Source organism: Cognatundibacterium griseum, assembly GCF_014284195.1.
GTDB lineage: Bacteria > Pseudomonadota > Gammaproteobacteria > Burkholderiales > Burkholderiaceae_D > Undibacterium > Undibacterium griseum.
In genome coordinates, this window is sequence record NZ_JACOGC010000005.1 from 1 (window position 1) to 57671 (window position 57671).

The 57671-nt window shown below is 50.6% G+C and carries 58 protein-coding genes and 1 tRNA gene (1 of these 59 running past the window's edge); 23 read left to right on the forward strand and 36 right to left on the reverse strand.

The genetic code is table 11. From position 1 onward, the window contains the following. Window positions 1-77 precede the first annotated feature (77 nt). The 5 genes from H8K27_RS12255 to H8K27_RS12275 all read left to right on the forward strand — a co-directional run bounded on the left by H8K27_RS12255 (window position 78) and on the right by H8K27_RS12275 (window position 5425). On the forward strand, window positions 78-986 hold the full coding sequence (locus H8K27_RS12255) for a heavy metal sensor histidine kinase (protein WP_186863481.1): 909 nt from the start codon (window positions 78-80) through the stop codon (window positions 984-986). A 140-nt stretch (window positions 987-1126) separates the two neighbouring features. Further along, on the forward strand, window positions 1127-1843 hold the full coding sequence (locus H8K27_RS12260; protein WP_186863482.1) for an ABC transporter ATP-binding protein: 717 nt from the start codon (window positions 1127-1129) through the stop codon (window positions 1841-1843). Further along, a complete protein-coding gene (locus tag H8K27_RS12265; RefSeq protein ID WP_186863483.1) occupies window positions 1840-2775 on the forward strand; it encodes an efflux RND transporter periplasmic adaptor subunit in 936 nt (311 codons plus the stop codon). The genes H8K27_RS12260 and H8K27_RS12265 overlap by 4 nt, the downstream gene beginning before the upstream one ends. Next, a complete protein-coding gene (locus tag H8K27_RS12270; protein WP_186863484.1) occupies window positions 2772-4253 on the forward strand; it encodes an efflux transporter outer membrane subunit in 1482 nt (493 codons plus the stop codon). Before H8K27_RS12265 ends, H8K27_RS12270 begins: the two co-directional genes overlap by 4 nt. Beyond that, window positions 4235-5425, forward strand: a complete 1191-nt coding sequence (locus tag H8K27_RS12275) for an ABC transporter permease (protein ID WP_186863485.1) — start codon at window positions 4235-4237, stop codon at window positions 5423-5425. Before H8K27_RS12270 ends, H8K27_RS12275 begins: the two co-directional genes overlap by 19 nt. An 84-nt stretch (window positions 5426-5509) precedes the next feature. On the opposite strand, the gene nrtS is transcribed toward H8K27_RS12275, so the two are convergent. The 4 genes from nrtS to ppsA all read right to left on the reverse strand — a co-directional run bounded on the left by nrtS (window position 5510) and on the right by ppsA (window position 9969). Continuing rightward, window positions 5510-5734, reverse strand: a complete 225-nt coding sequence (gene nrtS, locus H8K27_RS12280) for a nitrate/nitrite transporter NrtS (protein WP_186863486.1) — start codon at window positions 5732-5734, stop codon at window positions 5510-5512. Then, window positions 5731-6684, reverse strand: coding sequence for an HD-GYP domain-containing protein (locus tag H8K27_RS12285; RefSeq protein ID WP_186863487.1), 954 nt, complete (start codon window positions 6682-6684; stop codon window positions 5731-5733). Before H8K27_RS12285 ends, nrtS begins: the two co-directional genes overlap by 4 nt. Window positions 6685-6856: 172 nt before the next feature. Further along, window positions 6857-7312 (reverse strand): hypothetical protein, encoded by a 456-nt coding sequence (locus tag H8K27_RS12290; protein WP_186863488.1) that lies wholly within the window; start codon window positions 7310-7312, stop codon window positions 6857-6859. Between the two features lie 242 nt (window positions 7313-7554). Next, window positions 7555-9969 (reverse strand): phosphoenolpyruvate synthase, encoded by a 2415-nt coding sequence (gene ppsA / locus H8K27_RS12295; RefSeq protein ID WP_186863489.1) that lies wholly within the window; start codon window positions 9967-9969, stop codon window positions 7555-7557. Between the two features lie 221 nt (window positions 9970-10190). Here ppsA and ppsR point away from each other — a divergent pair, with 221 nt between their 5' ends. Beyond that, window positions 10191-11033, forward strand: a complete 843-nt coding sequence (ppsR, locus tag H8K27_RS12300; protein ID WP_186863490.1) for a posphoenolpyruvate synthetase regulatory kinase/phosphorylase PpsR — start codon at window positions 10191-10193, stop codon at window positions 11031-11033. A 48-nt stretch (window positions 11034-11081) separates the two neighbouring features. Here the strand turns inward: ppsR and H8K27_RS12305 are convergent, their stop codons facing one another. The 16 genes from H8K27_RS12305 to H8K27_RS12380 all read right to left on the reverse strand — a co-directional run bounded on the left by H8K27_RS12305 (window position 11082) and on the right by H8K27_RS12380 (window position 23854). Beyond that, window positions 11082-11870 carry a TrmH family RNA methyltransferase gene (locus tag H8K27_RS12305; RefSeq protein WP_186863491.1) on the reverse strand — a complete coding sequence of 263 codons (789 nt, stop codon included), beginning with the start codon at window positions 11868-11870 and terminating at the stop codon, window positions 11082-11084. Next, the gene (gene rnhB, locus H8K27_RS12310) at window positions 11867-12463 is read right to left on the reverse strand and encodes a ribonuclease HII (protein WP_186863492.1); all 597 of its coding nucleotides are present in this window, start codon (window positions 12461-12463) and stop codon (window positions 11867-11869) included. Before rnhB ends, H8K27_RS12305 begins: the two co-directional genes overlap by 4 nt. 1 nt (window position 12464) lies before the next feature. Continuing rightward, window positions 12465-12719 (reverse strand): glutaredoxin family protein, encoded by a 255-nt coding sequence (locus H8K27_RS12315; protein ID WP_186863493.1) that lies wholly within the window; start codon window positions 12717-12719, stop codon window positions 12465-12467. A 147-nt stretch (window positions 12720-12866) separates the two neighbouring features. Further along, window positions 12867-14333 (reverse strand): DegQ family serine endoprotease, encoded by a 1467-nt coding sequence (locus H8K27_RS12320; RefSeq protein ID WP_186863494.1) that lies wholly within the window; start codon window positions 14331-14333, stop codon window positions 12867-12869. Between the two features lie 49 nt (window positions 14334-14382). Further along, window positions 14383-15387 carry a MucB/RseB C-terminal domain-containing protein gene (locus H8K27_RS12325; RefSeq protein ID WP_186863495.1) on the reverse strand — a complete coding sequence of 335 codons (1005 nt, stop codon included), beginning with the start codon at window positions 15385-15387 and terminating at the stop codon, window positions 14383-14385. A 5-nt stretch (window positions 15388-15392) separates the two neighbouring features. Beyond that, window positions 15393-16061: a sigma-E factor negative regulatory protein gene (locus H8K27_RS12330; protein ID WP_186863496.1), complete on the reverse strand. Its 669-nt coding sequence runs from the start codon at window positions 16059-16061 to the stop codon at window positions 15393-15395. 40 nt (window positions 16062-16101) lie between these two features. Continuing rightward, a complete protein-coding gene (gene rpoE, locus H8K27_RS12335; RefSeq protein WP_176803851.1) occupies window positions 16102-16704 on the reverse strand; it encodes an RNA polymerase sigma factor RpoE in 603 nt (200 codons plus the stop codon). Window positions 16705-16797: 93 nt separating this feature from the next. Next, on the reverse strand, window positions 16798-17283 hold the full coding sequence (locus H8K27_RS12340) for a protein YgfX (protein ID WP_186863497.1): 486 nt from the start codon (window positions 17281-17283) through the stop codon (window positions 16798-16800). Between the two features lie 60 nt (window positions 17284-17343). Then, complete coding sequence (gene fabF / locus H8K27_RS12345) at window positions 17344-18585, reverse strand: beta-ketoacyl-ACP synthase II (RefSeq protein ID WP_186863498.1); 1242 nt, start codon at window positions 18583-18585, stop codon at window positions 17344-17346. A gap of 33 nt (window positions 18586-18618) precedes the next feature. Then, window positions 18619-18858: an acyl carrier protein gene (gene acpP / locus H8K27_RS12350; protein ID WP_028104092.1), complete on the reverse strand. Its 240-nt coding sequence runs from the start codon at window positions 18856-18858 to the stop codon at window positions 18619-18621. A gap of 150 nt (window positions 18859-19008) precedes the next feature. After that, entirely contained in the window at window positions 19009-19761 is a 753-nt protein-coding gene (gene fabG / locus H8K27_RS12355) for a 3-oxoacyl-ACP reductase FabG (RefSeq protein WP_186863499.1), read from the reverse strand. Continuing rightward, on the reverse strand, window positions 19758-20690 hold the full coding sequence (gene fabD, locus H8K27_RS12360; protein WP_186863500.1) for an ACP S-malonyltransferase: 933 nt from the start codon (window positions 20688-20690) through the stop codon (window positions 19758-19760). Before fabD ends, fabG begins: the two co-directional genes overlap by 4 nt. A gap of 32 nt (window positions 20691-20722) precedes the next feature. Next, window positions 20723-21709 (reverse strand): beta-ketoacyl-ACP synthase III, encoded by a 987-nt coding sequence (locus tag H8K27_RS12365; protein WP_186863501.1) that lies wholly within the window; start codon window positions 21707-21709, stop codon window positions 20723-20725. Next, window positions 21706-22782, reverse strand: a complete 1077-nt coding sequence (gene plsX, locus H8K27_RS12370) for a phosphate acyltransferase PlsX (protein ID WP_186863502.1) — start codon at window positions 22780-22782, stop codon at window positions 21706-21708. Before plsX ends, H8K27_RS12365 begins: the two co-directional genes overlap by 4 nt. 226 nt (window positions 22783-23008) lie before the next feature. Continuing rightward, window positions 23009-23191 carry a 50S ribosomal protein L32 gene (gene rpmF / locus H8K27_RS12375; RefSeq protein WP_162018712.1) on the reverse strand — a complete coding sequence of 61 codons (183 nt, stop codon included), beginning with the start codon at window positions 23189-23191 and terminating at the stop codon, window positions 23009-23011. A 138-nt stretch (window positions 23192-23329) separates the two neighbouring features. After that, window positions 23330-23854, reverse strand: a complete 525-nt coding sequence (locus H8K27_RS12380) for a YceD family protein (protein WP_186863503.1) — start codon at window positions 23852-23854, stop codon at window positions 23330-23332. Window positions 23855-23986: 132 nt separating this feature from the next. On the opposite strand from H8K27_RS12380, the gene H8K27_RS12385 reads away from it, so the two are divergent. The 3 genes from H8K27_RS12385 to H8K27_RS12395 all read left to right on the forward strand — a co-directional run bounded on the left by H8K27_RS12385 (window position 23987) and on the right by H8K27_RS12395 (window position 26696). Continuing rightward, window positions 23987-24601, forward strand: coding sequence for a Maf family nucleotide pyrophosphatase (locus H8K27_RS12385; RefSeq protein WP_186863504.1), 615 nt, complete (start codon window positions 23987-23989; stop codon window positions 24599-24601). A 106-nt stretch (window positions 24602-24707) separates the two neighbouring features. Continuing rightward, window positions 24708-25460 (forward strand): SAM-dependent methyltransferase, encoded by a 753-nt coding sequence (locus H8K27_RS12390; RefSeq protein WP_186863505.1) that lies wholly within the window; start codon window positions 24708-24710, stop codon window positions 25458-25460. Window positions 25461-25535: 75 nt separating this feature from the next. Next, the gene (locus H8K27_RS12395) at window positions 25536-26696 is read left to right on the forward strand and encodes an iron-containing alcohol dehydrogenase (protein WP_186863506.1); all 1161 of its coding nucleotides are present in this window, start codon (window positions 25536-25538) and stop codon (window positions 26694-26696) included. A 150-nt stretch (window positions 26697-26846) separates the two neighbouring features. Here the strand turns inward: H8K27_RS12395 and H8K27_RS12400 are convergent, their stop codons facing one another. From H8K27_RS12400 to ispD, 9 genes are all read right to left on the reverse strand, one after another. Continuing rightward, window positions 26847-28064 (reverse strand): hypothetical protein, encoded by a 1218-nt coding sequence (locus H8K27_RS12400; protein ID WP_186863507.1) that lies wholly within the window; start codon window positions 28062-28064, stop codon window positions 26847-26849. A gap of 132 nt (window positions 28065-28196) precedes the next feature. After that, window positions 28197-28952: a hypothetical protein gene (locus H8K27_RS12405; protein ID WP_186863508.1), complete on the reverse strand. Its 756-nt coding sequence runs from the start codon at window positions 28950-28952 to the stop codon at window positions 28197-28199. An 11-nt stretch (window positions 28953-28963) separates the two neighbouring features. Then, window positions 28964-29494 (reverse strand): hypothetical protein, encoded by a 531-nt coding sequence (locus H8K27_RS12410; protein ID WP_230419273.1) that lies wholly within the window; start codon window positions 29492-29494, stop codon window positions 28964-28966. A gap of 56 nt (window positions 29495-29550) precedes the next feature. Then, entirely contained in the window at window positions 29551-29835 is a 285-nt protein-coding gene (locus tag H8K27_RS12415) for a DnaJ domain-containing protein (RefSeq protein WP_186863510.1), read from the reverse strand. Between the two features lie 165 nt (window positions 29836-30000). Beyond that, window positions 30001-30480 (reverse strand): FKBP-type peptidyl-prolyl cis-trans isomerase, encoded by a 480-nt coding sequence (locus H8K27_RS12420; RefSeq protein WP_186863511.1) that lies wholly within the window; start codon window positions 30478-30480, stop codon window positions 30001-30003. 151 nt (window positions 30481-30631) lie between these two features. Next, window positions 30632-32599: an LTA synthase family protein gene (locus tag H8K27_RS12425; protein ID WP_186863512.1), complete on the reverse strand. Its 1968-nt coding sequence runs from the start codon at window positions 32597-32599 to the stop codon at window positions 30632-30634. 315 nt (window positions 32600-32914) lie between these two features. Then, on the reverse strand, window positions 32915-33187 hold the full coding sequence (locus H8K27_RS12430; RefSeq protein ID WP_186863513.1) for a DUF4404 family protein: 273 nt from the start codon (window positions 33185-33187) through the stop codon (window positions 32915-32917). Window positions 33188-33226: 39 nt separating this feature from the next. Continuing rightward, window positions 33227-33721, reverse strand: coding sequence for a 2-C-methyl-D-erythritol 2,4-cyclodiphosphate synthase (ispF, locus tag H8K27_RS12435; protein ID WP_186863514.1), 495 nt, complete (start codon window positions 33719-33721; stop codon window positions 33227-33229). Between the two features lie 100 nt (window positions 33722-33821). Further along, entirely contained in the window at window positions 33822-34544 is a 723-nt protein-coding gene (gene ispD, locus H8K27_RS12440; RefSeq protein WP_186863515.1) for a 2-C-methyl-D-erythritol 4-phosphate cytidylyltransferase, read from the reverse strand. Window positions 34545-34667: 123 nt separating this feature from the next. Between ispD and mfd the strand changes: the two genes are divergently transcribed. The 4 genes from mfd to H8K27_RS12460 all read left to right on the forward strand — a co-directional run bounded on the left by mfd (window position 34668) and on the right by H8K27_RS12460 (window position 41674). Continuing rightward, window positions 34668-38099, forward strand: a complete 3432-nt coding sequence (gene mfd / locus H8K27_RS12445; RefSeq protein ID WP_186863516.1) for a transcription-repair coupling factor — start codon at window positions 34668-34670, stop codon at window positions 38097-38099. Window positions 38100-38107: 8 nt separating this feature from the next. Continuing rightward, on the forward strand, window positions 38108-38989 hold the full coding sequence (gene serB / locus H8K27_RS12450) for a phosphoserine phosphatase SerB (RefSeq protein ID WP_186863517.1): 882 nt from the start codon (window positions 38108-38110) through the stop codon (window positions 38987-38989). A 278-nt stretch (window positions 38990-39267) separates the two neighbouring features. Beyond that, complete coding sequence (locus H8K27_RS12455; protein WP_186863518.1) at window positions 39268-40344, forward strand: phosphotransferase family protein; 1077 nt, start codon at window positions 39268-39270, stop codon at window positions 40342-40344. Window positions 40345-40414: 70 nt separating this feature from the next. Further along, a complete protein-coding gene (locus H8K27_RS12460; protein WP_186863519.1) occupies window positions 40415-41674 on the forward strand; it encodes an acyl-CoA dehydrogenase family protein in 1260 nt (419 codons plus the stop codon). A gap of 95 nt (window positions 41675-41769) precedes the next feature. Here the strand turns inward: H8K27_RS12460 and H8K27_RS12465 are convergent, their stop codons facing one another. Both H8K27_RS12465 and H8K27_RS12470 read right to left on the reverse strand, forming a co-directional pair. Then, window positions 41770-42645 carry a DMT family transporter gene (locus H8K27_RS12465; RefSeq protein ID WP_186863520.1) on the reverse strand — a complete coding sequence of 292 codons (876 nt, stop codon included), beginning with the start codon at window positions 42643-42645 and terminating at the stop codon, window positions 41770-41772. Between the two features lie 206 nt (window positions 42646-42851). After that, a complete protein-coding gene (locus H8K27_RS12470) occupies window positions 42852-43709 on the reverse strand; it encodes an SDR family NAD(P)-dependent oxidoreductase (protein WP_230419275.1) in 858 nt (285 codons plus the stop codon). A 154-nt stretch (window positions 43710-43863) separates the two neighbouring features. Between H8K27_RS12470 and H8K27_RS12475 the strand changes: the two genes are divergently transcribed. From H8K27_RS12475 to H8K27_RS12505, 7 genes are all read left to right on the forward strand, one after another. Next, window positions 43864-44805, forward strand: a complete 942-nt coding sequence (locus H8K27_RS12475; protein ID WP_222610678.1) for a LysR family transcriptional regulator — start codon at window positions 43864-43866, stop codon at window positions 44803-44805. 140 nt (window positions 44806-44945) lie between these two features. Continuing rightward, window positions 44946-45638 carry a glutathione binding-like protein gene (locus H8K27_RS12480; RefSeq protein WP_186863522.1) on the forward strand — a complete coding sequence of 231 codons (693 nt, stop codon included), beginning with the start codon at window positions 44946-44948 and terminating at the stop codon, window positions 45636-45638. 63 nt (window positions 45639-45701) lie between these two features. Then, a complete protein-coding gene (locus H8K27_RS12485) occupies window positions 45702-46928 on the forward strand; it encodes a DUF2863 family protein (protein WP_186863523.1) in 1227 nt (408 codons plus the stop codon). 225 nt (window positions 46929-47153) lie between these two features. Then, window positions 47154-48344: an acyl-CoA dehydrogenase family protein gene (locus H8K27_RS12490; RefSeq protein ID WP_186863524.1), complete on the forward strand. Its 1191-nt coding sequence runs from the start codon at window positions 47154-47156 to the stop codon at window positions 48342-48344. A 10-nt stretch (window positions 48345-48354) separates the two neighbouring features. Then, a complete protein-coding gene (locus tag H8K27_RS12495; RefSeq protein WP_186863525.1) occupies window positions 48355-49494 on the forward strand; it encodes an acyl-CoA dehydrogenase family protein in 1140 nt (379 codons plus the stop codon). 142 nt (window positions 49495-49636) lie between these two features. Further along, window positions 49637-50113 (forward strand): MaoC family dehydratase, encoded by a 477-nt coding sequence (locus tag H8K27_RS12500; RefSeq protein WP_186863526.1) that lies wholly within the window; start codon window positions 49637-49639, stop codon window positions 50111-50113. Between the two features lies 1 nt (window position 50114). Continuing rightward, a complete protein-coding gene (locus H8K27_RS12505; RefSeq protein ID WP_186863527.1) occupies window positions 50115-50567 on the forward strand; it encodes a MaoC family dehydratase in 453 nt (150 codons plus the stop codon). Window positions 50568-50650: 83 nt separating this feature from the next. On the opposite strand, the gene H8K27_RS12510 is transcribed toward H8K27_RS12505, so the two are convergent. From H8K27_RS12510 to H8K27_RS12520, 3 genes are all read right to left on the reverse strand, one after another. Next, window positions 50651-51115 carry a CYTH domain-containing protein gene (locus H8K27_RS12510; protein WP_186863528.1) on the reverse strand — a complete coding sequence of 155 codons (465 nt, stop codon included), beginning with the start codon at window positions 51113-51115 and terminating at the stop codon, window positions 50651-50653. 152 nt (window positions 51116-51267) lie between these two features. Further along, window positions 51268-52392: a M14 family metallopeptidase gene (locus H8K27_RS12515; protein ID WP_186863529.1), complete on the reverse strand. Its 1125-nt coding sequence runs from the start codon at window positions 52390-52392 to the stop codon at window positions 51268-51270. Between the two features lie 292 nt (window positions 52393-52684). Further along, complete coding sequence (locus H8K27_RS12520; RefSeq protein ID WP_186863530.1) at window positions 52685-54118, reverse strand: IgA Peptidase M64; 1434 nt, start codon at window positions 54116-54118, stop codon at window positions 52685-52687. Between the two features lie 396 nt (window positions 54119-54514). Here H8K27_RS12520 and H8K27_RS12525 point away from each other — a divergent pair, with 396 nt between their 5' ends. From H8K27_RS12525 to H8K27_RS12535, 3 genes are all read left to right on the forward strand, one after another. Continuing rightward, window positions 54515-55294: an EAL domain-containing protein gene (locus H8K27_RS12525; RefSeq protein ID WP_186863531.1), complete on the forward strand. Its 780-nt coding sequence runs from the start codon at window positions 54515-54517 to the stop codon at window positions 55292-55294. A 99-nt stretch (window positions 55295-55393) separates the two neighbouring features. After that, window positions 55394-56329 carry a sensor domain-containing diguanylate cyclase gene (locus tag H8K27_RS12530; RefSeq protein WP_186863532.1) on the forward strand — a complete coding sequence of 312 codons (936 nt, stop codon included), beginning with the start codon at window positions 55394-55396 and terminating at the stop codon, window positions 56327-56329. Window positions 56330-56403: 74 nt separating this feature from the next. Beyond that, window positions 56404-56631 carry a hypothetical protein gene (locus H8K27_RS12535; protein ID WP_186863533.1) on the forward strand — a complete coding sequence of 76 codons (228 nt, stop codon included), beginning with the start codon at window positions 56404-56406 and terminating at the stop codon, window positions 56629-56631. A gap of 303 nt (window positions 56632-56934) precedes the next feature. On the opposite strand, the gene H8K27_RS12540 is transcribed toward H8K27_RS12535, so the two are convergent. Then, window positions 56935-57024, reverse strand: a tRNA-Ser gene (locus H8K27_RS12540). A gap of 144 nt (window positions 57025-57168) precedes the next feature. Beyond that, window positions 57169-57671 carry the 3' end of a radical SAM family heme chaperone HemW gene (hemW, locus tag H8K27_RS12545; RefSeq protein WP_186863534.1) on the reverse strand. 748 nt of this gene lie beyond the right edge of the window, so the window shows 503 of its 1251 coding nt (coding positions 749-1251); its start codon lies off the right edge, out of view — the gene reads right to left on this strand; it ends in the stop codon at window positions 57169-57171.

A 57671-nucleotide genomic window follows, 5' to 3' on the forward strand; every position in this document is an offset into this window, starting at 1 on the left:
GCAACCGCATCTCGAAGTGCTTGAGCGACTGGCGCCTAGAAACTAACTTCGGTTTTTGCATAAGAGGATCGATCTATATGACTAAATCGCTTATGTGTCATTTCCACCTTTATCCCGGCACACCCTCTTATGGACTGGCCCCGCTGCATCGTCTTGCCGTTCTTGTCGAAGGCTTAGGTGTCCGGCAGTTAAATCAGCGGGTCGATGAAACAAACTGGCCGGAAGAATTACGCATACTGGCAGATAATTTCAACCGGCTGTTGATACGTCTTGATGACGCGTTCTCCCGCATGTCGCGTTTTTCAGCGGACATTGCACACGAATTGCGTACACCTTTGCAGATTTTACGCAGTGAAGCGGAAACGACGCTATCCCGCGAACGTTCTCCGGATGAATACCGGCAATGCCTGGAATCCGGGCTGGACGAGTATGCCAGACTGGCACGCATGGTAGATGCTTTGCTGTTTCTTGCACGCTCCGAACAAGCCGACACGGCGCTTGATTGCAAACAGCTGGATCTGCAGACGGAATTGCAATCCGTCTGTCATTTTTTTCAGGCCATGGCTGACGAACAAGGTATTTCATTGCGAGCAGCCGCAACGGGACAGCTATGGGCAGATCAGGGACTTGTGCGACGGGCACTGGCGAATCTGGTCGACAATGCACTGAGGAACACTCTGCAGGGAGGCTCGGTAACACTGCGTGCCGCCATTCAGGCATCAGGGAACGCAGAGGTTCGGGTCAGCGATTCCGGTTGTGGTATCGCACCGGAAGACCTGCCTCACATTACCGAACGCTTTTATACTGCCGACCGTTCAAGACAGCGCCGCGGTCAGGGAAGCGGTCTGGGTCTTGCCATCGTACAGTCGATCATGCATCTTCACGGTGGAACAATGACGATTGCCAGCATCCCCGATCAGGGTACCGAAGTTGCTCTGCACTTCCCCGTGATGACCGGCAGCGCTGGACAAAACACTGCTGTTTAAACTTATTTCTCCGGCAGTATCTCGGTAATACGCTGAGCACTCCGGCCAATCTGACGAAATGGTCAGATAACCGTCATCGCAGCATCAGTTGCCTTAGTTATCCTTTCGCTTTCGACCCGAATGAACGGCAACCGATTCCTATGTCTTCTGCTTCTCCGCTGGTTTCCTGCAAAGCGATTTACAAAACCTACAATCAGGGCGAAGCGCAGACACCCGCTCTGCGTGGTGCGGATCTTGATATGTATGGCGGCGAGCTGCTGATGCTGGTGGGGCCTTCCGGTTGCGGAAAAACCAGCCTGATATCCATCATCGGCGGCATGCTGGATGCCGACAGCGGCCTGTGCAGCGTACTTGGCAACGACATACAAGCCATGTCAGCAAAAGAGCGGGCTCGCTTCCGCGGACAGCACCTTGGTTTTGTTTTTCAGAGTTTCAATTTATTGCCGGCGCTGACGGCTGTTGAAAATGTTTCTGTTCCGCTGTTACTGCAAGGCATTTCGCGCAAAGCCGCTGAAACACAGGCCAGAAAGGTATTGCAAACACTGGGGCTGGAAAATCGTGCCGACAGTTTGCCCGGACGTATGAGTGGCGGTCAGCAGCAGCGTGTTGCCATTGCCCGTGCGCTGGTGCATGAACCGCAGTTGATTATCTGCGACGAGCCAACTTCCAGTCTTGATCACGACAGCGGACAACATGTCATGAAAACCCTGCGCCAAGTCGCACGGACTGCCGGACGAACCTTGCTGGTTGTTACACATGATCCGCGTATTTTCTGCTTTGCCGATCGGATCGCCCGCATGGACGACGGTTGCGTGATCTCCCTGGAAACGTATTCCCCTGAAAAATCACCATCATGAAACGTCATTATGTATTAGCCATACTCATGCTATCCGGTCTCGCGTTTACCCTGTTTGCCGTACTTCGCGACGATCAGGTGACGATACCGGATAAAGCATCCGGTACGGAAATCCATTCGCCCTTTAGCAATCAGATTGCAGGAACCGGGATAACGGAAGCCTACGGCGGTAATATCGCCGTAGGCACACCGGTTGCAGCCATTATTAAAAATATCCCCGTAGGCTGGGGCAGCACCGTCAGCGCCGGCACCCCGCTGGTGTATCTGGACGACAGTGATTTGCAAGTCAGGCTACCGGTTGCCAATGCCCGGGTAAAGGAAGCACAGGCCAGACTGGCATCGGCGCGCAATGCCAGTGAGCGGGCAGAACAGATATCAGACAAACGCGCCATCAGTGCGGAGGAACTGGACAACCGCCGTTTTGCCGTGAAAACTGATGAAGCGCTTGTCGCCACTGCGCAAGCCGCCGTCGATGAAATCAAAATGGAAATGCAGCGCCGTATCATTCGTGCACCGTCATCTGGCCAGATATTCCAGATTCGCCTGCACAACGGCGAATACGCCGATAGCAGCGCCCCTTTGATACTGATGGGTGATGCCAGCCGTCGTCAGATACGGGTAGACATTGATGAAAACGATGCCCGCTACGTCCGGCCGGATGCTGCCGCTGTCGCTTATGCACGTGACGATGCAAAGCACCCGCTTGCCTTGCATTTTGAACGGATCGAACCGTATTTGCGCCCAAAATCAACACTGACCGGGGCGAGTGCCGAACGCGTTGATACCCGTGTTCTTCAGGTTATCTACAGTTTCGATACGAAAGCCATGCCGGTATACATCGGGCAAATGCTGGAGGTATACATTGATGCGACGCCAAAATCGCGCACAGACTCCCGCATCCAGCCTGCTCCTGCCGCAGAAGCGCACTCATGAAACTTATGCCTCCCACCTGTGCAGCAATCTGCCTGATACTCACGGCATGCACCACGCATCCCGGATATCAGCCCCCCACGCTGACGTTGCCCGAAAAATGGCAAGCTACACCTGAACATACGGCAGCGTTACCGGAAAACTCACCGTGGTGGGAAGCCTTCGCCGATCCGGAACTCAACCAGTTAATGGCGGAAGCAGAACATCTCAACCCCGACATCGAACGAGCCCGTACTTTGCTGCGCCAATCACGAGCCGAGTATCAGACCATCAGCGGAATGCGTGCTCCCGTCATTCGTGGAAATACCATATTAAAGCGCGAACATGAAAGTGCCAACGTGGATGCCAGCACCTTCAGCCTGCCGGGTGAAACCAGTAACCTGTTTCAAGCCGGATTTGATGCGAGCTGGGAGCTTGATCTATTTGGTGTGCGTCGCCAACTCTCGGATGCCGCATCGGCTGAATTAGATGCGACGCAGGCCGGACTCAATGCCATGCGCGTATCAATACTGGCAGAAATCGCCCGCAATTATATTGATCTGAGAAAGGCAGAGATTCTGATGGCATTAGCGCAGGAAGACGTGGACATTGCGCAGGATATGCTGACACTGGTGCGCAGCAGGAGTGCCTCCGGCTTTGTTGCCGGCATTGACCTGATGACAGCCGAAACCGAGCTGATATCTGCACAAATGGCGTCAGAACCACCTCGCGTCATGCGTAATGCCGCGCTGAACCGTCTGAACGTCCTGCTGGGACGATATCCTGGCGAGCTGCAGATCAAAATCATTAACCGTCTGCCTGTAACGCCGCATACCCTGCCCTCTGCACTCCCGTCTGATCTCCTGCGACAACGTCCTGATATTCAGGCAGCAGAAAGACATCTGGCGGCAGCATCCGCCAGACTGGGCGCGGCACAGGCGGACTGGTATCCACGTTTCTCTTTGCTCGGACAAATTGGCCTGGCCAGCTCTGCTTTCGGCAACCTCGCAGACGGTGCAAGTCGTATCTGGCGCATCGGCCCCTCCTTATCATGGCCTATCCTGCGCAGTGGACAAATCGCAACCACCATACAGGTGCGCGACGCAGAGCAGCAACACGCACTGATCCGCTACCGTCAGGCTATTCTGCAAGCGATGGAAGATGTTGAAAACAGCCTGACCTCCTATGCGCACGAACAAAAACTCCAGGCACAACAGCTGACCAACGTCGCTCACGCTAAAAGCCGCCTTGAACTGACTGAGGCACGCTATGCCGCAGGCCTCAGTGATTATCGGGTGGTACTGACCGCCAGACATGTCTGGACAGCAGCACGGCAGGATCAGATACGCAGCACTGCCGCTTTGGCTTACAACTGGATAGCGATCAACAAAGCATTTGCCGGTCGCTTTAACGATATACCGGCAGAATCACCTATTGTTCATAGTGAAGCCTGCAACCAGAAACACACACCGGGAAACGCATCATGTACCACGTCGCACTGAAAATGCTGGGCGGTGACCGGACGAAATTCACCACACTGATACTGGGTGTCGCTTTCACCGCATTTCTGGTGACGTTTGCCGTTTCTTATTTTTGCGGCTTTATGACGCGTGGATTTGCGCTGATCAGCGAAACACCCGGTGATATCTGGGTCATGGATCCGGCAGTCAGTTCCGTAGAACAAGTCACCAATCTGCCTGAATCCGCCTTAATGCGATTACGCTCCGTCCCCGGTGTTGCAAGTGCGGCGCCATTACTTCTCGGTTCAGCCGAAGTGCGTTTTCCAAACGGCGCCTTCCAGCCATTTCAAATTATCGGAGTGGATGACAACAGCCTGGTGGGAGCCCCTTTTATTGAAAATCTCAATATCTCTGTTTTACGTCAGCCCGGACAAGTCGTCGTTGATGACGGAGGAACCGAAAACAAGCTGAATACACCGCTACGCCCTGCGGATATCTGGCCAGGCAATGGCCGCCCCCATCTGGGAGGAGCCATGCGCAGGCTCGCTACCGGCGATAGTCTGGAAATCAATGAGCATCACATTCGCATTACAGGTGTGTCGAAGATACACCCACGCTATCCGGCCAGGCCATTAATGTATATGACCATCAGTAATGCACGCCGTATTTTACTGACTGAGCGTAAGCAAATCAGCTTCATACTGGTCAACGCGACGCCAGGCATTACCCCACAAATGCTTGCTGCACATATTGAACAACAAACTGGTTTGAAAGCACGTGTTGCATCCGATTTTAAGTCAGATACTGTTCGTTGGTACCTGATTAACTCCGAAGATGTCGGGGACGTGATGTCAATGCTGACTCTTGCGATCACGGTTGGATTCGGTGTGACTGGCGTCATGCTATATATGTTTACCAACGAAAGCCTGAAGCAATATGCCGTACTCAGTGCTTTAGGTGCGTTACCTGTGCAATTACTGAAAATGGTCTTTTTGCAGGCTACCGTATGCGGCCTGACCGGGGCTGGAATCGGTACCGGTTTATGCGCTATAGCAGAATTATTTTTACATGAAAGTGACTATCCATTTCGCATGATGTGGTTCGCACCGCTTGCCGGTGGCGGAATGGTGATACTTACTGGTGCTGTTGCTGCAATACTGAGTGCGCGTCCCGTCCTGAAGCTGGAGCCGGCAATCGTGTTTGCGGGAAAATAGACAAACCTACCGCCACCAGAAACATGCGATAAACGTTTTTTGGGAATCGCATTTCAGGATCAGTCGATGACCGAAGGCTCTGCCTTATTTATCTTCATTGATAGACAACTGATTTTTTGCTGCGCTATAACTGGCAACGCAATACGGTACCAGGTAATTCAGTATCAATCTACACCAGTCGACCTGATTACCTGACAATATGCTGTGTCCCTGATTAATGATGTTGAGTGCTGTGCCGACTACCAATGCAACACGTAATGCACTTCGCGCAATCCGTGCCGAAAAAACGACTTGCAGAAAAGCTTTCATCGCGTGTTCCAGAGTGGCATAGCTGACGCCTTTAACAAGTCGGATACCGGTAACGCTTGTACTGCGGCATGCACCGTCCGCGCAATCAATGTCGCATCGGCTTCGGGCTCCAGGCTTGCAGCGCTTCCTTGCTTACCCGTAGGAGTCGCCACCAGGCACTGATCATTTTCTTCCAAAGTAAACTCGCCGGTACAATTGCGGCAATAAATATGGTCACCCTGTTTATGTTCACGTTGCACTACCAGTGTGGGGCCACACATCGGGCACGACTGCAGCGGTATGCCTTCATCGCTATGTCCCATCACATGGTCAAGGCTACCTGAGTGACCCAGCGCGATGAATATATCGGCAAAATGGGTATCAAACTGCGTTCCTTGAAACTCACGAATGATGGCAATCGCCTTATCACGCGGCATTCCGGACCGGTAGGGCCGGTGACTCGTCATCGCATCAAAAGCATCGCAGATACCAACAATACGGGCCATGTCCGGGATAGCGTCACCAGCAAGTCCGCGCGGATACCCCATGCCATCAGGACGCTCGTGGTGTAAAAACACAGCATCACTGACAAGTTGCGCCAAAGGATGCCCGGATAACATACGCAAACCGATATCGGGATGAGTTTTGATCACAGCATATTCGTCGTCAGTCAGGCGATCCGCCTTGCGCAAAATCGCATCGGGCACGCCTACTTTACCTAAATCATGCAAGAACCCGCCGAGACTAATCCTGGCCGCATCGGCATTGCTGTAACCGGCACTCTCAGCGAGCAATCGCGCATAGCGCGAAACACGCCACAAATGACCGCCGGTATAAGGATCCCGTGCCTCGACAAACCAAGCCATCGTGAGCAGACTGGCGAACAAATGACTCGAATGAGTACTTGCATCAACAGATTCTTTATCTGTCCCCTGCGTCAGCCAATGACCTAATTGTGTGAACACACTCATGCTGTCTCCTTTTTAACAACTGGCCGTCCATCTGGCAATCCGATATGACACCGATGAGCAGCCACACATGATCTGATCGAAGGCTAACCGTACACCGGCGGATCAGAACACACCGAATCGAAAGCTGTCGATACTGATCAACATCAGCACGTTTCACTCAATGATTGCTCGTTTAGCGGAAATGGCGCTGAACCATGTGCGAAGCAATCATGCGGCGCGTTGAATCGGCTAAATCATCTTTGCTAATATACAGAAAAGTATCTGGCTTGCCGAGTGCTGCAGAATATTCATTCTTGGCAGAGACACCAAGAATTGTCGCCTGAACACCGACATGGTCTGCAAGTCGTTTCAGACCAGCAATGCTTTCATCAAATGACAATATTGAGGCAAACATGACGGGAGCGTGTGAAACTTCTTGCCGCAATTGCGTAAGAGTCTCAGCGGCAGATTTGCCCAGGGAAGAAGAAACGGCCATTGAGATCACCACTCCAACGCTATTTTTTGCCTGCACTTCCAAATCAGTCATACTTTCCAGCTTAGTGACGCTATATCCGCTACTTTCAAGAAAAGGCTTCATTTCTGCAACAATAAAAGGATGGGGGCGTGCCAGCAAAATGGACTTGCTCATGTTCGATCTCCATAAAAATTAATATACGGAAATTTAGTCGTTAACATAGCGCCGTTTATTACACTTCAAAACAATAAAAAGTATGAAACAGAAACGGCGGATACGACATGCCACACAACGGTCATGTGAATGTGCAGCAGTCGCTCAGTTGCATTTCTGCAGATGTATTGTCGTCAGAATAAAAAACGGGAGTGCAATAATGCACTCCCGTTTTTCAGACAGCATTGCCTGATACGCACTGATTAACTGATCTGAGCCAGTTTTTGCCAGGTATCAATCACAGAATCAGGATTCAACGAAATCGACTCAATACCTTCGCTCATGAGCCAGGCTGCGAAATCCGGATGATCCGAAGGCCCCTGCCCACAAATACCAACATATTTGTCGAGCTTACGACATGCAGCAATCGCACGGGACAACATAGCTTTTACAGCGGGATCGCGCTCGTCAAAATCGGCTGCCAGCAATTCCATTCCAGAATCACGGTCCAGACCGAGTGTCAGCTGAGTCAGGTCATTCGATCCGATAGAGAAACCATCAAAGTATTGCAAGAACTCTTCCGCCAGGATGGCATTCGACGGAACCTCGCACATCATGATCAGACGCAAGCCGTTCTCTCCGCGCTTCAGGCCATTTTTAGCCAGCAGGTTCACTACTTTTTCTGCCTGCCCCAAAGTCCGGACGAAAGGCACCATGATCTCTACATTGGTTAAGCCCATGTCGTTCCGAACCCGCTTCATCGCCTGGCATTCCATTTCAAATGATTCAGCAAAGTCTGCTGCCAGATAACGTGCGGCACCACGGAAGCCAAGCATCGGATTTTCTTCATCCGGCTCGTAACGGGAGCCGCCGATGAGCTTTTTATACTCATTGGATTTGAAGTCGGACAAGCGGACAATCACCTTTTTAGGCCAGAAGGCAGCAGCAATCGTCGCCACTCCCTCTGCCAGCTTATCCACGTAGAACGCTTTTGGCGAAGCGTGTCCGCGTGCCACCGATTCAACCGCTTTTTTCAGGTCAGCATCAATGTTCGGATATTCCAGAATAGCTTTTGGATGAACACCGATATTATTGTTGATGATAAATTCCAGGCGCGCCAAACCGACCCCTTCGTTCGGCACTGACTGGAAATCGAATGCCAGCTGAGGATTACCGACATTCAGCATAATTTTCAGCGGCAACTTCGGTAATTCGCCGCGCAGTTCTTCCGTAACCTCTGTTTCCAGCAGACCATCATAAATTTTGCCTTCATCCCCCTCGGCGCAAGAAACCGTCACCAGTGTGCCATCTTTCAATACATCGGTGGCGTCACCGCAACCAACAACGGCCGGTACCCCCAGCTCACGCGCAATAATCGCAGCGTGACAGGTTCTGCCGCCACGGTTTGTCACAATGGCTGAGGCCCGCTTCATGACCGGTTCCCAGTTAGGGTCTGTCATGTCAGCGACCAGTACATCACCTGGCTGCACGCGCTCCATCTCGGATGGATCATGAATGACACGCACGCGACCGGCACCGATTTTCTGACCAATCGCACGACCAGCCGCCAAAACGGTGCCGGTACCCTTCAGTTTGAAGCGCTGCTGCGCATCCGTTGCCTTTTGTTGCGATTTAACGGTTTCAGGACGCGCCTGCAAAATATATAGCTTCCCATCGCGGCCATCTTTGCCCCATTCGATATCCATCGGGCGGCCATAATGCTTTTCAATAATGACGGCATATTTCGCCAGTTCAACTACCTCGTTATCATTCAGAGAATAACGATTGCGCATTTCCACCGGCACATCCACGGTTTTGACAGAACGTCCAGCCTTTGCTTCGCCAGTGAATTCCATCTTAATGAGTTTGGAACCGATATTGCGGCGGATAACAGGCAGTTTGCCTTGTTCCAGCATCGGTTTATGAACGTAAAACTCATCCGGATTGACCGCGCCCTGCACCACGGTTTCCCCCAGACCATAGCTGGAAGTAATGAAAACCACATCTTTAAAGCCGGACTCCGTGTCGATTGTGAACATAACGCCAGCTGCTCCCAGGTCGGAACGTACCATGCGTTGCACACCGGCAGACAATGCCACTTCGGCATGGGTGAATCCTTTGTGCACGCGGTAGGAAATTGCCCTGTCGTTATACAGAGAGGCGAATACATGCTTCATTGCCTCCAGTACATTCTCGATCCCGACAACATTCAGGAAAGTTTCCTGCTGCCCGGCGAATGATGCATCAGGCAAATCCTCTGCCGTTGCTGAGGAGCGGACAGCAAAAGAGACTTCACCCACAGAATCGGCAACCAGTTTGTTGTAGAAATCTTCGATCTCTTTTTGCAAACGAGGCTGAAATGGCGTATCAATAATCCATTGGCGGATCTCAGCACCGGCTCTCGCCAGTTCTTTCACATCATCGATATTCAGATCTGCCAGACGATCGGCAATACGCTGCGCCAAAGGAGCCCCGCCATTCTCACTATGCGATAAAAAATCACGGAATGCTTGTGCTGTGGTGGCAAAACCACCTGGGACCCGGACGCCGGCAGACGCCAGCTGGCTGATCATTTCGCCTAAAGATGCATTTTTTCCGCCGACAGATTCAACATCCGTCATTCGTAAATGCTCAAACGAAGCAACATAAGTTGCCCCGGTATTTGCTGCGTTGGACATAACAACCTCTTTTTGATGGTAAGAAATCTTTACTGTCTACTGCCGGATTGCTACGTCAGCCATCATTTTTTGTTATTCTTGGAGACAACTGCGTTTCATAAACTGTTACCGCATTTTACATTGTGTCCTGCAAAATTGTTCCAGGCATCCCAATATATTGCCGACTTTTTTTGTTGTTTCATTGTGTAATAATTTCATCTCTCTTTTTGAAAATTCTGACCATGCCTGACGCGCCCTCCCTCCCTAAAGCAAACCGGACTGTTTTTTTTATTTCTGACGGAACAGGCATCACTGCTGAAACTTTTGGTCACTCCGTATTAACGCAGTTCGACCTGAAATTCCGGCAAATCCGGCTGCCATTTATTGATACGGTCGACAAGGCGCACGACGCTGTGAGACGTATTAATGACGCTTATGCGGCAGAAGGAACACGGCCGATTGTATTTTCCACGCTGGTCAAAGCAGATTTAGCCAATGTCGTGTTTAAATCCAAAGGACTGCACATGGATTTAATACAAACTTTTGTTTCTCCGCTTGAGCAGGAACTGGGCGTCAAATCGACACACACTATCGGGCGCAGCCACAATATTGCCGATTCAGAGGAATATAAAAACAGGATTGAGGCAATTAATTTCTCGCTGGCGCATGATGACGGGCAATCCAATAAAAATTTATCGACCGCAGACGTGATTCTGGTTGGTGTCTCCCGCTCCGGGAAAACTCCGACCAGTCTATACCTGGCAATGCAATATGGGATCAAGGCAGCCAATTACCCGTTGATTCCCGATGATTTTGAGCGCGGAAAACTTCCGACAGCCTTACCGGAATTCAAAAACAAAATTTTTGGACTGAGTATTGCGCCGGAGCGCTTATCCGAAATCAGGAACGAACGCCGCCCCGGCAGCAAATATGCCTCGATCGAAAACTGCCGTTACGAAATTAATGAAGCGGAAGCAATGATGAAAAGAGAAGGAATCCGCTGGCTGTCATCAACAGCCAAGTCGATTGAAGAAATTTCAACAACGATTCTTCAGGAAATTAAAGCAGATACCCGGGTGTACTGATGCCTGCCAGAGGAAACATTATTCAAATAACAACTGATTGTCCAATATTTAAACCGACAATTGCTGTCTCACCTGTTCAAATAAACAGATCGCGGCACTGGCAGCGACATTCAGCGACTCTATCGCTGCCTGTTGAGGAATGGTAACCGTCTGCGTGGCCATTTTCATTAGCTCCGGCGACACCCCCTGTCCCTCGTGACCAAAAAGCCAGATGACAGCCTGCTTCAGGTTAGCCTGATAAATGGTTGTCTGGGTGTGGGAACTGGTTGCCAGCACAGGGATCCTGGCGACACTCAAGATGCTTTGCAAATCGGCCTGCTCATAAATATTCAGTAAAAAATGTGCTCCCATTCCGGCTCGCATGACTTTAGGCGACCATGCGAAGGCAGTACCGGGAGCACAAAATACATGCTTCACTCCCGCCGCTGCCGCACTGCGCAGTAAAGAACCCAAATTTCCGGGATCCTGCAAACCATCCAGTGCCACAGAGGTATGTTCAATCATTTCAGGTAATACTGGTGCTGGAGTCAGAATAACAAATAATATTCCGACTCCATTTTCAACCTGGCTGATTGCCTGATATAAATTCTCTGGTAAAGAAATACAAGGCACCTGCTGCGCCTCACATTTCAATAAAATGGCGGCAACTTCGGGATGTGTGTGTGCTGTATCAGCCACCACACATAACTGTGGCATGCCAATCTGCTGCAAATATGCCTCGCACAGATGCACGCCATCCAATAAGGTTTTTCCTGCTTTACGGCGAGCCTGGGAGTTGGCTGCGAGATTTTTCAGATCTTTATACAGACCGTTTTCGCGAGAAGTAATCGGTTTCATTTCAACAAAGCTTTCACCGGTGCGTAGGATCTGCGATGGATTGGCGCAACACCATGCTGACGTAATCGCTCCAGGTGCAATGCGGTCGGATACCCTTTGTGCTGGTCAAGGGCATATTGCGGATATTCCTGATGCAATTGATACAACAAAGCGTCGCGCGCAGTCTTGGCCAAGATAGATGCTGCTGAGATCGCATCAACCTTATCATCCCCTTTAATAATGGCTTCTGACCTGACAGACATCACCGGGCATCGGTTTCCATCGATCAATGCCAGCGTAGGTGTGACAGACAATTTTTCTACAGCCCGGCGCATTGCCAGCATGGATGCCTGCAAAATATTGAGCTGATCAATTTCCTCTACCGAACATTCTGCAATTGCCCAAGCCAGTGCATGCGCTTTAATTTCTGCAGCTAACGCATCACGGCGCGCTTCAGTCAGTTTTTTGGAGTCCCGCAAACCAGGTATTGGCCGTGCCGGATCCAGAATCACCGCTGCGGCAGTGACAGGGCCGGCAAGGGGCCCGCGCCCTGCCTCATCGACACCGCAGATCACCTCATGTGCATAATCAAATAGATTCAAATTCTCTGGCATGTCAGCCTTTTAAAAAAGCGTCTAATGCTTGTTTATCTAGAAAATAATGGCAAATTTTTTGTGCCGCCACCCCATGTTTCTGACCAATTAAAACCGGAACCAGTTCATCGTATTGCGCCAGCAGTAATGGATCTGCATCAACATCCACAACGGAAATAGCAAATTGCTCCGGGTTCATCAGAGAATGCCGAAGTTGCTCCAGCATGTCATCACAAAGATGGCAGTAACTACGGGAATACAATGTGAATGTAATCATCAGCGGACAATCCTGATCCTGCAATAAAGTGCGACATTATATGTCTTGCGCTCCAAAGATGACGTATATCCATAAAAAAAGCCGCCCTGATTCAGGGCAGCTTTTCATAATCCGACTTAACGTCAGTAGCGAATCAGATTTTCAGTTTCATGGTTTTATTGGAATAAACTGAGAGATGCCTTCGCGGCGTGCCAGCACAACCACCATTTTTTTCTGATCCAGTTTGCTGACCATCGCATTAAACTGCTTGGCGTTTTTTACGTCAGCATTATTCAGAGTCAGTATCACGTCGCCAGCCTGCAAACCTGCCGCTGCGGCTGCACCATCGACAGTTTCGATAACCACTCCGCCATCTGGCAACTCTTTTTTCTGCGCATCCGATAAATCGGCAACAACTAATCCCAGGAAGTTTGCCTGTTCTTTTTTAGCTTTTTTATCGGTTTTTTGGGCGACCTTATCAGGTTCCGCTTCTGCCACGACAATACTCAAATCACGGGTGCTGCCTTTTCTCCATACGGTAATCGTTGATTTGGTGCCTGGTTTGGTTGCACCAACCACCCGCAACAGATCATTTCTGTTTTCGATCGTCTGCCCGTTAAATTTCAAAATAATATCGCCATCCTGAATGCCTGCTTTTTCAGCAGGCGTGCCTGGTTCTATCCTGACGACGGCAGCACCCTGGGCTTTTGGCAGACCAATGGATTCAGCGACTTCTTTTGAGACCTCTCCGATCTGGACACCAATTCGTCCACGGGTTACTTTACCCGTCCCCTTCAACTGCTCGGCAACCCGCATTGCTTCATCAATCGGAATTGCGAAAGAAATCCCCATGTATCCGCCAGAGCGGCTGTAAATCTGCGAGTTGATACCAACAACTTCACCGCGCATATTGATTAACGGGCCACCTGAATTTCCCGGATTAACGGCAACATCGGTCTGGATTAATGGAAGATAGTCACCGGTATCCCGCGCCTTGGCAGAGATAATACCTGCAGTAACGGTGTTTTCCAGATCAAACGGAGAACCAATCGCAATGACCCACTCACCAGCACGGATCTTACTGGAGTCGCCAACAGTCACTTTGGGCAATTTTGAGGCTTCAATTTTCAGGACTGCGACATCGCTACGTTTATCGGTACCAACTACTTTTGCCTTGAATTCTCTCTTATCCGTCAACTTCACATAAACATCGGTCGCCCCATCAACCACATGGGCATTGGTCAATACATAGCCATCCTGGGAAACGATGAAACCGGAACCAACACCGCGCGGAACTTCTTCCTCTTGTTGCGGTACTTGCTTGCGTCCTTTAGGTACAGGGTTTTGTTTTGGGATAGGCATTCCGAAAAACCGCCGGAAAAATTCCTGCATCTGCTCATCTTCCAAAGCATTTCCTGCCTGGGAATGTTGCAGTTTTTCTGTTGTGCGGATATTGACGACAGCTGGCCCAACTTTATCGACCAGATCCGTAAAATCGGGTAATACTGCAGCAGCGGAAGCAGCTTCAGCGACAGGTAATGCATTGACTGATGCTGGCGCAATAAAACCGACACAAGTACTCATCACCAGAGTAGAAATAATTTTTTTAGCTGGAAAAAAATTTTTTGCTTTCATGATGTTATTTACTCACTTATTCACACGACGTTAAAAACTCAAACACAGATTACTTTGATTTTAATTCTATAGAATTCATGACCTGCTGAATGGTGGGCACCGGTACTTCTCCAACCACAGTAAGCCAGTAACTACCGCGACGACGCCCCATAATTGTCAGTGCCCCTTGCTGCAGGCTCCCCTCGGTACGGGCCTCATTATCCGGTTCAATGAACACAGAAAATGCTGCAAGACCATCCGAAAAAATCATCTGTATCACCTGATGAGATGCTGACTGCTTACCTGAGCCGGACGGAGTAGGAATAACGCGTTTCAATTCCCGAATTTTTTTAAATCCTGCCGGCAAGGACTTAACAATCCAGCCTGAACTGATATTGGATTGAACCGTCAGATTTTCAATATGCCACTGAGCGACATTCTGAAAACTTGGTTTTAATTTATTTTTATCAATTTCACCCAGTTTTAATTGCGTGAATGCGATCTGCTCAATCACTTCGTTCTTGGTATTGACGGTTTGGGCGCGTAACAATAAACCTGAATTTTTTTCAGAACAAAGGCGGTAGCCGTAGCGATAAGCATCGCGAGGCTCCAGCAGATATGTCTGACACTCTACACCAGCGACCCTGTTTAACTCCCCTTTTTTGATCCAGTATAAATCCGGGAGTGATTGCATATTCTGCGTCAACAAAGCAGGAAACACTTCCTGGGTGACATTCTTTTCTATCTGGATGGTTTTTGTTTCCGGCAAAAAACAGGATACCTCGTCCCCTTTGCGGATGTATTCACGCGGTTTTCCATCCAATATTTCGAGCTTTTCCAGCTCACCATTTACATCGGCATAATGCGTGATACGCGATGTCCTGATCTGATTCGCCTGCTGATAGACAAAAGTGCCTGCATAATTCAGTTTTTCCGCTGATGACTGTATTTTATGCAATATTTCCAAAGCATTTTTTGGCTCATCTTCCTGATTCAGTGTTCCCGCACCGGCTACACCGGCTGCGCAAGACACACCGAAAATTATTCCCGCAAACTTTAAACGACCAAGCGACATAGTCTTTATTTCTCCGGAGTACCCGATACAGCATTGGCACGAGTCACATATTGTGTACTGCCAATCGAAGGGGAAAATCGCTGATGCGCCAACAAATAACTGTCAATACGCGGATCCCTCAGCATTTCAACGCGAACGTCCGGTTTTTCGTTTACAGCCTTCCCTGCAACAACAGCCTCTGCATCATTGCTGACCACTTGTTGCGGCGACTCATTCACCAGAACTGGCGCAGATGCAAGCTGTAACGGCGCAGCTGCCCCGCGGCTCTGAGCATTTTGCGCAACCTGCACAGAAGTAGCAGACTGATCATTCTGATGCAGTAAGGGTGGAATGACTAACAATGCAAAAATGGCCGCTGCAGTAGCACTTGCCATGCCCATATATGTTCGCAGGTAAGGAAACCCTTCCGACTGTTTATTTTTGCGATGAGTTTCGGGTAACAGAATCACAGGCTCGGATGCAAAACGGGCTGAAAATTTCTTCGTAAAATCAGCACTGACAGGAACGGCGAGATCATCTGATCGTAAAACATCACCGATCTGATGATAAATGTCCCAGGTTTGCTTTTCCTGAGGTGAATTCAGACGCGCAAGTAAGGCACTGATGGCTGCCTCACTCATTTCCCCATCGGTCAACGCAGAAATATCTTCGTGTTTAGAAATATCGTTCATCATATTTTTACCAAATTTTGGCTAATTCAATTTTCCAGAGAAATCACCAGCGCTGATCAAGATTGGTACCTAAAATCGGTCTCAGTCGTTCAGCAATCGCTTCACGGGCCCGGAAAATCCGGCTTCTTACCGTACCAATCGGACACAGCATCACCTCCGCAATTTCGTCGTAACTGAGCCCTTCAATTTCTCTCAACGTAATCGCATTCCTCAACTCTTCAGGCAACGCAGACATAGCCGCATTGACAGTTTCAGCAATCTGCTTACTGGCCAGCAATGACTCAGGCGTATTAATGTCTCTCAGTCCATCTGCCTCAATAAATGTTTCGGCTTCTTCAACATCGGCCTCGGTTGAGGTTGGCGCCCTGCGCCCCTGAGTCACCAGATGATTTTTCGCCGTATTCACACCAATTCTGTATAGCCACGTATAAAACGCCGACTCACCGCGAAAATTTGGCAATGCCCGGTACGCTTTAATGAACGCTTCCTGAACGACATCTTCAGCTTCGGCCTGATCGTAGACAAGACGAGACACGAGCCGCATCAGTTTCCGCTGATATTTGGAAACCAGAAGCTCAAATGCCTTTTTATCTCCACGCTGGACGCGCTCGACCAGAATCTGGTCTATCTCGCGCTCTGTCGTCACTCAATCATCCCTGTATTTTTATTTATCTGAATCCGCAATCCGTTCACGTACTCAACCTTCAATTGCCTATATAGCGATAGAGTCAAACCCTCTTTAAAAGTTCCCTGATTCATCCTCCACCTCATTCTGCACCCGCGAGATGATCCAAAGCAGGCTTACCCGCAGACGATGCATGGTCAATCGATCAATAGAATCCCGAAAAATAACGATGGGTGGCAGCGACGAACCGTCAGCCGACGTAAAATATAGAAACATCATCCCATCCCAGACAATACTCCGTTTGCTCAACTGAACAGCATGTGATTTTTGTGGTGAACCATTTACCGGATCCAGATAATTCAGCACCACCTGACCCTGGCCAGAAATTATCAGCCGAACGGAATCTGTGCGACGACCGGACCAAGCTGCGAAGATGATAAGCGCAATAACCAGAAAACTCAGGAACAATCGCGCTGGCAATGCCATATCACTCCAGCCGGAAAGCAGAAAAAGGGATGCCGCCACCAGAATACCCATGATAGCCAGTGCAAATGCCGGCACTCTGGAGGGGCGGATAACTGCCGAAACAGAAATACTCATAAAATAAAAAAGCACCTTATTTCAGATGAAAAAGGTGCTTTTCAAAGACTAAAAAGAATTTTATATTTTGGCAAAAATTAAAGTGCCATTCGTGCCGCCAAATCCGAATGAATTCTTCATTGCGTAATCAATCTTCAGATCCCGGGCCACATTGGCACAGTAGTCCAGATCGCACTCAGGATCCTGATTAAAGATATTAATGGTTGGTGGCGACATCTGATGATGCACCGCCAACACAGTAAAGACTGACTCGATACCACCAGCACCGCCCAGCAAGTGGCCAGTCATGGATTTAGTGGAATTAACAGTCAGCTTATAAGCCTGCTCACCGAATGCCGCCTTGATCGCCTCGGTTTCATTTTTGTCCCCGAGAGGAGTTGATGTGCCATGCGCATTCAGATACTGAATCTGATCGGTATTCAGACCTGCATTTTTGAGCGCGTTGAACATACTCCTGCGCGGGCCATCCATACTAGGAGACGTAATATGATAAGCATCGCCACTCATACCGAAGCCAACGACTTCCGCATAAATAGTTGCTCCGCGTGCCTTGGCATGTTCATACTCTTCCAGCACCATCACGCCTGCACCTTCACCCAGCACAAATCCATCCCGGTCTTTATCCCAAGGGCGGGATGCCGTGGCAGGATCATCATTGCGGGAAGACAGCGCGCGCGCAGACGCAAAACCACCCAAGCCCAGCGGGGAAATCGTCGACTCCGCGCCGCCTGCAATCATGACATCGGCATCGCCATACTCGATCATGCGGGCAGCAGATCCAATGCAATGCAATCCTGTGGTACAGGCTGTCACGATAGCCAGATTAGGACCTTTCAGACCATATTTGATCGAAAGATGTCCGGAAATCATATTGATAATGGAAGCCGGAACAAAGAATGGACTGATACGACGTGGTCCACGCTCCATTAAAGTCTCTTTGGTTTCTTCAATCAGCGGCAAACCACCGATACCCGAACCGACAATCACACCAATGCGGTCTGCATTTTCTTCGGTGACCGACAATCCACTATCCTGAAACGCCTGCATCCCCGCCGCAATGCCGTAATGGATGAAAGTATCCATATTACGAGCCTCTTTCGCCGGAATGTAATCTTCCACATTGAAGTCTTTGACTTCCCCGGCAAATTGCGTAGAAAAGGCTGAAGCATCAAACTTGGTAATAGTAGCAATACCAGATTTGCCAGCTTTCACCGCATCCCAAGCACTGGCAATCGTATTACCGACCGGGGAAATACATCCCAGTCCGGTGACAACGACACGACGTTTATCCTTACGACTCAAGCGTTTCTCCTGGATTTAAAAACGAAAACTGAATTACGCCTTAACGTGTGCTGTCGCGTAATCAATCGCTTGCTGCACAGTAGTGATTTTTTCAGCCTGCTCATCAGGGATTTCCATCTCGAATTCATCTTCGAGTGCCATCACCAATTCAACGGTGTCCAATGAGTCTGCACCCAGGTCATCGACGAAAGAGGATTCGTTTTTGATGTCAGCTTCAGCGACGCCCAGTTGTTCTGCGACGATTTTTTTAACGCGTTGTTCGATATCGGACATGTGTATCTCCAGTGAAAAAATCAATAATAAGGGCTTACAGAAAGTGCGCGCATTTTAGCAGGTTTGTGCGCAAAAAAAGCAAGTCCAGAATTTTCAACTGCAATTTAAGTCAATTTCAGCGAAATTGCAGTCAATTGTAAATAAAATGAATTATGCCAGATACATTCCGCCGTTTACATGGAGAGTCGTACCTGTAATATAACCCGCATCAGGCGATGCCAGAAACAAAGTTGCCGCTGCAATATCCTCTGGCCGCCCCAGTTTTGCCATCGGAATCTGCGACAAAATAGCGGCCTTTTGTTCTTCTGTTAATGCCTTTGTCATATCCGTATCAATAAAACCCGGCGCGATACAATTAACTGTAATGTTACGGCTTCCGATTTCACGTGCCAGAGCCCGGCTCATTCCTGCCACACCCGCTTTTGCCGCTGCATAATTCATCTGCCCGGGATTGCCGGATGAGCCAACAACGGAGGTAATATTAATAATGCGCCCATGCTTTGCCTTCATCATACCGCGCAACACTGCTCTGGATAAGCGTGCCACAGAATTCAGATTGGTGGAGATAACGTTATCCCATTCTTCCTCTTTCATACGCATGGCCAGCTGATCCTGCGTTATGCCTGCATTATTGACGAGGATAGACAAACTTCCATATGATTTCTGAATATCCTCAACCAATGAACTGCAACGCTCGACATCATTGACATTGAATGCGACACCCTTACCCGCCTCCGGTCCAATTTCGGCAAGATAAGCCGAAATTGCCTCTGCCCCCGACTCGGAAGTTGCCGTGCCAATGACTTTGGCGCCAGCCTTTGCCAGCGCAACTGCAATTGCTTTCCCTATACCGCGGGATGCTCCGGTGACCAGAGCAACCTGATTTTCTAATACCTGTGTCATTTTAAAATTTCCAATACTTTATCCAGAGTTGCCTGATCAAAAAACGCATCACCGATCAAATCGCCGTGAATACGCTTGGTTAAACCGGCAAGCACCTTACCAGGACCGCACTCCACGATATGCGTCATCCCGCTCGCCTGCATTTTCAATACCGTTTCCACCCAGCGCACCGGACTGGCAGCCTGTCTGACCAGCGCATCCTTAATGGCAACAGGATCACTGACAATGGCGACATCCACATTATTAATCAGGGGAATCAGTGGAACGGAAAAAGAAATGCCTGCAAGGTATTCGCGCAATTTGTCCGACGCTGGCTGCAGCAGGGATGAGTGAAATGGCGCTGATACAGGTAAAGGCAGAGCACGTTTAGCACCCTTTGCTTTTGCAATTTCACATGCGCGCTCAACTGCGGCCTTACTGCCTGCAATCACAACCTGGGCTGGCGCATTAAAATTGACTGCCTCAACCACCTCACACTGTGCAGCCTCAGCGCATACAGCCCGGACATCGTCGTCTGCCAGCCCCAGAATGGCTGCCATTCCGCCCTGCCCCACAGGCACCGCATCCTGCATCGCCTGCGCACGAAAACGCACCAGGGGTACGGCATCTTTAAATGCAACTACTCCTGCAGCCACTAAGGCCGAGTACTCACCGAGACTATGTCCGGCAACTATCGCCGGGACTTTTCCACCTGCAGCAATCCAGGCACGATAACTGGCAACTGCCGCAGTCAGCATGACAGGCTGCGTATTCGTCGTCAGATCAAGCGCCTCTTTCGGCCCTTCTGCAATCAGACGCCCCAAATCAGTTCCCAGCGCATCGGAAGCCTCTTCGATTGTCTGACGGACGACTGGATTATCCGCAAAACCATTCAGCATTCCGATCGATTGCGACCCCTGGCCGGGAAATACAAACGCAAATTGATTCATAAGTATTAATATCTCTCTGGTTATTTTATATACTACATTTGCACAATGGCAGCACCCCAGGTGAAACCGCCACCGACTCCTTCCAACAATACTTTATGCCCTGCTTTCACCCTGCCATCCCGCACTGCCTGGTCGAGTGCCAGAGGAATTGACGCAGCGGAGGTATTTCCGTGCTGATCGACTGTCACCACCAGCTTTTCCATAGGGAGATGCATTTTTTTGGCCGTACTTTGCATAATGCGGATATTCGCCTGATGCGGAATCATCCAGTCAATGTCTGATGCCTGCAACCCCGCAAGTGACAAAGCCTCGTTCGCCACTTTCTCCAGCACTGAAACAGCCAGTTTAAACACGGCCTGACCGTCCATATGCAAATAGGCGTTACCCGCAATTGCCCCATCCTGAACATTCCCGGGAACGCACAGAATATCGGCATGACTTCCATCTGCATGCAATTTGGTGGCCAGTACGCCCGGAGTTTCGGAACGGGTCATCACCACAGCACCAGCGCCATCACCAAATAACACGCATGTGGTACGGTCTTTGAAATTGAGAATGCGCGAAAAAACCTCAGCGCCAATCACCAGCGCATTTTTGTGCGTGCCGCCTTTAATCATGCTGTCCGCCACAGCCATGGCGTACATGAAGCCACTGCACACAGCCTGCACATCCATAGCCGCCGCACCATTGGTAATACCCAGTTTATTCTGAACGACGCAAGCCGTGCTGGGAAAACCGCCGATAAAATCCGGCGTTGATGTCGCAAGAATAATCAAATCGATATCATTCGCCTGCATTCCGGCTGCCTGCAAGGCCTGCTGGGCAGCCTGAACGCCAAGGTCACTGGAATTCACGCCGGAGTCAGCATAGTGGCGATAAGAAATACCGCTGCGACTGACAATCCACTCATCGGATGTTTCAACACCGTTTGCTGCGAGCTGGTCAGCGAGCTCCTGATTGCTGACTTTTCTGGATGGCAGATAACTGCCTGTACCTATAATTTTGCTGAAGATTGTCATGCAGTTTTTTGTACCGGAAGATCGTTATTATCAGACGAAACCGGGTCTGCCACAGGCATGAGTTTCGCCATCGAAGTTGAAATGCGCGCCAGAACATCATTTTTTGCGGCATCAAATGCCCGCTGTATCGCCCATTCATAACTGTATTTATCTGCGCTGCCGTGGCTCTTAAATACCAGACCGCGCAAGCCTAACAGGCTGCCGCCATTATAATTCGACGGATTCATAGTCCGGGAAATCGATTTCAGGGCACCGCGCGCAATCACCGCACCGAGAATATTCAGGAAATTACTCTTGAAAGACTTAGTCAGCGTCATTTTTACAAAACGCCCCAAACCCTCAACCGCCTTCAATGTCACGTTGCCGACAAAACCATCACAAACAACAATATCCGTCGTGCCCTTGAAAATATCATCGCCTTCGACGTTGCCATAGAAATTCAACAAACCCCGCTCATGATCCTCACGCAGCAACTGAGCCGTTTTTTTCACGACATCATTACCTTTGATATCTTCTTCCCCGACATTCAGCAAACCAATTGTTGGACGCTCCTTACCCTCCAACGCGGACACAAGCGCAGATCCCATGATCGCAAATTGATGCAGATGCACCGGCTCGCAATCGACGTTCGCCCCTAGGTCCAGCATGTACGTAGGCAAATTTTTCTGGTTGGGCAACATACTGCAAATTGCAGGTCGATCCACCCCCTGCATCGTTTTCAGCACATAGCGGGAAACCGCCATCAAAGCACCGGTATTCCCCGCTGAAACGCAGGCTTGCGCCATTCCCTCTTTCACCTGAGTCACCGCAACACGCATGGAAGAGTCTTTTTTGCGCCGCAAAGCAACCTCAATCGGGTCGTGCATTTCAATGACTTCGCTGGCATGAATGATTTTCAGGCGGGGATGCTGTGTGGCATGCAGTTTTTTCAGTTCAGACTGGATGTCAGCCTCAAGACCCACCAGAAGAAACTCAACGTCTGGTTCGCGGTTTGCAAATGCCACTGCTGCCGCTACGGTAACTGCCGGTCCGTGATCACCGCCCATGCAGTCTATGGAAATTTTTATTGTCATGTAGTGTTGCGAAACTTCAATCCGAAACGGCTAGTGTATCAAACTGAAGCGCCATTTCGACCATTTTCATTTCTGCGGGAAAATAGTGAATCAAAAAAACGAGGAAATTTTGCCTGCCCAGCCATTCTCCGCATGCAATTCAGGAAAACGCACTATCGCTACAGGCGAAAAAAAGCGGCGCCAAGTACGAGACTCGTCACGCCGCTTTTTTAAAATCAGGAACGAATTATTCGTCGTTCTTGGTTTTCAATACTTTACGACCACGGTAAAAGCCATTTGGGCTGATGTGGTGACGCAGATGCGTTTCACCTGTTGTTGGCTCGATACCCAACTGTGGTGCAGTCAGGAAATCGTGGGAACGGTGCATACCACGCTTGGATGGGGACTTTTTATTTTGCTGAACTGCCATGATAACTCCTAATACTTCAAAAAATGTTTCTAAAAATTTACACACCTGGCTAAAGAATGCACACACCGGAATGCGAACATCGCCAACCAAGAATCCCTAACAATACTTCGACCTGAGTGTTTTTTCAGAATAATGCCACTAGGTACGCCCACTTATTTTCTTCAGCACGGCAAAAGGTGATTCTTTTTTGCCGCTTCCTGCGTCAACCCCTGCAGTAGAATTTGCTGAAGCCAATGATACATCCGGGCATACTGCATGTTTGGGCGATTGGGGTATTGCCAGCAGCACCTCATCCTCAATCAAATCCATGATATTGAATGCTTTACTGCCTACTACAACATCAATCTCGTCATCTTCAAGCAATGCCTCAATTTCATCGGCATTTTCTTCGCTTCTGGCGAGGATCAATACTGACTCTGAATTCAGATCCAGTGCAAACGGATGCAGACAACGCTGGCACATCAGATTGACGGAGCCAGTCACATTCAGCTCCAGCCTGGCATGCCCTAAGCCATCCACTCCTCCGGATAAAGACCATTCCAACACACTGTTCGTGTCAGCACACTCTCGAGAAAGCCGGGGCAAATCTGCGACAGGTATGCTTCCCGAACGCCGCTCACCGAGCCGGCAAAACGCGAAAGCGTCAATCACAAAAGCTTGCATAGGATATTTGAACCCAGAAAACCTGCGATAATAACAGCATTCACCCTTATTAGTCAAAGGCTTAGCGCACTTTTGGCGCAATTCTCACAAGAAACATGCCAATCAGACACTTCACCTGCTTTATTTCTGAAGATGACACCTCATAAACAACATGCAACAGCGCCATTAATTCTGGCATCAAGCTCTGCTTATCGCCGGGAATTATTATCCCGTTTGCAACTGCCATTTACCTGCCAGAGTCCGGATATTGATGAGACGGCATTATCAGGAGAAACGCCGGATAGCACGGCTTTACGTCTGGCACATCGGAAGGCTCAGGCCATCGCCCAGCTCTCAGGTCCCGCCCTGATTATCGGCTCCGACCAGGTTGCCACTCTAAATGGCATGCAAATTGGAAAACCGGGAAATCATGAAAATGCGCTTCAGCAATTACAAATGATGCGTGGACAAAAAGTTATTTTTCACACCGCATTATGCCTGCTGGATACCCGGCCTGACAGCAAATACCCTTGTCAGATACAAAATATCCCCACTGCAGTCACTTTTCGCGACCTGAGCGATGCAGAGCTGGATGCCTATCTGCGCATTGAGCAGCCCTACGATTGTGCCGGCAGTGCAAAAAATGAAGGGCTGGGCATCAGCATTTTGTCTGCCATCCACAGCGATGATCCGACTGCGCTGACCGGATTACCGCTGATTGCGCTGACCAGCATGCTGCGCCTGGCAGGCGTCGCCTTCTTTAATTAATACCAATCAGGGGAGTATCCCTATTTTTGGCTCTGTCGTCCTTTCATTTCAAGGACGTTTTAAAATACTCCCCCCAGTATATTTTTAACCGATTTCAATTCACTTTATGACCGGCACACTATTTCTTATTCCAAACACACTGGGACTCAATCAGGACCCGGCGCCAGACCTGTTGACCAGCATTATTCCGGAAACGGTGCAGAGCGTCTCAGCGCAACTGGGTTTTCTGATTGCCGAAAACGCCAAAACCACGCGGGCTTACCTCAAATTTCTCGGACAACGGCATCCGTTGCGACTGCCAATTCAGGAAATACAGATCAGCGAATTGAACATCAACACGCCAGCGCAAGCGCTGGAAGGACTGTTGACTCCCTTAAAGCAAGGGCACGATGCCGGTCTGATTTCCGAAGCAGGCGTACCGGCAGTGGCTGACCCCGGTGCCAATCTGGTTCGTCTGGCACACCAGCACGGAATTCCTGTGCGCCCGCTGGTAGGTCCGTCCTCCCTGCTGCTGGCATTGATGGGCAGCGGTTTAAACGGGCAAAGCTTCGCATTTCATGGTTATCTGCCGACTGATGCCGGCCTGCGCGCCAAGCGCATCAAGGAACTGGAGGAACGTTCCCGCAAAGAAAAACAGACCCAGCTAATGATTGAAACGCCTTACCGCAATACCGCCATGCTGGACGCCCTGGCGAATCATTGTCAGGGAAACAGCCTGATCTGCGTTGCCACTGATCTCACCCTGCATAGCGAATCCATAAAGACAATGACTGCAACCGAATGGAAAAAACGCGTTGCAGCAAACCAGTTACCGGACTTTCATAAAAAACCGACGGTCTTTCTTTTTCTCGCCCAGTAAAAAATCGAACGACCGGTTGATTTTTAGAATTTGCGCTAAGATGCCAGTTCCTCGCCTCACCAAACGGAGACATTCATGCTGAATTTTGATTTTTACAACCCGACCCAGATTCTTTTCGGACAAGGACGCATTGCCGACCTGAATAAAGTGATCCCCGCCAGCGCCAAAGTATTGCTGCTGTACGGTGGCGGCAGCATCAAAACCAACGGTGTATTTGACGAAGTGATGGCAGCGCTGGGAAGCCGCCAGGTAACGGAATTTACCGGTATCGAACCCAATCCAAGTTATGAAACCCTGATGAAAGCCGTCGCACTCATCAAAGAAAGCCAGATTGATTTCCTGCTGGCTGTCGGCGGCGGCTCCGTCATTGACGGCACCAAATTTATTGCCGCAGCCGCTTTATTCGAAGGTAACGATCCGTGGGCAATTCTGGAGAAGCGCGGCACAAACATTACCCAGGCACTGCCCTTCGGCACTGTGCTGACTTTACCGGCCACAGGCTCCGAAATGAATTCCGGTGCGGTGGTGACACGCAAATCCATCAACGCCAAACTGGCATTTTCCAGCCGTCATTGTTTTCCAAAATTTTCAGTCCTTGATCCAGCCAAAACCTACACCCTGCCAGTTCGCCAGATCGGAAACGGTGCGGTCGATGCCTTTGTCCACGTCATGGAACAATATCTGACCTATCCGGTCAATTCTCCGGTACAAGACCGCTTTGCAGAAGGCTTATTGAAAACCCTGATTGAAGAAGGCCCCAAAGCGCTTGCCAATCCTCACGATTACGATGTCCGCGCCAATCTGATGTGGTGCGCAACGATGGCCTTAAACGGGCTCATCGCCACCGGAGTGCCGCAAGACTGGGCCACGCACATGATTGGCCATGAACTGACTGCGCTGCACGGGATTGACCATGCCCAGACACTGGCCATCGTATTACCGAGCATGCTGCGTGTACGGAAGGAAGCCAAACGCGCCAAACTGCTTCAGTTTGCAGAACGTGTCTGGGATTTGCATGAGGGTGATGACGACACACGCATCGACACCGCGATCAGCCGGATGCAGGATTATTTCGAACAAATGGGCGTCAAAACCCGCTTGCGTGATTATGGTCTGAACAGCAGCCACATATCCACCCTGATCTCCGCACTGGAAACACATCGCATGGTTGCACTCGGCGAAAAACGGGATGTCACGCCGGTAATCAGCCAACAGGTATTGGAATTGAGTCTGTAAACTTGCCGCGCCTCGCAACGGTTCGCGACAATCGGGATCAGTGCCGGATTCAATTTAAATCCGGCACTTTTCGACAAATTTTTCCAGAAACAAAAAAAGCCTGACCGTATTCACGTCAGGCCTTTTTATGATCAGGAACACAGAAATACCTTATCTGGCAGCTTGCTGGATGTGGCAATGCATATTCAGAAACCGCAATGCGCCGCTGTAGTTGGTATCCCAGTCATCGAGCAGATAATTGCCGGCCTCTTCAACAAAATGATGCCAGTCTTCCAGCAGCCCCTCCTGTTTTTCATGCGGGGCTGACGTTTTTATCCATTGAGCGGCAAGCTCATGGGAAAACCCCTCAGTCCGGAATTTTTTGACGATGCTTTTGGCCGCTTTTTCCGACAAACTTGTTTTGGGCGCGACACCGGCGGCCATACACAAAAACAGTGTCATGAGCGAATCAACATCGGTTTTACCTTTGGTCAGCCGGGTCCATTCCTTGGAAACCAGCGCATCATATTCGGATGTATCTTCAATCTCATGATCTTTCAGGTAATAACGGTCCTTGAGACTGAATACCAGTTTGTCGAGTGATGCGTTTTTATCGTTCAGCAGCGGCAGATCATGGGTCCGGATCTCTTCTGCGATACGTCGCACAATGGCAATAAATTGTTCAGGGACAAGCGTCAGATCCAGCGCAGCGACGGCTTTATTTCGTTTCACCACGCCCATGCGGCGAACAGACTCAATCAACGTGGCAAACTCCAGCTGATTTTCCAGTACGGCGCCTTCATCGGCAAATATCATTGTCAACAAAGCCGTCCGGACGATTGCCGCCGCTTCGACATCTTCTTCCCGCAAATAACTGCGGGATAATCCGAGCATATCGCCAAACCAGAATCCTGCCTCAATCTCCAGCACATTGGCCTGCCTGTGCGCCAGTGCATTCCGGTAATCTGACGGCGTATCCTTCAACGACCAGACATCCAGAAAATCTTCTACTTTCCCTTTGACATCCTGACCCAGCAACGGATATTCCGGCATCGCAAACAAGGCTTTCAGCAAACCGGAGCCGCCACGGGATAAAGTCAGGAAGGTGTTGTCGCGGATTAATTTGGCAGCCATTTCCAGATCGCCGCCGGAAGTTTCCAGCAGATACAGACTGGCAAGATTGACGATACGCCGGCGCGCCAGTTCAATCTCGGGGCGCAAATATTGACTGCCGAACGCTGCTGCAATCTGCACCATCCCTTTCGGCGCTTCGGTTTCTATCGCGGTGATTTTGCTGCTGGGAATGATGGCCCGCTGCACACCGTAACGCAGCGCCGTTTCAAAGAAAGGGCGATGATCGGTCAGGGCAATATGAAATTGATCGGACATGACGGTTTTCTCTTATGACTCTCAAACTCTGCAACAATAAAAAATGCAGAACACGTAACCGCAGTCTGCATTTTTCCGAAAAGAACCCGGGGCAGTCCAAAGCACAGCAACCGGGTCCAGATGATAATCTGTTTACAGCGCAGACTCTTCCTCATCATCGCCGTCATCGTTATTTTTCGGACGCTCATCTTCTTCCGCGTCGCCTTCGGCGGCAACTTCCTGCTCATCGCTTTGCAGAGTCGCCAGGTAGGCCTGATAGCGTGCCCGCAATTTCATCAGCACTTCACGGAAAATTTCCGGCAATTCATAACGCAGAATATATGTCACCTGCATCCAGTCGTGATCTTCCAGATTGGCCATATCGAGCGGTGATGCAACGCCTTCATGATCGTGGTCGAGATGCATCAGGTCGTCTTCACGGGCCCGGGTTTTCTCGCCGTCGCCATATTCATACAGATCGAAAGTCGCATATTTATAAAAGTGCTCCACCATCTGCGCACGGTCAAGCAGATAGTCAACCAGGGCATCGTAGCCGCCCTCCACTTCTGCGATTTCATACAGAAATTCAGCCGGATCGGCACCGTCGCGGAAAATGACGGAATTGATCATGCCACGCAACTGTTCATGGGTCTGGTCACCGTAGCGACGTTCCAGCACCACTGCCTGGGCAAACTGCTCCGGCGTGACCACCAGGTTCACCAGCGACTCTTTTGAGGCATCATATTCACGGATCACCGCCAGTAAATCTTTAGCGGGCAAATCGTCGAGTGCTGCCACCAGCGCTTTATCGCCGTGGGTCTCGGCGATATTCGCCAGTGCATATTCCGCACCGGAAATGTCGCCAGCCAGAATCAGGTTCTGTGCTTCAATCACTGCAGGTAAAGTCATTCTTTTTATCCTTACTCTTTACGGTCAAAGCCTTGCTCAGCCAGCCAGTCAGCGCCAGCTTCGCCCAGATCGTAGTCATCGCCATCATCACCGTCATCGCGGCCGTGACGGCCATATTGTCCATCCAGATCACCATTTTCGCGGTCGTCGTTTTCCTCGTCCTGCTCGTCAGCATCCTGATCGGCATCGGCGGCCGCACTACCTTTACGGCTCTGTACGCCACGATACAGATACTCCAGAGCAGCTGCCGTCACCAGAAAGCGTTCTCCGGCAGGCTCTGCCAGTACGGTTTTTGCCAGTGGCTCGGCCCAGGGTTCAAGGCGTACAGCGGCAGACAGACTTTTCCATTCCGGCAAGCGTGCTTCCTCTTTGCTCACCAATGCTTCCAGCGCCAGAGGGTTAAGAAAAATAAATCCCTGATGAAATGCCGACGCCAGCATTTCGGGATTGCTCGCCATCATCGGTAACAACAAAGGCAACTGGGATGCCTTCTCGCGCAAGCGCGCCTTCAGCATATTGTTACCTTCGGAATCAGATTTCAAATCTTCAATTTCAGCCCTGTAAACTGACATCAGGTCTTCAAAAAAACGGGACAACTTCACTGCAATACTCCTGATAAATAAGCTTTCCAGATTTCACCGGCGGTTTCAAGCGGTGAATCAAGCAGATTGCGGCGACGGTTTTCATCATAGGCGGCACGCGCCGCATCGTCCGACAATACGTCGTAAGCCTCTTTAACCGCATGGAAATTTTGCGCCGCAAATTCAGAGTCATTCCGGTCAGGATGAAATTCGGCGGCTTTCTGGCGGTAGGCTTTCCTGATTTCCGCCATTGACGCATTCGGCGCAATACCAAGAATCAGGTAATGGTCTTTTGTGTGCATTTTTTCATCATTTTCATCAATATGGGGAGTATGCCCACAATATCGGGCTTTACCTCATATTTTCAAACGTTTTCCTCAAATACTCCGGGGGAGTATTTTTGAGCAAAACGAATGCTTTGCGCATTTCTGGGTATCAGCCGGACTACGCGGCATCAACACAGGGATTCAATGATGGTGGCCGCCAGCACCATGCACATGGCCATGCACCACTTCTTCGTCGCTGGCCTCACGGACATCAAGCACTTCGGTATCAAAACGGATCGTCATACCAGCCAGCGGATGATTGCCATCCAGCGTCACTGTACCGGCATCGATTTTAAGCACACGGAACTGCATGGTTTCCTCGGTATCCGGATCGCGGGTTTCAAACATCATGCCGACTTCAATATCAGGCGGGAAAGCGCTGATATCCTCTTCCCGTACAAAATCCGGTTCAATATCGCCAAAACCTTGTTCCGGCGCCAGCACCACGCTGATTTTATCTCCGGTCTGCTTACCCTCTAATGCAGCTTCTACGGCGGGCAAAATATTATCGTAATCGCCATGCAAATAAACGATAGGGTCCTGGTTGCGGTCAATCACTGCACCGTCCATGTTATACATGACGTAATTCAGACTAACGACGGTATTGGCTTTGATTTGCATGATATTTGAGGGTAAAAGACATTGGAGGATGTCCGGGATGCGTGGCAGGACAGAGGAAAGTCGCCCTCGAACCGGACGGGGCTGTATTGTAACAGAATCACCGGGCCGGAATCACAGCCTGCAAACCGGACAGACGCTGCCCGGCAGCGAATTACCGGGACATCTGCTCTGCCATCGCCGTATGCCATAACGGCCGCCGGTTCAGCGCGCTGGCAATATGCTGGTCACCAAACAGGGCGTCAAAGGTCAGCAAATTCATGCGCTGATCATAAGGCACACACTCCAGCCCGTGCGTGTACTGAACTTTGCCATTCCGGTCTTCCGAATACTCGAAAATCTGGGCCGGCATCAGATGAGACACCCGGTCGATCTGCTGCCAATAGGGTGACACCGGGATACCCGCCGATTTCATGATCTGGGGAGCCATGTCATTGATCTGGAAATGTGGCTCAATCCAGTGAATATTTTTCTGATTACTGATCATCAGGGCCTGCACTGTATGCAGTTTCTTCTGCTCCTGTGGTGTTACCAGGTCATAGTTATCGCTAGAAATCAGCTTTGCATCCACCAGCATGTATAAAGGAATGCTGAGGTGGTCACCAAAAAATACCAGTATCGTCGGGCGCTGCCGGTGGCGGACCGCTGCAGCCAGATACGCCATGCTCTGGTCCGCATCGCGCAAACCGGTGGCATAATTTTCGAGCATCACTTTCATGACCGGATTCGGTGCATTTAAGGCATGAACCGGATTACCGTCATAGCGCCTGGGATCATCATAACCGCCATGGTTTTCCATACTGGCGGCAAAGATGAATTTTGGCTGTTGTGAATGACTGTCGAGCTGTTCCAGAATTTTCTGAGCAAAACTCATGTCACTGATAAACGGCCCTTTTTTTTCCGGTGCAGCAAAGCCTTCCTGATCAATAAAATGATCAATTCCCAATAACGGATACACGTCTTTGCGCTTCCAGAATTTTCCGTCAAACGGATGAATCGCCACGGTGCTGTAACCCAGGGTTTTCAAATAATTGGGAAAGCTGGTAGGCTGATTTTTTGTCAGGTACTGCAGATAAGGAATAGAGCCGATAGGCAGGCTGGCAGTGCGTAATCCGGTCAGCAACTCAAATTCAACATTTGCTGTCCCCCCGCCAAAAGCAGGGCTGACGACTTCCGCACCATGATTCTTCATTTCCTCAGTAAACGCAGGTACCGGATTCTGGTCGAACTGTAATGAGGGAAAGCGGTTCACATCAAAAAAACTTTCGCTGAGCACCACAATCACATCCGGCAATTGCTCTGGTGATGCGGCAACCGGCATTACCAGCCCTGCATCCGGTTCACCCAGCGTCACGGCACTGGCTTTTGCATAATCCGCCGGAGGACGAATCTGCATCAGGTGGGAATTCATCGCCAGCGATAAAGGAAGGAAGTTATCTTTGATATTCTCCCTGGTAGACCAGGAAATATTCATAATCGGATCAACCAGATGCCGGGTATCTTTTAAATGCCGGTTCGGTCCCATTTCCTCCACAACATAAACCAGACCTGCCCAGCTGGTAACACACATGCACAGACAGGTGACCAGATGCGGCCGGGTCAGCGCCGGTTGCTTGTTCCGGGGTGCCAGCACGAGAATCAGCAATGCCAGCACCACTGGCAGCAAAAGCATGAAACGCACCGAAAACAGATATGTATTGGCCAGCGACATCATCTGTCCCAGCATCGCAATATCCCACGGCAGCAAAGGTTCTGAACGATATTTCAGTTTCAGCGCATTGGCGATAATAAATCCGGAATACACGATGCCGAACAAAATCATACTCAGCGTAATTCGTCTCGACACAATCAGCATCAGCGACCAGAAAGCGCTGAGCACCATCCAGTTCAGGAACAGGATACCCAGATTATGGCCCCAGGTATGGTGAGCAAAAGCCGGAAACGGCGACGCAAGCAATACGTGCCAGTCAAGATCCGACTCCAGATAATTACTCAGATAACGGCCAAATATAAAAATCAGCAGTGGAAATAAGATCGTGCTCAGTGTCTTTTGAAAATAAACACAGATACCGGCCACCGCACGGTAAAAATCAGATGAGTTAATCAAGGTGTCGCCAGACATAAATCATTTCGTTAAAAATGGCCGACTCATCAGGAGTCAGCAGGCTGGCTATTTAACGTTTTTCAACCATTCCGGTTAGTAACACCTTGTATAAAATTGTTGGGGTCATCAAGGATATCGATACAAACCTGCACTGCCTCAGGACGGATAAGCAGCGCCTGTTTTTGTTTAAATGATTTTTCTTAATATATTCAATCATTAAAACCTGTCGCCGATTTTCTGAGAAAATATATCTTCTGCAAAATGCTTACGAAGTGAAACAAAAAAAGCCGGACAGTTACACTGAACGGCTTTTTTTGTACAAAATAAAATATCTTATACGCCGATTTTTTCCAGCATAGATCCGATTTCACGCAATGCTGGTTCGAGTTTAGGATGCTGTGCCGCAAATTTGGCAGACAATGCCAGCGACCGTTCACTCAGCGCCGAATACACAGGATCATTCAATGACTGATCAGAACTGAGTACATGGTGAATATCGTGATTCAACTCGGTTAACAGTGATTTCAATTCATCATCCACAGAATTAGCCGATGCCAGTTCGGTATGCAACTTCAGCAGTAATTGTTTCAGCTCTTCGTGTTTCATATTCACTCCCGTTTGTGTGACATCAATCAGTCTAGTTGCTCACGCTGGAAATACCAGCACCACGGCCTCGGCGGCAATCCCCTCTTCACGCCCCAGATACCCCAGTTTTTCGTTAGTTTTTGCTTTGATATTCACTTGTGAAACGTCTACCTGCAAATCGTCCGCCACATGACGCACCATATCCGGTATGTGCGGCGCCATTTTGGGTGCCTGCGCAATGATGGTGGCGTCCAGATTTCCGACCACATACCCTGCCGCATGCAAACGTTGAACCGCCTCCCTGAGCAATACCCGCGAGTCAGCCCCCTTAAAGCGCGGATCCGTATCCGGAAAATGTTTACCGATATCTCCCAGCCCTGCTGCGCCGAACAAGGCATCCGTCATAGCGTGCAGCAAAACATCTGCGTCCGAATGTCCGGCCAGTCCGGTCGCATGCGGAATTGTCACCCCGCCGATAATCAGCTGCCGCCCCGGCACCAGCGCATGACAGTCATAACCTTGCCCTATTCTGAAAGGAAATACTTTATTTTTCATCAAACATTCTCTTTTGTCTTTTGTGTGCGTCCCGACATTTCGGCTTATCGATTTTTACCATGCCGGGTTGAGTGCCCGGATTGTCCGTCCGGTCAACGCATCAGTTTTCCGCTGCAGAAATCCCCATGTATCCTGCAATCAGCGCCAGATCCGAAGGTAAAGTCACCTTCAGATTCCGGGCACTTCCCTCGATTAGTAAAGGAATATGTCCCGCCGATTCGATGGCACTGGACTCATCGGTCACCTGCGCCGCCAGATCGAGCGCATCGCATAGCAGACGGTAGCGGAACATTTGCGGCGTTTGCGCCAGCCATAAGCCATCCCGCGAAACAGTCTGGACTCTGCCGTCAATCACACGCTTGACTGTATCGACGACCGGCATCGCCAGTAAACCGCCAACCGGATGCGCGGCAATCTGGTCAATCATTTTCTGCAGCAGTTCTTTGGTGAGCCCCGGTCTTGCCGCATCATGCACCAGCACCCAGTCATCTTCTTTCAGCACCACCTCCAGATGCGCCAATCCCTGACGGACCGTATCACGCCGTGTAGCACCTCCGCAGCGCAACACAGTCACATTGGCGGCCGGCTGCAACATCGCATCAATCATCGCATCCTCTGCACTGACGATCACGTAAGTATGGCTGATCGCCGGTGAATCGCGGAAGGTATTAACGGTATGTTGCAGAATACTGTCTTTTCCCAACCGTAAATACTGCTTGGGAACATCGCCCCCCATCCTTGCACCGACACCGGCAGCAGGGATCAGCCCCACATAACGCGGCGCTGATGCATTCCCGGATTGTTTCAGTTGTTCAGACATCATGTCAAAAATCGGGAAATCACGCGCCTCAATGGCAACGTTCCCTTCGTTTATAATTAGGCGCTCATTTTAACCGCGTATTCTGTTCAGCAAACAGGTTTTACGGACTCCACCAGTTCAGCCCGCATGTCATTTGATTTCAGCAAATCCCTAGCAAAACCCGGCCACAGGCTGGCACTCCCTGCCCTGCACGGCTCTTCCGACGCCTATGCGCTGGCACAGGCCGCCAGTGCTTTGAAGTCACAAAACAGGATGCTGACCGTATTCGTCGCCAACGCCGGTGACGCACAGCGCTTGCTGGACGAAATCCCGTGGTTTAACTCCGAACTGCATTGCCGCCTTTTACCGGACTGGGAAACGCTGCCCTACGACGCGTTTTCACCGCATCAGGATTTGGTATCCGAACGGCTGGCAACCTTGCACGAAATCCAGAATGGCCGCTGCGACGTGCTGCTTGCCCCCGCCAGCACTGCCTTGCTGCGCATGGCGCCGCCGTCTTTTCTGGCCGCCTATACCTTTTTCTTTAAAAAAGGTGACACGCTGGATGAGGCCAAACTCAAGACCCAGCTGACGCTGGCTGGCTATAATCACGTGAATCAGGTGATGTCGCCCGGCGAGTACTCGGTGCGCGGCGGGCTGATTGATCTGTTCCCCATGGGTTCCGCTCTGCCCTACCGGCTGGATTTGTTTGGCGACAGCATAGAAAGCATCAAGACCTTTGATGCAGACACCCAGCGCTCTATCTTCCCGGTACCGGAAGTCCGTTTGCTGCCGGGGCGCGAATTTCCTATGGATGAGCCTGCGCGCGCCGCCTTCCGCAGCCGCTGGCGCGAACAGTTTGAAGGCGATCCTTCACGCAGCGCCATCTACAAGGATATAGGTAACGGTATCGCGTCGGCTGGTATTGAGTATTATCTGCCACTGTTTTTTGAAGAAACAGCCACGCTGTTTGACTATCTGCCAGCGCATCCTTATTTCGCTTTACTGGGGGATATCGACGAAGCAATCAAACGCTTCTGGACCGATACCCGCTCACGCTATCAGTTCCTGAAATCCGACCGGGAACGCCCGGTGCTGCCGCCAGAAAGCGTCTTCCTGCGCGACGAAGATTTTTTCGCCATCCTCAAGCCACAGGCACGCTGGGTGCTGCCGGCAACGGACAAGGCGACACCCGCATCCGAGATTACCGCTTTCCTGCCGGATATCGCAGTCAACCGCCGTGCGGATGACCCGCTGACCAATCTGCGTGCATTTTTACTGCAGACCGATAAACGGGTCATGATTTGCGCCGAAACCGCAGGACGGCGCGAAACCCTGCAACAGTATTTCAATGAATTTGATATCGCGCTGACGCTGTGTGATGGCTATACCGATTTCATCACCGGCAGCGCCCGGCTGATGCTGGGCATCGCCCCTCTGCATGCCGGCTTTATGCTGGCCGAAGGTATCGCCTTTGTCACTGAAGCCGAGCTGTACGCAGGCAGCGGCAAACGCATAGGCAGAAAAAAACAGGAAGCTGTGACCCAGGTCGAACACATGGTGCGCGACCTGTCCGAGCTCAAAATCGGTGATCCGGTGGTGCACAGCAATCATGGTATCGGTCGCTACATGGGCCTGATCAGCATGGATCTGGGTGAAGGTGAAACGGAATTCCTGCACTTGGAATATGCCAAGGAAACCAAGCTGTATGTGCCGGTCGCACAATTGCACGTGATTTCGCGCTATTCCGGCGCTTCGCCCGAAGACGCACCGCTGCATAGTCTGGGTTCCGGGCAGTGGGAAAAAGCCAAACGCAAAGCGGCCCAGCAAATCCGCGACACCGCGGCAGAATTACTGAACCTGTATGCACGCAGAGCTACCCGTCAGGGACATGCATTTGAATTCTCGGCCAGAGATTATGAAAGCTTTGCAGAGAGTTTCGGTTTCGAAGAAACGCCGGATCAGGCGGCTGCGATCAATGCAGTGATCGCGGATATGACCTCAGGCAAACCGATGGACAGGCTGATCTGCGGCGATGTGGGCTTCGGTAAAACGGAAGTCGCGCTGCGCGCCGCCTTCGTTGCCGTGATGGGCGGTAAGCAGGTAGCGATCCTTGCGCCGACGACCCTGCTGGCGGAACAACATGCGCAGACGTTTGCCGACCGCTTTGCCAACTGGCCGGTGCGCATCGCCGAACTGTCGCGCTTCCGTACCGGCAAAGAAGTCAGTCTGGCCATCAAGGGCATGGGCGACGGCACCGTTGATATCGTGATTGGTACACATAAACTGCTGTCAGATGATGTGAAGTTTTCACGGCTGGGTCTGGTCATCATCGACGAAGAACACCGCTTTGGCGTGCGCCAGAAAGAAGCACTGAAAGCCTTGCGCGCCGAGGTTGATGTGCTCACGCTGACGGCAACGCCTATTCCGCGTACGCTGGGAATGGCGCTGGAAGGTTTGCGCGACTTTTCGATTATCGCCACCGCGCCGCAAAAACGGCTGGCCATCAAAACCTTTGTGCGCGGCGAGGATGATTCCGTGATCCGTGAAGCCTGTCTGCGCGAACTTAAACGCGGTGGTCAGGTGTATTTCCTGCACAATGAAGTGGAAACCATCCAAAACCGCAAAGCCATGCTGGAAACCTTGTTGCCAGAAGCGCGCGTGGTCATCGCGCATGGCCAGATGCATGAGCGCGATCTGGAAAAAGTGATGCGTGATTTTGTGGCGCAGCGCTTTAACATTCTGCTGTGTACCACGATTATTGAAACCGGTATCGACGTGCCGACCGCCAATACCATCATCATGCATCGTGCCGATAAATTCGGTCTGGCCCAGTTGCATCAGCTGCGCGGACGCGTTGGCCGCTCACACCATCAGGCCTATGCCTATTTGCTGGTGCATGATGTGCAGGGGCTGACCAAGCAGGCCAACCGCAGACTGGAAGCCATCCAGCAAATGGAAGAACTGGGCAGCGGCTTCTATCTGGCGATGCATGATCTGGAGATCCGTGGTGCCGGTGAAGTGCTGGGTGATAGCCAGTCTGGCGAAATGCATGAAATCGGCTTCCAGATGTACTCTGACATGCTCAATGAAGCAGTACGTTCGCTGAAAAACGGCAAGGAGCCCGATCTGGCTGCGCCTTTGCAAAGCACCACAGAAATCAATCTGCATATACCGGCGCTTTTGCCGAATGAATTCTGCGGCGATGTGCATGAGCGCCTGTCTATCTACAAGCGCCTGGCCAATTGCAGCAAACCGGCTGCGATTGACGACCTGCAAGAAGAATTAATCGACCGTTTCGGCAAATTGCCGGAACCGGTCAAATCCCTGCTGGAAACCCATCGTTTACGCGTTGCTGCCAAGCCGCTGGGCATTATCAAAATTGATGCCCACAGCGAAGCCGCCACCCTGCAATTTGAACCGCAACCGCCGATAGACGGCATGCGCATCATCGAACTGGTACAAAAAAACAAGCATATCCGCTTGAACGGACAGGATAAATTGCGCATCACCGCCAACATGCCTGATCTTGCCAGCCGCGTGACACAGATCAAACAGACAATCAAAGCTCTCCATTAACGCTGCCCATGAAAACACGACAACTGACGCTGCAAGGTCTGCACGCCATCACGACTGAGAATCAGGCACTGATTCAGCACATCGCCCAGAAAACCCAGACAAGCAATATCGTCACCCTCAATCCGCGCGCAGTTCGTATCCAGAATGCGCAAGCCGATGACAACTTGCTGGCAGAACTGCGTGAGCAATGCGATACAGCCCGCATCGACCTGACCGCGCTTGAGCAAAACATCCACCTGAGCGATTTCAAGCTGGTGGCAATGGATATGGATTCGACCTTAATCACGATTGAATGCATCGACGAAATCGCCGACATGCAGGGTCTGAAACCTCAGGTCGCCGAAATCACCGAAGCTGCGATGCGCGGGGAACTGGAGTTCCGGGACAGTCTGAAACGACGCGTCGCCTTATTGAAAGGACTGGACGCCTCCGCACTGCAAAAAGTCTATGATGAAAGACTGGAGCTCTCCCTTGGTGCAGATCACATGCTCAGTGTTATTCAGGCATCCGGCTTGAAAACATTGCTGGTATCAGGAGGTTTCACCTTTTTTACTGACCGTATGAAAACCCGTCTGAATCTGGACGTCACGCACTCCAATCAGCTCGAAATCATCGACGGCAAACTGACAGGCGAGATCATCGGCACGATTGTAGATGCCGATGAAAAGCGTCATACAGTGGAACGCGTCTGCGCTGAACTCGGCATCAGCACACAACAAGCGATCGTCATGGGTGACGGCGCCAATGATTTGAAGATGATGGGCGTTGCCGGTTTGTCCGTTGCATTCCGCGCCAAGCCTGTAGTGCGTGCGCAGGCAGACGTGGCGCTGAATGTCGTAGGGCTGGATGGGGTTCTGAATCTGTTCACCGATATCAGGCTTCCGGTGTAGATTCCGCCACACATGTACTTCTGACCGGGCTTTCAGAGAATTCTGAAAGCCTTTTTTGTTTGTCGCACTGAATTAGCATCAGGATGGTGAAACAAGAAAAAAATGCATGAATACATTTCAGGTGTGATTTCATACGGCAATCACGATAAGTATCTATACTTTTGAAAAGAAAAATAAATAGTACGAACGTTCGATTATTTCAGTTAAAATAATCCGGCACGTCCGGGCAAGATCCGGGCACGGATAAAACACACTATTTAAATCGCCGGGAGACATTCATGTTCGAAGAATTTATGGGCACCATGCCAGTTGCTGAGCGTCAGAAATTTGATATCGGCGCGCTGGCCGGCTACATGCGACAGCACGTCGAAGGATTCGATGCTTCTCTGGCCGATCAGCTGACAGTGGAACAGTTCAAAGGCGGCCAGTCTAATCCGACCTTCAAACTGACCGCGGGCAATCAGCGTTACGTGATGCGTGCCAAACCTGGTCCGGTTGCGAAATTACTTCCCTCAGCCCATGCGATCGAACGTGAATTCAAGGTGATGAATGCCCTGAATAAAGCCGGTTTTCCTGCCGCCAAACAATACGCCTTATGCGACGACGAGGCTGTGATAGGCCGCGCGTTTTATATCATGGAATTCGTCGACGGCCGCGTCTTGTGGGATCAGTCTCTGCCCGGTATGACGCCGCAGCAGCGCGGTGAAATTTATGACGAAATGAACCGCGTGATCGCCCAGTTGCATACCATCGACTACGCAGCCATCGGACTGGCAGATTATGGCAAACCCGGTAATTATTTTGCCCGCCAGATCGACCGCTGGACCAAGCAATACCGCGCTTCCGAAACTGAAAAAATCGAAGCAATGGATAAGCTGATCGACTGGCTCCCCAATAATATTCCTGAGGGCGACGACACCAGCATCGTGCATGGCGATTACCGGCTCGACAACATGATGTTCCACCCGACAGAACCACGGATTCTGGCGATCCTCGACTGGGAATTATCGACGCTGGGGCACCCGCTGGCAGACTTTTCCTACCATTGCATGAGTTGGCACGTCACTCCGGGACAATTCCGCGGTATTGCCGGACTTGATCACAAGGCGCTGGGCATTCCCAGCGAACAGGAATATATCGCCAGATATTGTGAGCGCACAGGCAAAACCATTCGTCAGGAAGACTTTAATTTTTACCTCGCCTATAACCTGTTCCGGATGGCAGGAATTTTACAAGGCATCATGAAACGTTATGTGGATGGTACGGCTTCCAGCGCCCAGGCCAAAAAATCCGGAGAAGCAGCCCGTCCTATGGCAGAACTCGGCTGGAGTTATGTAGAAAAAATGGCAGCTTAAGCATCCCACAGCATCAGATTTTATTTGGTTCGCAGCAGTTCACTTTTAAAACAACACCGCGGGAGACAACATGGAATTTGAATACTCGGATCGCTGTAAGGAATTGCAGGGAAAGCTGTTACGTTTCATGGATGAGCACATTTATCCAAATGAAAAAGCGTACAAGGAAGAAATCGACCGTAACGGCCAGGAGCGGGGAAACCGCTGGATTGCCACCCGCATTATCGAAGAACTGAAACCGAAAGCCCGCGAACAGGGTTTGTGGAATCTGTTTTTACCGAAATCTGTCCGCGCACCGGAAGGTTTGTCGAATCTCGATTACGCACCGTTATGCGAAATCATGGGTCGCGTCAGCTGGGCGCCGGAAGTATTTAACTGCTCTGCGCCGGATACCGGCAACATGGAAACCATTGAACGCTACGGCACCGAAGAGCACAAAAAGGAATGGCTGGAACCGCTGCTGCGTGGTGAAATCCGCTCTGCTTTTGCGATGACCGAACCTGGCGTTGCCTCATCGGATGCAACCAATGTGGAAACCCGCATCGAGCGTGATGGTGATCATTATGTAATCAACGGCCATAAATGGTGGATATCCGGTGCCGGCGATCCGCGTTGCGCTGTCTACATTCTGATGGGGAAAACCGATTTCAACGCGGCCCGCCACGCACAGCAATCGATGATACTGGTCGATGCAAAAACGCCGGGCATTACGGTGAAACGCCCTCTTCCTGTATTCGGCTATGACGATGCACCGCATGGTCATTGTGAAATCCTGTTTGAGAATGTGCGCGTACCGGCGTCCAACATCCTGCTCGGTGAAGGTCGTGGTTTTGAAATTGCGCAAGGCCGTCTTGGTCCCGGACGCATTCACCATTGCATGCGGGCCATCGGTGTGGCGGAACGGGCACTGGAGTTGATGTGCAAACGTCTGAACAGCCGCGTCGCATTTGGTAAAAAGATTTCAGAACAAAGCATCTGGCGTGAACGTATCGCGGAATCCCGTATTCAGATCGACACAGCCCGCCTGCTGACACTGAAAGCCGCTTATATGATGGATACCGTCGGCAACAAGCATGCCCAGGCTGAGATCGCAATGATCAAAGTCCTGGCACCCAATGTCACGCAGCAGGTACTGGACTGGGCGATTCAGGCGCATGGCGCTGGCGGGGTGTCCGGCGACTTCCCGCTGGCAGCACAATGGGCGGGCAACCGCACCCTGCGTCTGGCGGATGGTCCGGACGAAGTCCACCGCAATGCGATTGCCAAGCTGGAACTGGCAAAGCACATTGATCTGAAAGAAGATCTGGGCTTACCTATCACTCGCTCCTGATCTACATCACATAGTAATTCTGTCTTGCTCAACTCAAACAAAAAGGCGAAGAATATCTTCGCCTTTTTGCTGAGTAAGTCATCCTCCCTGCCGTATCAGTGCGCCTTTGCGTGCCAATACGACACCGCCACCGTCGCTGAAATCACAATCGCACAGCCAATCAGCGCCCGCAGACCCGGTGTTTCATGTAATACAAGATAGGCAACACCAATGCCATACACTGGCTCCAGCGAAGTCATCAGACTGGCAAACCGGGTGGAAACATGGCGCAGGCTATACATAAACAGACCATGCGAAATCGCCGTAAACACAACGCCCATCAGCACCAGCCCCCACCAGTCATACGCAGAAATCTGATTCAGACCGCCATCCACCAACACAAAAGGCAGCAAGCTGACTGTGGCGACACTGTTTTGCAAAAATGCCAGCCGGAATGGCGCAATGTGACCACCCTGCCAGCGGTTTGCCAATACCAGCAAGGCAAAACTCAATCCGGAAAAAACACCAAGCATGAGTCCGGCTATGGGGGATGTTTGTGCCACCTCTGCCGCGCCACCGGTATCACTGACCATGACAATCATGCCAATGACGACTGCCAATGCCGCATACCAGTCCCTGCCATCCCTTTGTTCCTTGAACAACCAGGGCTCCAGCCAGGTCACAAACAACGGGAAACTGGCAAAACCCATCAATCCATACGCCACCGGCGCCGCCTTCATTGCGGCAAAAAAACTCAGCCAGTGGACTGCCAGCATTGCACCGCACAGAATGACCGTTTTCGGCACCGCACGAAAAGAAAATTCGCGCTGAACCAGCAATAAAGGAATCAGGCTGAGACTGGCAAACAAGGTCCGCCCGAACACCAGCAACAACGACGAAACCACTAGCATCTTACTTAACACACCCGCACTGCCAAACAAAAATACGGCAAAATGCAACGCCACATAAGGCGCAATCGACCTGTCTTTCATTCACCCTCACACACTGCCAATCACAACGATGCGGCATGATGCCATCAATCCCGGCTTCCGGCGCGGCAATCCAGAGCGGATGAAAAATATTCACCGCTATTCACCATGCGGGCTGAGGCTCATCTGCCTGATACGCCGCTGTCTGCTCATCATCGCGACGCATATTCATCAGATAAAACCGCAATCAGCACAGCATGTTGCAGAGTTTATAAAAACATGCCGCCGGATGCCTCGATGCGCTGACCGTTAATCCAGCCGCAACCATCCGACAACAGCGCTGCAGCCACACCACCAATATCATCCGGCAAACCAGCGCGACCCAGCGCAGTCTGACTGGCGACAAACTGATTCAGTTGCGCATTATCCCTGACTACGCCACCGCCGAAATCAGTCGCAATCGCACCGGGCGCAATCACATTCGCCGCAATACCGCGTGCCCCCAGCTCTTTCGCCAGATATCTGGTCAGCACCTCGACCGCCCCTTTCATCGCCGCATAAGCTGCATGCCCGGGTAAGGAAAACCGCGCCAGTCCGCTTGACACATTGAGGATGCGACCGTGATCGGCAATCAGAGGTAACAGGCTTTGCGTGAGAAAAAACACGCCTTTGAAGTGGATATTCATCAGCTGGTCAAACTGCGCCTCACTGGTGTCAGCGAAGGCAATGTGTCCGCCGATACCGGCATTATTCATCAGATAATCAAACTGATGCCGCTGCCATTGCTGTGCCAGTACCTGTTGTAATTTTTCTGTAAATCCGGCAAAGCTGCCTATTGCCCCCGTGTCGAGCTGCAATGCCACGGCCCGTCGCCCCGACGCCTGTATTTCTGCCACTACGGCATGTGCATCCGCTTCCCTGCTCTGATATGTCAGGATGATATCGACACCCTGACGGGCTAAAGCGAGCGCTGTATTTTTTCCCAGCCCCCGGCTGCCGCCAGTGATCAGGGCGATTTTTTGCTCAGTCGATAATGTTGACCGCTCACTCTGGCCCACTACCGTCGTATTATTGGCATTGTCACTGATGCCCTGACTGGCACCGCTGTTCATGTTCGTGTTGCTCATGGCGTGTCCTCTGATGAGATTACCCATTCAAGATGGGATGGAGGCAGTCTATAAGCCGCATCCTCAATAATAAATAAGGAAAAAACGACTACACTGTTCATTTATTACGAACAATTAATACTGCATTCCTTACATTCTTCTGCCAAAGGTCAGCCTGATGAATCAATTTGAAGCCATGCACATTTTTGTACGGGTGGCAGAGCTGGGTAGTTTTACGCAGGCAGCCAATCAGACCGGATTACCGAAAGCCAGTATTTCCACCTCAGTCAGACAACTTGAAAACCTGTTGGGTACGCGTTTGCTGCACCGGACCACGCGCAGTGTGCAGATGACGGCGGATGGGCTGATTTTTTACGAGCGCTGTAAAGACATGCTGGCGGACATGGAGGAGTTGCAAACCCTGTTTCAGCAAGGTGCAAGCCAGATCAGCGGTCGTCTGAGGATGGATTTGCCGAGCGCCTTTGCACGCAATATCGTGATTCCGCGTCTGCCGGAATTTTTGCGCTTGCATCCCAGACTGGAAATCGAATTAAGCAGCACTGACCGGCTGGTCGATCTGATCCGGGAAGGCTTTGATTGTGTGATGCGTATCGGCAATCTGAGTGACAGCAACCTGATCGCCCGCCCGCTGGGAAAGCTGCGACAAATCAATTGTGCCAGCCCGGCTTATATTGCACAGCATGGTATGCCTGTCAGCTTGGCAGATCTCGGGCGGCACCAGCTGATTCATTACGCCAGCAATTTTGGCAGTAAGCCCGCAGGCTTTGAATACATGGAGGACGGCAAACTCAAGACCGTGGCCATGTCCGGCGCACTCACCGTGAATAACAGCGATGCCTATCAGGCCGCCTGCCTCGCTGGCTTTGGGATTACTCAGGCTCCTGCTATCGGTTCCAGAGAATTGATTGAACAAGGCCTGCTGATTGAAGTGCTGCCGGAGTTGTCCGCTGCCTCAATGCCGGTCTCGCTGCTGTATCCGGATCGCCGCCACCTGCCGAAACGGACGCAAAGCTGGATGAACTGGGTGGCAGCGATTGTCCAGCCGCATCTCGACCCATCCACAGAAAAAAACTGGCTGAATAAAAAAGCTGAATAAACAGGCTCCCGGTCTCAGCGGCACTGTCCGGCATGAGGATTCTGTGCGCGAAATGGCAAACCTCTGCATAATAAGCATCGGGGCACGCATCAAATCCGTATCCAATCCGCTTTACCGATACTTCACTATGGGAGCACACGATGATAGACGTTTATTCCTGGCCCACGCCGAATGGTCACAAAATCCACATCATGCTGGAAGAATGCGGCCTGGCATACCGTGCGATTCCGGTAGATATCGGTGCCGGGGATCAGTTTAAACCTGAGTTTCTCAACATTTCCCCGAATAATAAAATCCCCGCCATCGTTGATGCCGATGGTCCTGACGGCAAACCGATTTCGCTGTTTGAATCCGGTGCCATCCTGCTCTATCTGGCTGGGAAAACGGGGCAATTCCTCGGTAATACAGTCAGGGAAAAGTACGAAACCCTGCAATGGCTGATGTTTCAGATGGGAGGTTTTGGCCCGATGCTCGGCCAGGCACATCATTTCCGGATTTATGCACCGGAACCCATCCCTTATGCGATTGAGCGTTACACCAACGAAGCAAAGCGCTTGTACGCAGTGATCGATCACCGGCTGTCCCAGTCAGACTACCTGGCTGGCGACACCTACACGATTGCCGATATTGCTGTCTTCGCATGGAGCAGGTCTTTCGCCAATCAGGGCATAGACTGGGCTGATTTTCCACACGCGAAACGCTGGTTCGATGTGATCAGCGCCCGCCCGGCAGTACAACGGGGGCTCTCCGTGCTGGCGGATCTGCGCAAACCATTGGACAACACGCTGGCAAAAGATATTCTGTTTGGTAAAACGCAATATGCCAGAAAATGATTGCAATAACTTCTTTCTTGTGAGGAATCTGACTGTTTCCCACCTGCTGACCGGATTGACTGTATGCGCCGACCTGTAAAACGCCCTCGCCTCAAACTTGCTGCTGAAAGTCAGCGCTTGTCCAACCTTGCACTCGCAGTGGCACAGTCTGCCAGCCGGCTGGAAGACCTCGCATGGCAGGAAAAGCTGGATGCCAGTGTGGCAAAGAATCTGCGTCTGCACCATCAGGATCTGCTCGATGACGCAGCAGAACATCTGTTCACCACCCATCCCAATGCTTATGAAGTGTTTGTTGAAACACTCGAAACCTGCAGCACCAGCGCAGAATTGGATAATCAGGGGAAAAAATATCAGGCTTTGCTCATTGCTGCACCAGTGCTTGCCTGGACCCGGTTTGAAATTGCCTCCGGCATGATTCCTGCAGAACTGACCGACATACTGAGTACGCAGCTCAAAACCGATTTCCTGACACCTCAGGCAAGCCTGCGCTTATTGCCGCATCTGTATTCGATCGATCAGTTACCCCGTAACCATTGCGAGACTTATGCCGTGATGGAGAAGCAAGCGCTGAGCCTGCTGAAAGGACAGCCTTGCGCCATGGATACCGACCGCGCGCAAACTGTGCCGTTTCTGGCTGATATCCGCTATGTGCTCGGGGTTGTCGTGGCTCCGGTGCATGAGCCGCTGTTTCTGTGGCAGACCATCGAGGCACCTTATGACTGCGCTCAGGCGAAAAGTGACGCCCTGCTCGTCTGGGAATCCCACGCCGCCACGAGTTTTAAACAGCTGCTTCCCGGATGCGGCACAGAGCTGTTGCTGCCGGAAGCTTTTTATACCGCCTGCCGTGAAGCAGATATCCGGATACGCCCGGTCTCTGTCCGTTCAGCAGTCTTTTATCTGGCGCAGACACTGAATAAGGAAGCGGATCAGTTCAGCGTCATCATTGCCTCCTTCGGCGCACAGGAAACGCCCGGACAGGTCGATGAATTCCGCCTCAGCTTCTGCCTGAAAGATGCCCCCGAAGTCATCTATGGCGTAGTCTGGCCGCTGTATCAGGCAGAAGACCAGGCAAATGCGGTCAGCACGGATGAACACGGCAGTCTGACTGGCGACATTCCGGAAATACTGACCGAATCCGGCATCACCAGCATCAAACAGACCGAAGAAATCTTTGCGATGGAATTTTGCGACGATTGCGGTATCCCGTTATTTGCCGATCAGGAAGGCGAACTGGTGCACCCCGAAATGCCTGAAAACACTCCCGCTCCAGGTACTGCGCATTTTCACTGACAGTCTGCCAGACAGCGGCCAATACCTCTGGTGCCGGCGGCAAAACAACATTTTTCAGCGCACTGTTTTTGTCAGTCACCATTTTTCAAATCCGTTGTACAATACTTTTGAACGATCGTGCTTTTTTATTGAAAACATCATGATCTGGCTGCTCCGGAAGCGATTCACCGCACACCCGGATCAGCGGGTTCGGTCGTGAGGCAGGTATCTACAACAGGAGACAACATGGATTTGAATTACTCAGCAGAAGATCTGGCATTCCGCGATCAGGTACGCAGCTACCTGGAAGCAAACCTGCCATCCGATCTGCAGCACAAAGTACTGAACCATAAGCGCATGTCGAAAGAAGATTATGTGCGCTGGCATAAGATTCTTGCCAAACAAGGCTGGGTAGGCACAGGCTGGCCAACCCAATACGGCGGCACAGGCTGGACACCGGCTCAGCGCCATATTTTTGAAGAAGAATGCGCCCGCATCGGCACTCCTGCCATCCTGCCCTTCGGGGTCAACATGGTGGCACCGGTCATCATGGCTTTTGGCAATCAGGCACAAAAAGATTATTACCTGCCCCGCATTCTGAATTGCGACGACTGGTGGTGCCAGGGTTATTCCGAACCCGGTTCGGGCTCGGATCTTGCATCGCTCAAAACCCGCGCAGAACGCGATGGCGATCATTACATCGTGAATGGGCAGAAAACATGGACAACGCTGGCACAGCATGCCGACATGATTTTCTGCCTCGTGCGGACAGATCCGAATGCGCGCAAACAGGAAGGCATTTCGTTCCTGCTGATCGATATGAAAACTCCGGGCATCACAGTCCGTCCTATCATTATGCTTGACGAAGACCACGAAGTGAATGAAGTCTTTTTCGACAATGTGAAAGTTCCGGTACAAAACCTGATCGGCGAAGAAAACAAGGGCTGGACCTATGCCAAATATCTGCTGGGACACGAGCGGACCAATATTGCTGCCGTTGGCCGCGCCAAGCGCGAGCTGCAATTCCTGAAGCGGGTCGCGGCCAAGCATCAGAAAAATGGACAGCCGCTGATTCAAGACCCGGTCTATGCCGGCAAAGTTGCGACGCTGGAAATTGAAATCATGGCGCTGGAGATCACCGTCCTGCGCGTGATTTCACAGGACAGCGGCCGCCCGGGTCCGGAAGCATCCCTGCTGAAAATCAAAGGCACCGAAATCCAGCAACGTCTGACGGAGCTGATGGTGGAGGCAGTCGGCCCGTACGCCCAGCCATTCGATCCTGCCTTCCTCGAAGGAGAAACAGAACACAGCATCATGAGCGATGACGATGCGGCAGCTCTGGCGCCTTACTATTTTAATTTCCGTAAAACCTCCATTTATGGCGGCTCTAACGAGATACAGAAAAACATCATTACCCAAATGATTTTAGGACTTTGAGGAGACCAGCATGGATTTCACATTAACTCAGGAACAAACCCAGTTTGCTGAAGCAATCCGTCGCTGGACGGAAAAAGATTACGGTTTTGAACACCGCAAACGGATCATTGAATCTCCTGCCGGTGTATCCGCAGAAGCCTGGGCTGCACTGGCGGAACTGGGGGCGCTGGCACTGCCGGTACCCGAAGATCAGGGTGGCTTTAATGGTTCTGCGATTGATCTGATGGTGGTCATGCAGGAGCTCGGACGCGGCCTGGTCATTGAACCGTACTTTTCAACGGTGCTGGGCGCCGAGTTTTTAAAGCGTGCCAAAGCCCATTTCGATGTACTGGAACAAGTCGCCACCGGCGAAATCCGTCTGGCAACTGCGCTGCATGAGCAGCAATCACGCCATGACCTATCGGATATCTGCATGACAGCAGAAAAAACCACGGACGGTTACCGTCTGAACGGTAAAAAAACCATCGTGCTGCATGGTGCGCAGGCTGACAAGCTGATCGTTTCAGCCCGCAGCAGCGGCCAGCAACGGGATAAATCCGGCATATTGCTGTTCCTGGTCGATGCAGATGCGGCTGGCATCACGCGTCATGATTACCGGACGATCGATGGACAACGTGCAGCCGATATCATCTTTGAGCAGGTGAATATCCCTGCCATGGCAATGCTCGGGCGCGAAGACGGCGGCTGGGAGCTGCTCGATGCCGTCTCAGATTACGGTGTTTCGCTGCTGTGTTCGGAGGCGATCGGCATCATGGAAACTACCATAGCCGCCACGCTGGAATACCTGAAAACACGCCAGCAATTCGGCGTTCCGATTGGCAAATTCCAAGTGCTGCAACACCGGATGGCAGATATGTTCATGGAAATGGAACAAGCCCGCTCCATGGCGACACTGGCGGCGGTAAAAGTCTCATCCGACAGCACGGAAGAGCGTCGCCGCACCTTGTCTGCGGCAAAAGCCCGCATCGGCCAAGCCGCACGTTATATCGGCCAGCAAGCCGTGCAACTGCATGGCGGCATGGGCGTCACTAATGAACTGCCTGTCGCCCATATGTTCAAGCGTCTGACCATGATTGAGTTGTCACTGGGTGATACAGATCATCATCTGGCACGTTTTGTGGCACAGCCGGGTTTTAAGAACGCAGCCTGACGTACAAAAAAATCCCGGCGCTGTTCGGGATTTTTTTTGCATATCAACCGCATTCCATTCATTCGCCTTAGCAATGTTTGACGGATACCGCATCACTCTTCATAGAGTTCGTTAACATTGCCTGATAAAAAAGGAAGTCACTATGGCAGATAAGATTTTAAGCTGGTATTTCGAAGATTTCGTTCCCGGAAATATTATCCAACTGGGGCAGCGTACCGTCAGCGAGGATGAGATTATTGAATTTGCTGAAAAGTTCGACCCGCAATCGTTTCATGTCGATAAGGAAGCGGCCAAAAATTCTATTTTTGGCGGAGTGATTGCCAGCGGCTGGCATACCTGCAGCATGATCATGCGCATGGTGGTCGATGGATTTATTGCCGATTCTTCCAGTATGGGTTCACCCGGTGTGGATGAGGTGCGCTGGATTCTGCCCGTACGTCCGGGCGATACGCTGACAGTCACGGCAGAAACCGTTGCCAGCATTCCATCCAGCTCCAAACCGGATCGCGGCGTCGTGCATACGGTCTGGAAAGCGGTGAATCAAGACGGTAAAACAGTCTGCACCATCAAAGGCATGGGTATGTTTGGCCGCCGCCCGGCGTCTGTTGAAAGGAATTAACATGCGCGAAATTCACAGTCTTGAAGAACTCAAAAGTCTGGTCGGGCAACCACTCGCCACATCGGAATGGGTCAGCATCGAACAGGAACGCATCAATCAGTTCGCGGAAGCGACCGGCGATCATCAGTGGATTCATCTCGACATAGAACGCGCGAAAAAAGAATCGCCGTTCGGAGGAACGATTGCACACGGATTTCTCACCTTATCCCTGCTGCCAATGCTGATGGGTAATGCAATACGGCTGACCTATGTCAAAATGGGCGTCAATTATGGCTTAAACAAAGTCCGGTTTCCGGCGCCGGTTCCTGCCGGAAGCCGCGTGCGTGGACATATCAAGCTGCTGCAGGTTGACGATATCAAGGATGGCGCCCAGATGATCTGGGAAGTCACGATTGAAAGAGAGGGTTCCGAAAAACCCGTGTGCATCGCCGAGTCGATTTCACGTAGCTATTGAGCTCAGCTTTACTGGAAATCGCCGGACAGGTTAAGCGGGAAACAAGCCAACACCGGTGATGTCCCGCTTATTCCGGCCAAGTCTTACCAATGAGAAAACGGGTGCTGCAACAGGCTGGCATTCGCATAACGATGATCATGACTGACGTCTTCTCCCAGCCACACCGGCCGGTCGAATAACTGTGATTCGCTTTCCAGTTCCACCTCTGCCACCACCAGTCCGGCGTTATCGCCCAAAAATTCATCGATTTCCCAAATCAGACCACCGATTGGCAGGCGGTAGCGGTATTTTTCGATCAGTGGTTTCTGACATAATTCATCCAGCAGCGAACGGGCATCGGCAACGGGAATCGGGTACTCCCATTCTGCACGGCGTATACCCGTTGTCATTCCCTTGATGGTCAGCATTGCTGCATCCCCGTCAATCCTGACCCGCACGATACGGCCGAGTTCTGCGCTGATATAGCCCTGGCATAACAAAGAACGGGTAGCGCCCAGTTTCCACTGTTCTCCCTGCACTAAAAATTTACGTTCGATCTCTATGCCCATTGTCTGTCCTTATGCATGATTCCAGAATCCCGAATCTGAGTTTGAAAAATGGTATTGTGCCCGCTTTACTCGCGTTTCTCTGCACAATCACACCCTGATTCAAAGAAAAAAAGGACACCGCGGTGTCCTTTTTTCTGATCTTACCTGATTGATCAGTGACTGAGGGAAGCGAGGATAGGCTGCAACATCGCCTCTCCCAGCCGCATGCTGCGCGCGCCATCCCAGCCAACCACGGCATCCGGCAGATTGTCGTTGTCTTTAAACGGCAATTCCAGGGTAAGTGAAACACATTTGAACGTATGCCCAATGTATTTGGATGCCAGCTTCAGCACATCAGCGTTATATTTGGATGCTTCATAACCGTACCGGGTCTGAAAATCCGGGCTGGCCTGACAAAAGCTGTCCACAAAAACCTGCTGCTCCCTGGCCTGTTGCTCCGTGAAACCATCAATCATTTCACTACCGGCAACGAACACATAAGGAAGCGCCTCATCACCGTGAATATCGAGAAATAAATCACAGCCAGTTTCATGAATTTTATTCCGGACATGGAAGACTTCCGGACTGGTTTCCAGCGACGGTGTCATCCATTCGCGGTTCAGATTAGCGCCGGCGGCATTGGTGCGCAGATTACCGCGCGCAGCACCATCCGGATTCATGTTCGGCACAATATACAAAACAGCCTGATCCAGTATTTTCCGCGCAATCGGATTTGCCGGATCAAGCAAGGCATTCAGCGTCCCTTCCACCAGCCATTCCGCCATCGTTTCTCCGGGATGCTGACGGGCGATAATCCAGACCTTTTTTGCCGCCGCCGGGTCACCGACCACGACCAAGTTCAGGTCACGTCCATCGACGGTATTTCCCAGATCCTCCACCCGCGCCAAAGGCGACTGTTCAACGCTGCCAAGCAATGCCAGATGGCGTTCCCAGCTATATGGCTCAAAATAGGCGTAATACACGCTGTCGCATTCCGGTGTATGACGGATGGTCATGACCTGACCATCAAATTCCGTCTCCACCCGGAACCAGTTCTCCCGGTCATAGCTGGCAACCGCTTTGTAATTTTCCCATCCCTTTGCATACGTTGACTGGCCTGCATTCAAGATACGCATAACCGCCTGCTGACCACGCGCCCCCTGCAAACGGAAATGAAACCACTGCCAGATATCTGCGTGAGAATCTTTACGCAAATTCAGTTCAATTTCTCCGACCTGTTCCGCCTTGATGACTTCAATTGCACCTGCATCAAAATATTGGCTGATTTTTATGGACATGATTTTTATCTGTGTTTTTAAATCCCCACCGCCGGTTACACCCAATCAGGCAAACCGGCAACCTGTGTAAACCGCTATTTTCACAGTTTTCAGAGAAATATGAAAATAATTTAGCCAACAACACCGAGGTATTTTATAAATTTTTTTCAAAATTCAGATAATTCAGATAATAATCCGTCAGAAATACCAACAGACAGCATCAGACAGCTTCAGAACAACGCATCCAGGCCGCCAGCTTCCTGCCGCTGGCGTCATCATGCATGGATGTACCGCCTCCACATCAAGCGTCACGTCATGGCTTTTTTTCAGACCCGGACTGAGCCGACCTGCTGTACAAATCAATGATGGTGCTGATTGCATCGCTGCAAACGTCACAGAACTTGTCACTGCGATCAAACATGATGCATTGCTGCGCAGGTCGATAGTAACCAGTCGCCTCGTAATTAGCCCCCTCAAATGCACCTGTCTCATGCTGATGTGGCGCCTGTGAAAACAACTGATTGGTGAATTTCAGGTCTTCTTTGAACAAGGCGCTCATTTCTGCTTCAGGCCGGTTTTCGGCACGCAGCTTTGCTCTGATTTTCTGATACTCACGCGAACGGGCTTCGTATTCCTGCTTTGGCCAGGGCGTCGGGATTGGCGTTCCGGCTTTGATTTTGTCTTTCCACTTTATATTTGCCGGATCTGCCAGTGCCGTCGCATTCGGCTCCCAGGGTTCAGGTTTCGCCGCGTTTGGCTGATATGCCACCGGTGACGTGTAGTACTCGTCTGCCAGACCGGCGAAATGATGACCGAATTCATGGACAAACAGATAGTCCGCCCATTCATTACCCGCTGCTGCAGTACTGAATTGTCCAAAGATACCGCCGCCGCCATAAGTCGGGTTATTGACCAGAATTTCAATGAATTCGTAAGGTGCATTTTGCGCAATCTCGCGCAATGCACGGTTATCGGTCGCCAGCACATAACGCTCACTGCCAAAGATATCGTAACGGGTGCCTAACACCGAGGCATGATATTGCCCGGTCGATGGCCGCGAAACGCCAGATTCGGCCGTCGGCGCAGCGATCGCCCAGACGTTGAAATCCTTTTGCCTTTCATGAAACGGCGACACAGCAAACAGATGTTTTGACAAGCGCTTGGCATCAGCAATAAATTTTGGCATCTCTTTCGCGGTATACCCATCCCCCACTATCAGCAAATCCACTTTATCCGGCGATGGTCCGCTGACATGAATCGCGACTGGCTTTAATCCTGACGGCATCTGCTTGCGAATCACATCCTGTCCATCCGTATCCACATCGATACTCCAGATCGTTCTGAACTTATTGTGCTCATCCCGTTTCTGAACATTGATATGCACAGGACGGTCTGGTTTGGGAAAGCGCAAAGATTCCTGAAAACTGCGGCTCAGCTTCGCCGCTTCATCCGTACTGCTCCACTCCCCGAAAACTGTTGAAAAACCGCGCGAATACAGCAGCTCACCAGATTTCGCATCCAGCACCTCGAATCGGTTCACGCCGCGATTCGTGTCATCCACATTGCGTGATAAATTTCCCGGCCAAGGCAACGGCTCAATCACCACCCGCTCAATCGCATACTGCTCTGATTTGGCATCACCTGAGTGCTGATAATCCAATCTGACGGTTGCCGGCTGTGCAGCATACGCACAGGAAGTCAGCCACCAAACCAAAGCAATACCGGTTTTTATCTTCTTGATATTCATTATCACTTCCTTTTTTTTTATCAATAATACGGCCGCATTATTCCGCCACGCTGACTTATTGCAATCATATTATTTTATTCAATACAATCAAATCGATTTGAGCCTGGTTGCCTCATTCTGATTTATACAATGACTGTTATCGTCGTCACTCCACAAATCCATCAAGTTAACATAAGTCAACTCGCATTCAACCAAAGAGAAGTTTAACTATGGTGATGACAATAAAAATGATTGACGGGAATGGTTTCACGGTCGGGAAACTCATTCAATGCCCATGACGATTGTTCTGGATGAGAGTAACATGTTTCATCAAAGCACTTGTGTGACTGGGGCAAAACCGTAAATAGTGAATTGATTGTGATTATGCGATTTCTTTAGAAAAAAAACAGGTCTTATATGAATTCAATTTTCCCTGAACAGAGTAATCAGACGTTTGTTGGCTGCCAAAGATGCAAAGATGACCAACTACTCGGTTTTGACATTGCCTTCGCTTACCAACCAATCGTTGATCTGGGCAGCCGCTCCATATACGCGCACGAGGCCTTGGTGCGTGGGCCCAATGGCGAGTCTGCTTTTTCGGTCCTATCCCAAGTGACAGACGCCAATAGATACGTTTTCGACCAAGCATGCCGCGTAGAAGCCATCCGAGGGGCAGCCGAACTAGGATTAAAGGAGTTGTTATCAATTAACTTTCTACCAAATGCTGTCTATCAACCGGCGGCTTGCATTCGCAGTACTTTCGAAGCGGCGCAACGTTATAAATTTCCGATAGAGCGCATCATTTTTGAAGTAACCGAAGGAGAACGGGTGCAGGATCGTCCGCACCTAGTCAACATCTTTCGTGAATACAGTCGCTTCGGTTTTCGTACTGCAATTGACGATTTCGGTGCTGGCTATGCTGGCTTGAACCTATTGACAGAGTATCAACCAGACATTGTAAAAATAGACATGGAATTAGTACGCAACATCGATGAGAGTAAACCCAAGCAGGCAATCGTCAAGGGCATCGTGGCGATCTGCGCCGAGTTGGGTGTACGATTGTTGGCCGAGGGTATTGAGACCATGGCTGAACGCGACTTCCTGCGCAATGCCGGCATTGAGTTGATGCAAGGATATTTCTTTTGTAGACCGGCGTTTAGGGCTATAGGTGTATTTGATCCCAAAGTTTGGGATTAAATATTATTGACAATATTGAAGATTTATATCATTCCATGAATCGATAAATTTAACTTTTTAAACAACATAGTTGCGCAAGCGTGCTCACTGGAAGATTTTATGAACTCAACTGATTTGCCTAAGATTTTCCCGGATTTCCAGAGCGCAGGGGATTATGTATTGGATTTTTTAAAACGACGTATAGGCTTCGGACTTTGGATGATTACTCGTACCGAAGGTGACGATTGGATCATTTTGCAAAGAGAAGGGGATGGGATAAATCCAAATACGGTTTTACGCTGGAGCGATTCAATATGCTTTGAAATGGTTAAAGATAATGGACCTCATGTTGCTCCCGATATTTCTGCAGTAGCAGCTTATGAAAACAGACCAATAGTACGTCAGTTGCCGATAAAAGCATACATCGGAGTGCCGCTAACGCTTGCTGACGGCAGAATATTCGGAACCTTATGCGCCATTGACCCGCAACGTCAACCCTCCGAAATTGTGAACGAAACTCCCTTGATCAAACTAATGGGAGCCTTTCTCAGTACAATCTTGAACAACGAGCTAAAACTAGCGGAGCAGCGGCGTCTGAGTGAGCGATTAAAATTAGACGCCCACACAGATGCGTTGACAGGACTCGCAAACCGCCGAGCTTGGGATGAATTTTTGAGCGGCGAAGAAGATCGCTGCAAGCGATATGGTCATTCAGCTGCAGTTTTTTCTGTAGACCTCGACGATCTTAAGTATGTCAACGATATGGACGGACATGCTGCCGGTGACGTCTTGCTACAATTGACAGCAGAAGCGCTACGATCAGCAACGCGCGAGGTGGACATGGTCGCTCGGCTGGGAGGAGATGAGTTCGGGATAATCGCCATTGAATGTGATCAGGTCGGTGCTGAGTTGCTACGACAACGGTTGCTTACGAACCTAACTGAACGAGGAGTGCGAGCTTCTGTAGGAATGGCAATGCGTAACTATTTGCATGATTTGACAGAGGCTTGGACGCATGCCGATCAAAATATGTATAGTCTCAAGAAACATCGATAAGGGGTGGCACTGAACACCTCAAAGGCTCAAGTCAAACTGCGGCGCTCTACGGAAGTAGAAAACAGGTGCCAAAGATGTTCTATATCAAGCACAGTAGTGACCGGTTCGAATATCGTCCAATGGGAAAAGCATGTGCAGCAGGTCAAACGACGCCGGCTTCTGCTCAAGCACAGGCAGCAGGAAATTTTATTAACACCTGTCCGAATGCCAAGATTGCGGAGGTAAGAAATACCTCGCCGTATGAGCCGATCACTCAGGATCTATTGGATGAATCGAAGAAGAACTGCAAGGCGAGTCAGTAAAGTCAGTAAACATTGTTTGTAGCAAGCAGATTGTTCTATCTATTCTTGAATAACATCACGACCGGCGTGCATTCTGGTCGTGATTGCTTTTTTGCATATGCTGGTTGTATTTTTTATGCTAACGGCGAACTCAAGCAAAACCGAAGAAAGTATAAAATTGTTCTCACAAACTGGAATTGAAAGCTGCGCAGCCCCAGGCTGAGAAATTTCAATCTTTACCAATGGAAGCCAGCAAGAAATGACATATTGGGCGAACCAGAAAAATAAAAAGCCATTGAAAATCAAGGGCTTATCATTTTATTTTGGCGGAAGCTGTGAGATTCGAACTCACGAAGGCTTTGACACCTCGCCAGTTTTCAAGACTGGTGCATTCAACCGCTCTGCCAAGCTTCCGAGCCGCATATTATAATGCATTCTTATTAGTGGGGCAAGTCAAGCTGATTGAAGCTTCGCATTTATTCGTCACATCCGCTTTGGGATAGTCGGTGAAAATTGAAGTGCCATGTTTCGCAGTATCAGGATTCATTCAGAAAAATTTCAGAGAAATATTTGCTGCAAATCATTGAGAAATAATTGTCCAATCGGCGTTGGCAGGATTTTTAAATGGTCGCGTTGAATCAATTGCTTTGCTTCTGCCTGCTGTAATTTTTTCTCAATAGAATTCAGCAATAAACCCGTACGTTCCTGAAACAAATGCACCGGGAAACCCTGGTTCAGACGCAAGGCATTCAGCATAAATTCAAACGGTAAGTCATGTTTGCTGATTTCTGCCGACTCCTGCGTTGCATTTCCTTTCATCGCCGCATCCATATAGGCTTTGGGTTGTTTGTATTTCATCTGACGCACAATTCTGTGTGGAAAAGACAGTTTGGAGTGCGCGCCGGCGCCAATGCCCAGATAGTCACCAAAATTCCAGTAATTCAGATTGTGGCGTGCCTCCCTTCCAGGTCTGGCATAAGCGGAAACTTCATAATGCGTATAACCGGCATCAGCCATCGACTGGTGAATCAAATCCTGCATTTCAGCGCTCAGATCATCGT

What these genes read in the sequence shown, in the direction of transcription:
- H8K27_RS12255 (WP_186863481.1), top strand. Translation starts at nt 78, where the DNA reads ATGACTAAATCGCTTATGTGTCATTTCCACCTTTATCCCGGCACACCC.
- H8K27_RS12260 (WP_186863482.1), top strand. Translation starts at nt 1,127, where the DNA reads ATGTCTTCTGCTTCTCCGCTGGTTTCCTGCAAAGCGATTTACAAAACC.
- H8K27_RS12265 (WP_186863483.1), top strand. Translation starts at nt 1,840, where the DNA reads ATGAAACGTCATTATGTATTAGCCATACTCATGCTATCCGGTCTCGCG.
- H8K27_RS12270 (WP_186863484.1), top strand. Translation starts at nt 2,772, where the DNA reads ATGAAACTTATGCCTCCCACCTGTGCAGCAATCTGCCTGATACTCACG.
- H8K27_RS12275 (WP_186863485.1), top strand. Translation starts at nt 4,235, where the DNA reads ATGTACCACGTCGCACTGAAAATGCTGGGCGGTGACCGGACGAAATTC.
- nrtS (WP_186863486.1), bottom strand. Translation starts at nt 5,734, where the DNA reads ATGAAAGCTTTTCTGCAAGTCGTTTTTTCGGCACGGATTGCGCGAAGT.
- H8K27_RS12285 (WP_186863487.1), bottom strand. Translation starts at nt 6,684, where the DNA reads ATGAGTGTGTTCACACAATTAGGTCATTGGCTGACGCAGGGGACAGAT.
- H8K27_RS12290 (WP_186863488.1), bottom strand. Translation starts at nt 7,312, where the DNA reads ATGAGCAAGTCCATTTTGCTGGCACGCCCCCATCCTTTTATTGTTGCA.
- ppsA (WP_186863489.1), bottom strand. Translation starts at nt 9,969, where the DNA reads ATGTCCAACGCAGCAAATACCGGGGCAACTTATGTTGCTTCGTTTGAG.
- ppsR (WP_186863490.1), top strand. Translation starts at nt 10,191, where the DNA reads ATGCCTGACGCGCCCTCCCTCCCTAAAGCAAACCGGACTGTTTTTTTT.
- H8K27_RS12305 (WP_186863491.1), bottom strand. Translation starts at nt 11,870, where the DNA reads ATGAAACCGATTACTTCTCGCGAAAACGGTCTGTATAAAGATCTGAAA.
- rnhB (WP_186863492.1), bottom strand. Translation starts at nt 12,463, where the DNA reads ATGCCAGAGAATTTGAATCTATTTGATTATGCACATGAGGTGATCTGC.
- H8K27_RS12315 (WP_186863493.1), bottom strand. Translation starts at nt 12,719, where the DNA reads ATGATTACATTCACATTGTATTCCCGTAGTTACTGCCATCTTTGTGAT.
- H8K27_RS12320 (WP_186863494.1), bottom strand. Translation starts at nt 14,333, where the DNA reads ATGAAAGCAAAAAATTTTTTTCCAGCTAAAAAAATTATTTCTACTCTG.
- H8K27_RS12325 (WP_186863495.1), bottom strand. Translation starts at nt 15,387, where the DNA reads ATGTCGCTTGGTCGTTTAAAGTTTGCGGGAATAATTTTCGGTGTGTCT.
- H8K27_RS12330 (WP_186863496.1), bottom strand. Translation starts at nt 16,061, where the DNA reads ATGATGAACGATATTTCTAAACACGAAGATATTTCTGCGTTGACCGAT.
- H8K27_RS12340 (WP_186863497.1), bottom strand. Translation starts at nt 17,283, where the DNA reads ATGAGTATTTCTGTTTCGGCAGTTATCCGCCCCTCCAGAGTGCCGGCA.
- acpP (WP_028104092.1), bottom strand. Translation starts at nt 18,858, where the DNA reads ATGTCCGATATCGAACAACGCGTTAAAAAAATCGTCGCAGAACAACTG.
- fabG (WP_186863499.1), bottom strand. Translation starts at nt 19,761, where the DNA reads ATGACACAGGTATTAGAAAATCAGGTTGCTCTGGTCACCGGAGCATCC.
- fabD (WP_186863500.1), bottom strand. Translation starts at nt 20,690, where the DNA reads ATGAATCAATTTGCGTTTGTATTTCCCGGCCAGGGGTCGCAATCGATC.
- H8K27_RS12365 (WP_186863501.1), bottom strand. Translation starts at nt 21,709, where the DNA reads ATGACAATCTTCAGCAAAATTATAGGTACAGGCAGTTATCTGCCATCC.
- plsX (WP_186863502.1), bottom strand. Translation starts at nt 22,782, where the DNA reads ATGACAATAAAAATTTCCATAGACTGCATGGGCGGTGATCACGGACCG.
- rpmF (WP_162018712.1), bottom strand. Translation starts at nt 23,191, where the DNA reads ATGGCAGTTCAGCAAAATAAAAAGTCCCCATCCAAGCGTGGTATGCAC.
- H8K27_RS12380 (WP_186863503.1), bottom strand. Translation starts at nt 23,854, where the DNA reads ATGCAAGCTTTTGTGATTGACGCTTTCGCGTTTTGCCGGCTCGGTGAG.
- H8K27_RS12385 (WP_186863504.1), top strand. Translation starts at nt 23,987, where the DNA reads ATGACACCTCATAAACAACATGCAACAGCGCCATTAATTCTGGCATCA.
- H8K27_RS12390 (WP_186863505.1), top strand. Translation starts at nt 24,708, where the DNA reads ATGACCGGCACACTATTTCTTATTCCAAACACACTGGGACTCAATCAG.
- H8K27_RS12395 (WP_186863506.1), top strand. Translation starts at nt 25,536, where the DNA reads ATGCTGAATTTTGATTTTTACAACCCGACCCAGATTCTTTTCGGACAA.
- H8K27_RS12400 (WP_186863507.1), bottom strand. Translation starts at nt 28,064, where the DNA reads ATGTCCGATCAATTTCATATTGCCCTGACCGATCATCGCCCTTTCTTT.
- H8K27_RS12405 (WP_186863508.1), bottom strand. Translation starts at nt 28,952, where the DNA reads ATGACTTTACCTGCAGTGATTGAAGCACAGAACCTGATTCTGGCTGGC.
- H8K27_RS12415 (WP_186863510.1), bottom strand. Translation starts at nt 29,835, where the DNA reads ATGCACACAAAAGACCATTACCTGATTCTTGGTATTGCGCCGAATGCG.
- H8K27_RS12420 (WP_186863511.1), bottom strand. Translation starts at nt 30,480, where the DNA reads ATGCAAATCAAAGCCAATACCGTCGTTAGTCTGAATTACGTCATGTAT.
- H8K27_RS12425 (WP_186863512.1), bottom strand. Translation starts at nt 32,599, where the DNA reads ATGTCTGGCGACACCTTGATTAACTCATCTGATTTTTACCGTGCGGTG.
- H8K27_RS12430 (WP_186863513.1), bottom strand. Translation starts at nt 33,187, where the DNA reads ATGAAACACGAAGAGCTGAAACAATTACTGCTGAAGTTGCATACCGAA.
- ispF (WP_186863514.1), bottom strand. Translation starts at nt 33,721, where the DNA reads ATGAAAAATAAAGTATTTCCTTTCAGAATAGGGCAAGGTTATGACTGT.
- ispD (WP_186863515.1), bottom strand. Translation starts at nt 34,544, where the DNA reads ATGATGTCTGAACAACTGAAACAATCCGGGAATGCATCAGCGCCGCGT.
- mfd (WP_186863516.1), top strand. Translation starts at nt 34,668, where the DNA reads ATGTCATTTGATTTCAGCAAATCCCTAGCAAAACCCGGCCACAGGCTG.
- serB (WP_186863517.1), top strand. Translation starts at nt 38,108, where the DNA reads ATGAAAACACGACAACTGACGCTGCAAGGTCTGCACGCCATCACGACT.
- H8K27_RS12455 (WP_186863518.1), top strand. Translation starts at nt 39,268, where the DNA reads ATGTTCGAAGAATTTATGGGCACCATGCCAGTTGCTGAGCGTCAGAAA.
- H8K27_RS12460 (WP_186863519.1), top strand. Translation starts at nt 40,415, where the DNA reads ATGGAATTTGAATACTCGGATCGCTGTAAGGAATTGCAGGGAAAGCTG.
- H8K27_RS12465 (WP_186863520.1), bottom strand. Translation starts at nt 42,645, where the DNA reads ATGAAAGACAGGTCGATTGCGCCTTATGTGGCGTTGCATTTTGCCGTA.
- H8K27_RS12470 (WP_230419275.1), bottom strand. Translation starts at nt 43,709, where the DNA reads ATGAGCAACACGAACATGAACAGCGGTGCCAGTCAGGGCATCAGTGAC.
- H8K27_RS12480 (WP_186863522.1), top strand. Translation starts at nt 44,946, where the DNA reads ATGATAGACGTTTATTCCTGGCCCACGCCGAATGGTCACAAAATCCAC.
- H8K27_RS12485 (WP_186863523.1), top strand. Translation starts at nt 45,702, where the DNA reads ATGCGCCGACCTGTAAAACGCCCTCGCCTCAAACTTGCTGCTGAAAGT.
- H8K27_RS12490 (WP_186863524.1), top strand. Translation starts at nt 47,154, where the DNA reads ATGGATTTGAATTACTCAGCAGAAGATCTGGCATTCCGCGATCAGGTA.
- H8K27_RS12495 (WP_186863525.1), top strand. Translation starts at nt 48,355, where the DNA reads ATGGATTTCACATTAACTCAGGAACAAACCCAGTTTGCTGAAGCAATC.
- H8K27_RS12500 (WP_186863526.1), top strand. Translation starts at nt 49,637, where the DNA reads ATGGCAGATAAGATTTTAAGCTGGTATTTCGAAGATTTCGTTCCCGGA.
- H8K27_RS12505 (WP_186863527.1), top strand. Translation starts at nt 50,115, where the DNA reads ATGCGCGAAATTCACAGTCTTGAAGAACTCAAAAGTCTGGTCGGGCAA.
- H8K27_RS12510 (WP_186863528.1), bottom strand. Translation starts at nt 51,115, where the DNA reads ATGGGCATAGAGATCGAACGTAAATTTTTAGTGCAGGGAGAACAGTGG.
- H8K27_RS12515 (WP_186863529.1), bottom strand. Translation starts at nt 52,392, where the DNA reads ATGTCCATAAAAATCAGCCAATATTTTGATGCAGGTGCAATTGAAGTC.
- H8K27_RS12520 (WP_186863530.1), bottom strand. Translation starts at nt 54,118, where the DNA reads ATGAATATCAAGAAGATAAAAACCGGTATTGCTTTGGTTTGGTGGCTG.
- H8K27_RS12525 (WP_186863531.1), top strand. Translation starts at nt 54,515, where the DNA reads ATGAATTCAATTTTCCCTGAACAGAGTAATCAGACGTTTGTTGGCTGC.
- H8K27_RS12530 (WP_186863532.1), top strand. Translation starts at nt 55,394, where the DNA reads ATGAACTCAACTGATTTGCCTAAGATTTTCCCGGATTTCCAGAGCGCA.
- H8K27_RS12535 (WP_186863533.1), top strand. Translation starts at nt 56,404, where the DNA reads ATGTTCTATATCAAGCACAGTAGTGACCGGTTCGAATATCGTCCAATG.